We start from the raw sequence: 55409 nt of genomic DNA, 5'->3' as shown, positions 1-55409 counted from the left end.
CTAGATACAATCGTTGCATTCTATGAACAGGGACTTTAAGCTGCGATGAATACGAAAACCTGGATGTGCCTGATCTGCGGGTGGATCTACGACGAAGCGGTTGGGGTACCTGAAGATGGTATTGCGCCCAATACGGCCTGGGCCGACGTTCCGATGAACTGGACTTGTCCGGAATGCGGAGCGCGCAAGGAAGACTTCGAAATGGTCGAGATCTGAAGCATGGCATAGGGTGACACCCGCCGCACGGGGCGATGTGCGGCGGTCGACGGAAGTCTCTAACGAGGAGCGTGTGGCAATGAGCACGAATGGGTCCGGGTACAAGGTGCTGGTCATCGACGACAGCAACACCATTCGGCGCAGCGCCGAAATCTTCCTCAAGCAAGGCGGCCACGAAGTGCTGTTGGCGGAGGACGGCTTCGACGCCCTGTCCAAGGTCAACGACCATCGTCCGCACCTGATCTTCTGCGACATCCTGATGCCGCGCCTGGACGGTTACCAGACCTGCGCCATCATCAAGCGCAACGTCGACTTCTCCAACGTGCCGGTCGTCATGCTGTCTTCCAAGGACGGCGTGTTCGACAAGGCGCGCGGTCGCATGGTCGGCTCCCAGGATTACCTCACCAAGCCTTTCACCAAAGACCAGCTGCTGCAGGCCGTGCAGCAGTTCGGCATCGTCCAGCAGAAAGAAGTGCAGTAAATGCCCATCCACAAAGTCCTCGTGGTCGACGACTCGAAAACCGAACTGGTGTTCCTGACCGACCTGCTCCAGAAGAACGGCTTCTCGGTCAAGACGGCGGAGAACGCCGACGACGCGATGCGCCGCCTGGAGGAAGAGCAGCCCGACCTGATCCTGATGGACGTGGTGATGCCCGGCCAGAACGGCTTTCAGCTGACGCGCGCCATCGCCCGCAACCCGCAGTACGCAAGCGTGCCGATCATCCTGTGCACCAGCAAGAACCAGGAGACCGACCGCGTCTGGGGCATGCGCCAGGGCGCGCGCGACTACATCGTCAAGCCGGTGAACGCGGCCGAGCTGATGGCCAAGATCAACGCGCTCGCCTGAGCGACATCCGCCGCCCATGGCCAACCGCGACGCTCTCCGCGCTTTCCAGTCCCGGCTCGCTTCCCGTCTGCAAGCGGCGCGCACCTCGGACGTGTCCGCCTCGTGGCTGGCCGTGGAGGCCGGCGACGGCAAGTACCTGTTTCCGCTGGGCCACGCCGGGGAGATCTTTCCCTGGACGCCGCCGCAGCCTGTGCCCTACACCGAGCCCTGGTTCCTGGGCGTCGCCAACCTGCGCGGCGGGCTGTACGGTGTGGTGCAGCTGTCGACCTTCGCCACCGGGCGGGCGCCAGCCGCGGCGGCGCCGACCGTCGAAGGCGTTCGCGCCCAGTCGCGGCTGGTGGCCCTCAACGAGTTGCTCGAAGTCAATTGTGCCCTGCTGATCGATCGCCTGGTCGGACTGCGCGGCGTGGAAGCCTTCACCGATTCCCGCGCCCCGGCCGCCGACGCGCCGGCCTGGCTCGGGCATGCCTACATCGACGCGGCGGGGGAGCAATGGCAGGAAATCAACCTGCAATTCCTCTCGCAGCAATCCCGTTTTCTGAGCATCGGCGCCTGAGGGCTTGCCGGGCGTTGCCATCAACGTGAAGGACCGACCGTGAGTTCGATCGCCGACAAGTTAAAGAAGTACCTTCCCGCCAACGACGACCACGCCAGCGTCCGCGTGCACGGCGATTCGACGTTGTCGCTGGACAATGTGGAAACCATGCAACCCCCCGAGGAGCGAACGGTGCATTTCCCGCGAACGGAGAACGATGCCTTCCCGACCGGTTCCGTCCTGGACGCGCCGGCCATGAACGAGCCGATGCCGCCTCTTGCCGTCGAGGCGCCCGTCGCGAGCGGCGGTGGTGATGCCGGTGCAGCCGCTGCGCCCTCGAAGGTCAGCCCCGCCAGGCAGCAGCGCATCTTCGCCATCGCCCTGGCCGTGGTCGTGCTGCTGCTGCTGCTGGTGGCGGGCTCCGCCATCCTGCGTGCCGACCGCTTGGCGCAACAGGTGGCATCGACCGGCCAGTCGCTGATGCAGTCGCAGCGTCTGGCCAAGTCGGTGTCGCAGGCCCTGGTGGGCAACGCGGCCGCCTTCGCCGAAGTGCGCGACAGCTCGGACGACCTGGCCCGCCGGGTGCAGGGCCTGGCCAACGGCGACGACGCGCTCAACCTGGAGCGCGTGGGCGGCCAGTACGACGCCGACCTCGCCAAGATCACGCCGCTGGTCGAGCGCGCCGACAAGAGCGCCAAGGCGGTGCTCGCGCAGCAGCAGATCCTCACGCAGGTGGGCGCCGCGCTGCGCGACATCAACCGCCAGTCCTCCGACCTGCTCGAGATGGCCGAGACGGTGGCCTCGATCAAGATGCAGCAGAACGCCACCATCCCCGAGATCGCCGCCGCCGGCCAGCTCGTGATGCTGACGCAGCGCATCGGCAAGTCGGCCAACGAATTCCTGACGGTCGAAGGCGTGAGCCCCGACGCCGTGTTCCTGCTCGGCAAGGACCTGAACACCTTCCAGGAGGTCTCGCGTGGCCTGCTCGACGGCAACGCCCAGCAACGCCTGCCGGGCACGCGCGACGCGCAGGCCCGCCAGCAGCTCGAGGCCATCCTCAAGACCTACGAACAGACCCGCACGCAGGCCGGCGCCATTCTGGGCAACCTGCAGGGCCTGGTGACCGCCCGCGAAGGCCAGTCCACCATCCTGGCCGACAGCGAACCGCTGCGCCTGGCGCTGGGCGAGCTGCAGGTCAAGCTGTCCGAGCGCACGGGCCTGGGTCTGGGCACCATCGCCACCCTGTTCATCCTGTCGCTGGCCGCGCTGGCCCTGGCCGGCGGCATCGGCTTCGTGCAGGTGCGCGAAGGCCGCGAGCGTGCCCTGGCCGCCGAGCAGGAGCGGGTCGAGGCCGAGCGCCTGAGCGAAGAAGCCAGCCGCGTGAACAGCGCCAACCAGGCCGCCATTCTTCGCCTGATGAACGAACTGCAGACGGTGGCCGAAGGCGACCTGACGCAGGAAGCGACCGTGACCGAAGACATCACCGGCGCCATCGCCGACTCGGTGAACTACACGGTGGAAGAACTCCGCCTGCTGGTGGGCAACGTGCAGAACACGGCGACCCGGGTGGCACACACCACGTCGCAGGTGGAAAACACGTCGACCGAACTGCTGGCGGCCTCGACCGAACAGCTGCGCGAGATTCGCGAAACCGGCCAGTCGGTGCTGACCATGGCCGAGCGCATCAACGGCGTGTCCTCGCAGGCGCAGGAATCGGCCACGGTGGCGCGCCAGTCGCTGAAGGCCGCCTCGTCGGGCCTGCAGGCGGTGCAGAACGCCATCGGCGGTATGAATGCCATCCGCGACCAGATCCAGGAAACCTCCAAGCGCATCAAGCGCCTGGGCGAGTCGTCGCAGGAGATCGGCGAAATCACCGAGCTGATCTCGGACATTACCGAGCAGACCAACGTGCTGGCGCTGAACGCCGCCATCCAGGCCGCATCCGCCGGTGAAGCCGGCCGCGGCTTCTCGGTGGTGGCGGAAGAAGTGCAGCGGCTGGCCGAACGGTCCGCCGACGCGACGCGCCAGATCTCCGCACTGGTGAAGGCGATTCAGACCGACACGCAGGACGCGGTGGGCGCCATGGAGCGCTCCACGCAGGGCGTGGTCGAAGGGGCCAAGCTGTCCGACAACGCGGGTACCGCGCTGTCCGAGATCGACCGCGTGTCGCGCCGCCTGGCCGAGCTGATCGAGCAGATTTCGCAGTCGGCGTCCCGCGAGGCCGATTCGGCCAACGTGGTGGCCGCCAACATCCAGCACATCTTCGCCGTGACCGAACAGACCGGGGAGGGCACGCGCACCACCGCCCAGCAGGTGCGCGAGCTCTCGCACATGGCCGAGGAGCTGCGCCAGTCGGTCGCGCGCTTCAAGATCGCCTGACCCGCCGAGCGCCCAACGTGCCGATGCCCGTGCCCGCCAACGCCCCGAACCCCGGCACGTCGCCGGCCGCCAGCCAGGATCTCGGGCCATTGGCCTGGGTCATCGACGAAATCCAGAAGACGCTCGACGGCGCCGGCAAGGCGCTGCGCCGCTTCGCGCGCGAGGGCGCCGCGGAGCCCGACACCGGCCCGCTGCGCCTGGCGCGCCAGCAACTGCACCAGACCGTGGGCGCGCTCACGATGGTCGGCCACAAGGCGCCGGCCCTGGTGGTGGGCGCGATGGAGTTCGCCGTCCAGCGCTACATCGACGAACCGGCCGGCTGCAGCGAAGCGGCGGTGCTCAAGATCGACCGCGCCGGCTTCGCCGTGGCCGACTACCTGCATGCGCTGCTCGGCGGCAAGCAGGTGTCCTCGGTCGGGTTGTTCCCGCAGTACCGCGACGTGCTGGAGATGGCCAGCAGCGACCGCGTGCACCCGGCCGACCTCTGGACCCACACCTGGCGCTGGGCCGAGATCAAGCCTTCGCCCACGCAGACCGCGCTGGTCTACGACCCGGCCGTGCGCTCCAAGCTCGACCGCGAAGTGCTCAAGATCGTCAAGAGCGGCGACGACCGCGCCGCCCGCCGCCTGTACGAGCTGTGCCTGGGCCTGGCCCGGGGCTCGTCGGTGCCGCGCGTGGTCAGCTTCTGGACGCTGGCCGCCGGTTTCTTCGAGGCGCTGGGCGCCGCGCTGCTGCCGGTCGACGTGTACGTGAAGCGCGCGTCCTCGCGCGTGCTGCTGCAGTACGCCACGCTGGCGCGGGGCGACTCGGCCGTGTCCGAACGCCTCGGGCAGGACCTGCTGTTCTTCTGCGCGCAGGCGGCGCCCGCCGCGAGCGACGAGGTGGCGACCCTGCGCCAGGTGCGCCAGGCCTGGGGCATCGCCGACGACGAGCCGGCGGTCGACTACACCGTCGAGCAGTTCGGCCGCTTCGACCCGCTGGTGCTGGTCCAGGCGCGCAAGCGCATCGAAGCCGCCAAGGAGATGTGGTCGGCGCTCTCGGCCGGCGACGTCTCGCGCACCCGCCAAGTGGCCGACACCTTCGCGCAGCTGGGCGAATCGCTGCAGAAGCTGCATCCGCCGAGCCTGCCGATGGCGCAGGCGCTCAACAACGCGGTCGATGCGTCGCTGCGCTCCGGCGTGCCGCCGAGCACCGAACTCGGCCTCGAAGTGGCGACGGCCGTGCTCTACCTCGAGGCGGCCTTCGAAGATCTCGACCCGCAGGACCGCCAGCTCACCGCGCGCACCGTGCAACTGGCCGGCCGCATCGAACGCGTGCGCGACGGCGGACAGGCCGAGCCGCTCGAGCCGTGGATGGAAGAGCTGTACCGGCGCGTCAGCGACCGCCAGTCCATGGGCACCGTGGTCGACGAACTGCGCGCGCACCTCGGCGAGCTTGAGAAGTCGCTCGACCAGTTCTTCCGCCGCCCGCACGAGCGCAGCGCGCTGCGTACCGTGCCGAGCCAGCTGCTGCAGATGCGCGGCGTGTTCTCCGTGCTCGGCCTCGACCAGGCCGCGCAGACCGTGCAGCGCATGCGCGAGAACGTCGATCGACTGCTGGAGACCGCGTCGCCCACCGACGAGGCCCGCGACTTCGACTCGCTCGGCAACAACCTGGGCGCCTTGGGCTTCCTGATCGACATGCTGGGCTACCAGCCCGCCCTGGCCAAGCGTCTCTTCGTGTTCGACGCCGAACTGGGCGAACTCAAGCCGCTGATGGGCCGCAGCGCGGAGGCCGCGGCGGCCGACGCCGCCGTGCCCGATGCCACCGCCGCCACGCCTGCCGCCGGGCCGGTGCTGAGCGTCGAGGAGGTCGATGCGCAGATCGCCGCCAAGCTCGCGGCGCTGGCCGCACCGACCCGCAAGGCGGCCACCCCGATCGAGGAATTCAGCCGCGCTGCCGACAGCTGGACCGCCAGGATCGTCGGGCCGACGGCCTTGCCCGACACCGAGGTCAACGAGCTCGACGAAGACGACCTGCAGAACATCTTCCTGGACGAAGCGCGCGAGGTGCTGGAGAACGGCGACGCCGCGGTGTCCCTGCTGGCGGAAGACCCGACCGACGTGGGCGAGCTCACCGTGCTGCGGCGCGCCTTCCACACCCTCAAGGGCAGTTCGCGCATGGTCGGCCTCACGGCCTTCGGCGACGCCGCCTGGTCTTTCGAGCAGGTCCTGAACACCTGGCTGGCCGACCAGCGCCCGGCCACGCCCGAACTGCTGAGCGCCACCGAACGCGCGCTGAAGGACTTCTCCGCCTGGGTCGAAGCCATCGCCGCCGGCCAGCCGCACGACTGGGAGCCCTCGGCCTTCAGCCGTGTCGCCGAGGCCCTGCGCAGTGGCGACCCGCTGCCGCCACCGGCAGCCATCGCGCCCCATGCGCTGGCCGTCGCGGCGCGCCACATCGCCGCGGAGGCGCCGCCCGCACCGCTGCCGGTGGTCGAAGAAGCTGCGGCCGCGCCGGAACAGGCGCCCGCTCTCGAAGCTGCCGTTCCCGAGCTGCCTGCCGTGGAAGCGCCCGAGACTGAAGCACCCGACACGCGCCGCGCCAGCGAGATGGACGACGACTTCGCGTCCACCGACTTCCTCGATTTCGCACCGCGGGACGTGACGCCGGCCGCCGAGTTGCCGCCACCCATCGATGGCGAGGACATCGATTTCCTCGAGACCGCGCACGCATCCTTCGATCCGTTCCGCGTGCCGACGATGACGCTGGACTTCGATCTCAGCGAGTCCGCACCGCTGGAAGTTCCCGTCGAGCCGCGCGCCACGCCGGCGCCCGCCGTGCTGCCGCCGCTGCCCGACCTGTCCTTCGCGACACCGCCATCGGCATCGGCATCGGCCGAAACGCCGGAGGAGCCCGACGCGGCCCAGGAAGAACTCGATGCGCTCGCCAGCCTGCTGGCTGCGCCGGCGGCGTCGGCCGACGCGTTCGACCTCCCCGACGTCGAGACGGCACCGCCCCTCGTGGCCGAGGTGCCGCCAGAGCCAGAGCCAGAACCGGAGCCCGAGGCCGCGCCCGAACCCGCCGCGCCCAGCGCCGACGACGCCGTCAAGGCGATCGGCCCGCTGCGCATCGGCATCGCGCTCTACAACGTCTACCTCAACGAAGCCGACGAATGGTCGCGCCAGCTCGCCACCGACGTTGGCGAATGGGCGATGGAGCCGCACCTGCGCATCGGCGACTCGACCGTTGCGCTGGCGCATTCGCTCGCGGGCAGCTCGGCCACGGTCGGCTTCCAGGGCCTGTCGGGCATGGCGCGGCTGTTCGAAACCGCGCTTCAGCACCTGCACCGGCAAGGCCGCGGCACGGCCGAGCAGGGGCGCGTGCTGGTGGCGGCGGCCGACGAAGTGCGCTACCTGCTGCACCAGTTCGCCGCGGGCTTCCTGCGCGATCCGTCGGACGAGACGCTGCAGGACCTGCGCGACGTCGCCGCGTCGCAGCTGCCGGCCGATGCCCTCGACAGCGGCCCGGCGCCGCTGGGCTTTGCCGCGGCCCGCGCCGACGTGTCGCTGGACGATTCCGACGATGCCTACGACCTGGCCGATTCGGTCGACCTCGACCTGTTCCCGATCTTCGAGGAAGAGGCGGCCGAACTGATGCCCAAGCTGGGCGGCGCGCTGCGCGACTGGCTGGCCGAGCCCGGCAGCGATGCGCCACGGGCGTCGGTGCTGCGCACGCTGCACACGCTCAAGGGCAGCGCCCGCCTGGCCGGCGCGATGCGTCTGGGCGAGCGTGCGCACCGCATGGAGTCCGAGATCGAGGCCATCGGTGCCCAGGGCGCCGACCGCCTGGCCGTCGAGGCACTGCTGGCCCGCTTCGATGCCCTCCAGTCCACCTTCGACGGGTTGCGCGGCATCGGCGGCGGCGACGCGCCGCTGGACGACGAGCCCTTCGTGGCGCCGGCGCCGGTGGCCGCACCGGTGGTCGACACCGCGACGCCCGTCGCGAGCCCGGAGACCACCGCCGCCAACGAGCCGCCAGCCGCCGCGCCGGCCGTGCGCACCGGCACCGTCGCCGTGCCGCTGCCGTCGATGCTCGTGCCGCTGCGCAGCAGCGCCTCGCAGCAGGCGGTGCGCATCCGCACGCAATTGCTCGACCGCCTGGTGGCCCAGGCCGGCGAGGTGATCATCACGCGCTCGCGGCTGGAGGCCGAGCTCAACCAGTTGCGCGGTTCGCTCGGCGACCTGACCGGCAACCTCGACCGCCTGCGTCAACAGCTGCGCGACATCGAGGTGCAGGCCGAAAGCCAGATGCAGTCGCGCCTGGCCCAGGCCAAGGACTCGCAGCAGGGCTTCGACCCGCTCGAGTTCGACCGCTTCACCCGGGTGCAGGAACTCACCCGCATGATGGCCGAGTCGGTCAACGACGTGGCCACCGTGCAGCGCACGCTGCAGAAGACGGTGCAGGCGACGGAAGACGACCTGTCGGCCCAGGCGCGCCAGACGCGGGAGCTGCAGCGCGGCCTGCTGCGCACGCGCATGGTGGAGTTCGAAGGCATCTCCGACCGCCTCTACCGCGTGGTGCGCCAGGCGTCGAAGGACACCGGCAAGCAGGTGCGCCTGGACATCGTCGGCGGCTCCATCGAGATGGACCGCGGCGTGCTGGAGCGCATGACGCCGTCGTTCGAGCACCTGCTGCGCAACAGCGTGGCCCACGGCATCGAGAGCGCCGCGGCGCGCGAGCAGGCCGGCAAGGAGCCGAGCGGCCTGATCGCCATCGAGTTGCACCAGGAGGGCAACGACGTCTCGGTCAGCTTCCGCGACGACGGCGGCGGCCTCAACCTGGAACGCATCGCTCAGCGTGCACGGGCCCTGGGTCTGGCGGCCGACGGCGAAGTGCTCTCGCCCGAAGCGGCGGCCGAGATGATCTTCAAGCCCGGCTTCTCCACCGCCGAGCAGGTGTCGGAGCTGGCCGGCCGCGGCATCGGCATGGACGTGGTGCGCGCCGACGTGGCGGCGCTGGGCGGCCGCATCGAAACGCACAGCACGCCGGGGCAGGGCACGAGCTTCAAGCTGGTGCTGCCGCTGACCACCGCCGTGACGCACGTCGTGATGCTGCGCGCAGGCGGCACGTCCATCGGCGTGCCCTCCAACTTGGTCGAGCTGGTGCAGCGCGTGAGCGCGGCCGAGCTCGACGTGGCCTACGCCAACCAGCACTACCTCTTCGCCGGCGCGCCGGTGCCCTTCTACTGGGCCGGTGCGCTACTGCAGTCGTCCGCCCGCAGCGAAGCCTCGGGCAGCAAGACGCACGCCATCGTGGTGGTGCGCAGCGCCGCCCAGCGCGTGGCGCTGCACGTGGACGAAGTGCTGGGCAACCAGGAAGTCGTGGTCAAGAACCTCGGTCCGCAGCTGTCGCGGCTGCCGGGCATGGCGGGCATCTCGGTGCTCGCGTCTGGTGCCGTGGCGCTCATCTACAACCCCGTGGCGCTGGCCGCCGTGCATGGCGACCAGGCGCGGGCGATGCAGCAGGCGGGCAGCGCCGCTGCCGCCGCGGGCCCGGACGGGGCGCAGACAGCGGCCGCGCCGGTGGTGGTGCAGGAAGCGCCGCTGGTGCTGGTGGTCGACGACTCGATCACCGTGCGCCGGGTCACCCAGCGCATGCTGCAACGCGAGGGCTACCGCGTGTCGCTCGCCGCCGACGGCTTGCAGGCGCTGGAGCGGCTGCAGACCGAGCGTCCGGCGGTGGTGCTGTCGGACATCGAGATGCCGCGCATGGACGGCTTCGACCTGGCGCGCAACATCCGCGCCGACGCGGCGCTGGCGCATCTGCCGATCATCATGATCACCTCGCGCATTGCCGAGAAGCATCGCGAACACGCGGCGCAACTGGGCGTGAACCACTACCTGGGCAAGCCCTACTCGGAAGACGAACTGCTCCGGCTGGTGCGCACCTACGCGCAGGTCGAGGTCCCGGCCGCGGCGTGACACACCCGGCGTGCATACCGGGCCGCACTGCGCGGCCATGAAGCCGGTGCGAGCAAGTCCAGAGCACCCGCGGAACTGGCTCTGCCAGGCCGCCGGGTGCGCCCCCTTGAGGGGGCAGCGGCGACACGCAGTGCGCCGCCTCGGGGGTGGGCTCAAGTCGGCAGCCCGGCCCGCACTAGGTCGATCTGCCGGTTGCAGCCCATCTTGTCCTTGATCATCGCGATCTGCTTGCGCACAGTGTGGATGGACACGCCGCGCGACTGCGCATGCTGCGCCGGCGACTGGCCCGCGATCAGCGCGCCGAGCACCCGCTGCTCGGCCGCCGTGAGGTCGTAGGCCGGCCCGAGCGTGCGCAGCCGGGCGTCGATCGAATCGGGCGCAGGCCGGATGCGCAGCAGCAGCAGCGCCTCGTTGCCCAGTCGCGCGATCCGCGCTGCCGGCGCCAGGTCGATCTGGCAACCCGCCACCTCGCCCTCGTCCGGCAAGGTCAGCGTGAGCCGGCGGTCGCGCTCGGCGACGCTGGCCAGCGCGCCGTAGAGCGCTTCGCGCAGGGCGGGTGCGGCATGCCACAGCCGGCCCTGCCGGATGCGCAGGATCTGGTTCAGCGCGAACCAGGCCTGGGCGCGCGGCGACTGCCGCAGCACGGTGCCCTTGCTGCTGACCACGCAGAGGGCTTCCTCGAAACCGTCGAAGGCCGACTCGGTGGCGGCGAACCAATGCTCCGTGGCCGTCCGGCGCGCTTGCACGGCCTGGCCGATGGCAGCCGCCAATGCCGCACCCACACCCTGCCCGAGCTGCCGGCGCCCGGTCTCGCGCGGCTCGGCGCGCTGCACCGTCAGCCCCCCGCGGCGGGTCGGCGACTGCTCCACGAGCAGCGTGAGCATCTGGCGCATGCGGTGTCGGCACATGAAGTCGACGTAATAGCCGTTGCGCGAGAGCGTCTCCGGGCTGAACAGCTCCGCCGTGTCGAACCAGGTGCCCTCCGGCGATCCGGTCGTGGCGGGCGTCACGATGTCGTGGGCGTGGTAGTGCGCCACGTATTCCTGCTCGGCGGCCGTCGAGATGCCGCGCTGCTGGCAGTCGAGCAGCTCGCCGGTGTGGCTGAACAGGATGAAGCTGGCGCTGTCGCCGCCGATCAGTTGGCGGGCGCCCTCCAGCACGTCCCCCCAGGGCGGCACGGCGTCGCTCAGGTGGTGGGCCGCTTCCAGGGTGCGATGGAGCACGGGGTCTTGGATCACGAATACCTCCGCAGGCTGTCCTCGATCAGTCGACTCCCTGCACGGACCCTACGCGCCCGCGGTGCGCCGTCAATCCCACGAACGGGGGATGTAGGAATCGGCGTACAGGCGCGCGTGGTGGACCCGGAGCGTCTCAGTTGTGCGCTGCAGCGGCATCATCCAAAGTGATGACGTCCTGCAGCGTTTAGGCCTCAGTGGCCCGTGGCCACCTTGCGCACCACGCCGTAGCGCTGCAGCGTGCGATCGCGTGCCTCGGCGTGGTCGACGATCGGTTTGGGGTACTGCTCGCCCAGCGTCAGCCCGGCCGCCTCGAGCTCGACCGGCGACGCGGTCCACGGCGCATGGATGACCTTGTTCGACAGCGATGCCAGTTGCGGCAGGTAGCGCCGGATGAACTTGCCCTCGGGGTCGAAGCGCTCGCTCTGCGTCACCGGGTTGAAGATGCGAAAGTAGGGCTGCGCGTCGCAGCCGCTGGAACTCGCCCACTGCCAGCCGCCGTTGTTGGACGACAGCTCGAAGTCGTTGAGGTGCAGCGCGAAGTAGGCTTCGCCGCGGCGCCAGTCCAGCCCCAGGTCCTTGCAGAGGAAGCTTGCCACCACCATGCGCAGGCGGTTGTGCATGTAGCCGCTCTGGTTGATCTGCGCCATGGCGGCGTCGATCAGCGGGTAGCCGGTGCGCCCCTGGCACCAGGCGTCGAACAGCATGTCGGCGTGCTTGCCGTGGTGCCAGATGATCTTGTCGTACTCGGGTCGGAAGCTCTTGCCTTCGGCGAGGTGTGGGTTGTGCGCCAGGATCTGGAAATAGAAGTCGCGCCAGATCAGCTCGCTCAGCCAGGTCGCTGCGCCGGCGTTCCCCTGCAGCGACAGCTGGTGCGCCACGCTCGCCAGTTGGCGGATCGACACCGTGCCGAAGCGCAGGTGCACGCTCAGGTAGCTTGGCCCGCGCACGGCCGGGAAGTTGCGCGCCGCGTCGTAGCGGTCGATGCGGTCGAAGAAATCCTCGAACAGCGTCGCGCCACCTTGCGCGCCGGTGGGAATCTCCAGCGTCGAAAGGTTGGTCGCCTCGAAGCCGATGTCTTGCAGGGCGGGCACCGGTGCGTCGTAGCGGGCGGGCGGTGCGATCAGCGATTCGGCATACCCGCGCGACGGGTAGGGCTTGAGGAAGAAGTCGTCGAGCTTGGCCAGCCAGGCGCGCTTGTAGGGCGTGAACACGGTGTAGGGCTGGCCGACCTTGGTTAGCACCTCGTCGCGCTCGAACACCACCTGGTCCTTGGCCGTGTGGAAGGTGATGCCGGCATTCGCCAGCGCACCGAAGACCTTGGCGTCGCGTGCGATGGCGGCGGGCTCGTCGTCGCGGTTGGCGAACACCGCCTGCACGTCCAGCGCATGGGCCAGCTCGGGGATCTCGTCCTCGGCCAGGGCGTGCCGGACGATGAGGCCGCCGCCCAGTGCCCGCAGTTCGGCGTCGAGTTCGACCAGCGATTCGCGGATGAACTCCACGCGCCGGTCGGCGCGGGGCAGGCTGTCGAGGATCGCCTTGTCGAAGACGAAGACGCAGACCACTTCGCGACAGGTGCGCAGGGCTCGCCACAGGGCCGCGTTGTCGTCGACGCGCAGGTCCCGGCGGAACCACATGAGACCTTTGGGATAGGTTTTGTCGACGGCCAGTAAAATCGGGGGCATGTCCTCCGATTCTGCCCCGATGAACCTCACGCATCATTTCCTGATCGCGATGCCGGGGCTGTCGGACCAGGTCTTCAACCGCAGCGTGGTCTACCTCTGCGAGCACAGCGAGCGCGGCGCGCTCGGCCTTGTCATCAACAAGCCCAGCGACATCAACCTCAAGGTGCTGTTCGAGAAGATCGAGCTGCACCTCTCGCGCCCCGAGCTCGGCGACGCGCCGGTGTTCCAGGGCGGCCCGATGCAGACCGAGCGTGGCTTCGTGCTGCACGAGCCGGTCTTCGCCGACGCCGACAAGCCCGAGGAATCGGTCTACGCGTCGACCATGACGATCCCCGGCGGCCTCGAGATGACCACCTCGAAGGACGTGCTGGAGGCACTCGCCACCGGGGCCGGTCCGCGCAAGGTGCTGGTGTCGCTCGGCTATTCGGCCTGGAGCGAGGGCCAGCTCGAAAGCGAACTGGCCGAGAACAGCTGGCTCACCGTCGGTGCCGACCCGGCCGTCATCTTCGACACGCCCGTCGAGCAGCGCTACGACAAGGCGCTGCTGCTGCTGGGGCTGGAGGCCTGGAAGCTGTCCCCGGACGCCGGCCACGCATGAAGGCCGTCATGCCCGACGCTCCTGCCTCCGCCCCCGCTCCTTCCGTCACCGTCCCGTCCCATTTCCAGAGCTTCCTGGCCTTCGATTACGGCCAGAAGCGCACCGGCGTCGCCACCGGCAACCGGCTGCTCGGCACCGCGTCGCCGCAGCCGACCATCAAGGCCGAAGGTGACGCGCGCTTCGTGCAGGTGGCCGCGCGCATCAAGGAATGGCAGCCTGACGCGCTGGTGATCGGCGTGCCCTTCCACCCCGACGGCGCCGCCCATGACAACACCCGCGCCGCGCAGAAGTTCGCGCGCCAGCTGCGCGGCCGCTTCAACCTGCCGGTGTACGAGGTCGACGAGCGCTACAGCACGACCGAGGCGCTCGCCTCCGGCGCCCGCGACGCCGACGCCGCATCGGCCTGCATCATCCTTGAGCAATTCCTGAGGAGCCTTCCTTGAACTCCATTCCCGAAGCGCAGGCGCTGTACCGCGACCTGCTGCGCGGCGTGCAAGCGCTGATGCGGCCCGACACCCGCCTGGTCGGCATCACCTCCGGCGGCGCCTGGCTGGTCGAGCGCCTGCAGAAGGACCTGGGCCTGGCGGGTGCACCCGGCGTCATCTCGTCGGCCATGCACCGCGACGACTTCGCGCGCCGCGGCCTGTCGTCGAGCGCGCAGACCGCGCTGCCCTTCGACGTGAACGGCGCCGACGTGCTGCTGCTTGACGACGTGCTCTACACCGGCCGCACCATCCGCGCCGTGCTCAACGAGCTGTTCGACTTCGGCCGGCCGGCGTGCGTGCGGCTGGCGGTGCTGGTCGATCGCGGCGGGCGCGAGCTGCCGGTGGCGGCCGACTTCGCGGCCGCGACACTCACGCTGCCCGCCACGCGATCGCTGGCCCTGGCGCGCAGCGAGAGTGGTGCGTTCAGCTTCGACGTGAAGGAGGCCTGAGGTGCTCTACAAGCGCAACCCGCAACTCAACAAGAACGGCGAGCTGATCCACCTGCTGTCGATCGAGGGCTTGCCCAAAAGCATCCTCACGCACATCCTGGACACGGCCGCGAACTTCACCAGCGTCTCTGATCGCGAGGTGAAGAAGGTGCCGCTGCTGCGCGGCAAGAGCGTGTTCAACCTCTTCTTCGAGAACTCGACGCGCACCCGCACCACTTTCGAGATCGCGGCCAAGCGGCTGTCGGCCGACGTGCTCAACCTCGACATCGCGCGTTCGTCGGCGAGCAAGGGCGAGTCGCTGCTCGACACCATCGCCAACCTCTCGGCGATGGCGGCCGACATCTTCGTCGTGCGCCACAGCGAGTCGGGCGCGCCCTACCTGATCGCGCAGCACGTGGCGCCGCACGTGCACGTGGTGAACGCGGGCGACGGCCGCCATGCGCACCCGACGCAGGGGCTGCTCGACATGTTCACGATCCGGCACTACAAGAAGGACTTCGCGAACCTCACGGTCGCGATCGTCGGCGATGTGCTGCATTCGCGCGTGGCGCGCTCCGACATCCACGCGCTCACCACGCTTGGTTGCGCCGAGGTGCGCGTCGTCGGCCCCAAGACGCTGGTGCCCGGCGACATGGCCGGCATGGGCGTGCGCGTGTGCCACACGCTCGAAGAGGGCATCAAGGACTGCGACGTCGTCATCATGCTGCGCCTGCAGAACGAGCGCATGAGTGGCGCGCTGCTGCCGTCGAGCCAGGAATTCTTCAAGACCTACGGCCTCACGCCCGAGAAGCTGCAGCTGGCCAAGCCCGACTGCATCGTGATGCACCCGGGCCCGATCAACCGCGGCGTCGAGATCGACTCGGCGGTGGTCGACGGCAAGCAGAGCGTGATCCTGCCGCAGGTCACTTTCGGCATCGCGGTCCGCATGGCCGTGATGAGCATCGTCGCGGGCAACGAAGCATGAACATCCTCATCACGAACGGCCGGGTGATCGACCCGGCGTCCGGGCTCGACCAGCCGGGCGATGTCGCCATCGCCGATGGCAAGATCCTCGCGATCGGGCGCACGCCCAGCGACTTCCGGGCCGAGCGCACGCTCGACGCCGCGGGCTGCATCGTGGCGCCCGGACTCGTCGACCTGGCGGCGCGCCTGCGCGAGCCGGGCTACGAGCACGAAGGCATGCTCGACAGCGAGATGACCGCGGCCGTGGCTGGTGGCGTGACCAGCCTGGTCTGCCCGCCCGACACCGACCCGGTGCTCGACGAGCCCGGCCTGGTCGAGATGCTGAAGTTCCGCGCCGAGAAGCTGCAGCGCGCGCGCCTCTTCCCGCTAGGCGCCGTCACGCGCAGCCTGGCCGGCGAGGTCCTGACCGAGATGGTCGCGCTGACCGAAGCCGGCTGCGTCGGCTTCAGCCAGGCCGACGTGCCCCTGACCAACACGCAGGTGCTGCAGCGCGCGCTGTCGTACGCCGCCACCTTCGGCTACACGATCTGGCTGCGCCCGCAGGACCGCGACCTGGGCAAGGGCGTGGCCGCCAGCGGCGCGCTCGCCACGCGCCTGGGCCTGGCCGGCGTGCCGGTAGCGGCCGAGACCATCGCGCTCTTCACGATCTTCGAACTGATGAAGAGCACCGGTGCCCGCGTGCACCTGTGCCGCCTGTCGAGCGCGGCCGGCGTGTCGCTGGTGCGCGCCGCCAAGGTCGATGGCCTGCCGGTGAGCTGCGACGTCAGCATCAACTCGCTGCACCTGACCGACACCGACATCGGCTTCTTCGACAGCCGTGCGCGGCTGAACCCGCCGCTGCGCCAGCAGCGCGACCGCGACGCGCTGTCGGCGGCGCTGGCCGACGGCACCATCGACGTGCTGGTGTCCGACCACACGCCGGTCGACGCCGATGCCAAGACGCTGCCCTTCGCCGAGAGCGAGCCGGGGGCCACCGGCCTCGAACTGCTGCTGCCGCTGGCGCTGCAGTGGGGCGAGCGCAGCGGCGCCGGCCTGGCGCGTGCCCTGGAGGTCGTGACCTCGGCGCCCGCGAAGCTGATCGGCGCACCCGGCGTCGGTGCACTGTCCGCCGGCGCGGCCGCCGACCTGTGCGTGATCGACCCGTCGCTCGAATGGCAGGTCGACGCCGATGCGTTGCGCAGCCAGGGCAAGCACACGCCCTTCATCGGCTACGCCCTGCAGGGCCGCGCGCGCTTCACGCTGGTGGGCGGACGCGTCGTGCACGAGGCCATCGGCGCCGACTGACGCCATGCGTTCGCTGCTCGCCTGCGGGAAGCTGTTGCGCGCCGTCGCCCATATGGTGAGCGGCTGGTGGACCATCCGCCGGCACTTCGATGGCATGCCGCAGCCCGAGCGCGATGCGCGCGTGCAGCAGTGGGCCGAACGAATGCTCGCCATCATGGGCATCCGGCTGGAGGTGCAGGGCACGCCGCCGGCGACAGGCCCGGCCCTGGTGGTGTGCAACCACCTCTCGTGGCTCGACATCGTGGCCGTGCATGCCGCGCGCCATGTGCGCTTCGTCTCCAAGGCCGGCGTGCACCACTGGCCGGTGGTCGGTACGCTGGCCGTGGGCGCCGGCACGCTCTTCATCGAGCGCGAGAGTCGGCGCGATGCGTTGCGTGTGGTGCATCACATGGCCGAGGCCCTGCGCAACGGCGACATCGTGGCGGTGTTCCCCGAAGGCACCACCAGCGACGGCCGCGGCGTGCTGCCCTTCCATGCCAACCTGCTGCAGGCGGCGATCGTCTCCGGCGCACCGGTGCTGCCGGCGGCGCTGCGCTTTGCCGATGCCGCCACGGGCGAGACCAGCCCGGCCCCGCTCTACGTGGGCGACGACAGCCTGGTCGGTTCGCTGTGGCGCACGCTGACGGCTCCGCCGCTGCTGGCGGTGGTGCGCTTCGGCGAGCTGCAGCCCGCGGCCGACCGTGACCGCCGCGCCTGGGCGCAGTCGCTGCACGCCGACGTGGTGGCGCTGCGCGACGCGATGCGCTGAGCGCTGGTTCGACCGGGTGCCGATGCGCCGCGGGCGCGGCTACGATGCGCTCCGCGGCGCGCGCCGCAGCACACAACAACAGGAGACACCATGCGCACCCCTTTCCTTCGCCTCGGCCTGGCGACCCTCGCCGCGACCGCCTTCCTCGCCGGCTGCGGCGGCCTGCCCGCACCCGGCACGCAGCGACAGCTGATGCTGGTCGCCAACGACGAGAAGCAATCGTGGACCGACGCCGGCGCCGTGGTGCTCGCACCGCGCGGCCGCGACAGCCTGCAGGTGCTCGACATCGGCACCGACCCGCTGGCGCCGAAGGTCGTCGGCACGCTGGCGTTGGACAACACCATCGCCGGCCCGCCGACTAACCTGGCCATCACCGCCGACGAGCGGCTCGCGCTGGTCGCCAATTCGCTCAACGTGGTGGAAGAGAACGGCGTGCGCAAGCAGGTGCCCGACAACCGCCTCTTCGTGATCGACCTTGCCGCCAACCCGCCAAAGCTGATCGACACGCTGGTCATCGGCCGGCAGCCCTCGGGCCTGTCGATCAACAAGGCCGGCACGCTGGCGCTGGTGGCCAACCGGGCTGACAACTCGGTGAGCGTGCTGCGCATCGCCGGGCAGAAGGTGACGCTGATCGACACGGTGGTCATCGGTGAATCGGTGGCGCACGTGCGCTTCACGCCCGACGGCCGACGCGCGCTGGCGGCCAAGTTCCCGAGCCACAAGATCGCGCTGCTCGACGTCGACGGCGAGAAGGTCACGTACAACAAGGTCGACCTCGCGGCCGGCCTGTGGCCGTACAACGTCGACGTCACGCCCGATGGCAAGCTGGCGCTCACGGCCGACAACGGCAACTCGGGCGCGTCCGATGGCCAGGTCGACACCGTGAGCGTGATCGACCTCGAAGCCACGCCGCCGCGCGTGATCGACAAGGTGGTGGTCGGCGACGGTCCCGAAGGCCTGGCCGTGAGCCCGACCGGCAAGCTGGCCGTGGCGGTCATCCTGCGCGGCAGCAACGCGTCGAAGAGCGCGTACTTCTACAACCGCAACGGCTCGGTGGTGGCGCTCAAGATCGACGGCAAGAAGGTCACGCGCAGCAACGAGGTCGTCGTGCGCGGCCTGCCCGAGGGCGCCGTGTTCAGCGCCGACGGCAAGTACCTCTATGTGGGCAACTTCATCGACCAGGACGTGAGCATCCTGCGCGTCGAAGGCGACACGCTGGTCGACACCGGCAAGTCCTTCGGCCTGGCCGGGCACCCGGCGGCGATGCGCGGGCGCGTGACGCACTGACCTGCGCAGGCGTCAGCGCGGCTCGCCTGCCTCCTCCAGCGCGCGCGGCTGTGACTCGCGCGTGAGCGTCTTGGCGAGCAGCCGCAGGGCATCGGCGAAAGCCGTGGTCGCATCCGACAGCACGGCACCCCTGCGGTAGGCCAGGCCCAGGTCCATCGACGGCACCGCGGTCGACGTGACGGTGCGGCGGATGCGTCCGCCGTCGTGTGACCATGGGCGGAACACCAGGTCGGACAGGATCGTCACGCCCACGTTCTGCGCCACCAGGCTGCGCACCGCCTCGATCGACTTCGTCCGGAACACGACCTTGGGCTTGAGCTTCTGTGCGCTCCAGTAGCGGTCGACCGTCTCCACATGTTCGTCCATGTCGAGCAGCACATAGGGCAGGGCGGCGATCTCGCGCAGCGACACCGACTTCTTCTGCACCAGCGGGTGGTCGAGCGCAGTCCACAGCCGCCGTGGCGACTTCAGCAGGTTCTCGCGCCGGATGTCGGCCGCGGTCGAGAGGTTCGACACCAGCACCACCGCCAGGTCGAACTCGCCGCTGCGTAACCCGTCCTCGATCTCGATGCGGTTGCGCTCCACCGGCTCGAAGGCGATCAGCGGCAACTGGCGCCGCACGGTCGCGATCACCTTGGGCAGCAGGTATTCCGAGACGGTGTCGGTGATGGCGATGCGCACATGGCCCGCCACCGACGACGTGGCGTTGCGGGTTTCGGCCACGGCCGCGTCCAGCGTGCTGAGCATGTGCTCGGCGTGCCGCAGGAAGCCCTCGCCCTGTACCGTCAGACGCAGGCCGTCGGCATGCCGCGTGAACAGCGGCACCTTCAGCGTCGCCTCCAGGTTCTTCAGCGAAGTGGTCAGCGATGGCTGGCTGACGTAGCAGCGCAGCGCGGCGCGCGAGACCTGGCCCATGTGCGCGGCCGCGACGAAGTGCTGCAGTTGCTTGAGCGTGATGGACATAGATCTACTCTATATCGTCGTATCAAAAATAGAGATTATGAATTCATGGGGGCGCTCGGTAGCATGGCGCCGCCCGGTGCATCCCTGCCGGGCATCCACCGCCCGACGTCCCTCGTTGCCCGCCGCAGGAGTCCCCATGCCACCGACCTCTTCCTCCCCATCAGCCCTGCCCGTCGGGGTGCATCCTGCCGGGCCGTCGACGTCGGATGGCCTGCTCACGCGGCTCGGCCTGCGCTTCACCGCCTGGGCCGAGCGCTGGTTTCCCGATGCCTTCGTCTTCGCGGCCATCGCCGTCGGGGTCGTGGCGCTGGCCGCGCTGGCCAACGGGTCCAGCCCGCAGGTGATCGCGAAGTCCTTCGGCGACGGCTTCTGGAGCCTGATCGTCTTCACGATGCAGATGGCGCTGGTGGCCATCGGCGGCTATGTGGTGGCCAGTTCGCCGCCGGCGGCCCGCCTCATCGCGCGGCTCGCCGCGGTGCCCTCGAGCGCGCGCCACGCGATCGCCTACGTGGCCGCGATCAGCATGATCCTGTCGCTCTTCAACTGGGGCATCAGCCTCATCTTCAGCGCGCTCTACGCCCGTGCACTGGCGCGTCGAACCGAACTGCGCATGGACTACCGCGCGGCGGGCGCTGCCGCCTATCTGGGCATGGGCGCGACCTGGGCCCTGGGCCTGAGCTCCTCGGCCGCGCAGCTGCAGGCCAATGCGAGCAGCCTGCCCAGGAGCATCCTGGGGATCACCGGCGTGATTCCCTTCACCGAGACCATCTTCCTCTGGCAATCGGCGGTCATGGCACTGGTGCTGATGATCGTCTCCATCGCGGTGGCTTGGTGGTCGAGCCCCGGTGCCGACCGGGCGGTGACCGCGCAGGACCTGGGCATCGATCTGGCGGAGCCCGCACCCACCCCGGCCTCGGGGTCGGGTCGCCCGGGCGAATGGTTCGAGCGCAGTCCGCTGCTCACGCTGCTGCTGTGCGCCCTGGGCTTCGGCTGGCTGGCGCAGGAGTTCATGAGCAAGAGTCCGCTGATCGCGATCTCCTCGCTGAACACCTACAACCTGCTGTTCCTCATGCTGGGCCTGCTGCTGCACTGGCGCCCGCGCAGCTTTCTCGATGCGGTGTCGCGTTCGGTGCCCGCCACCTCGGGCGTCATCATCCAGTTCCCGCTCTACGGCGCCATCGCGGCGATGCTGACGGCGGCCAAGGGCGACGGCGGCGTCACCTTGTCCGACCGCATCGCGCATGTCTTCGTGAGCATCTCGACGGTCGACACCTTCGCCGTGGTGATGGGCGCCTACTCGGCGGTGCTCGGCTTCTTCATTCCCTCGGGCGGTGGCAAGTGGATCATCGAGGCGCCTTACGTCATGCAGGCCGCCAACGACCTCAAGGTGCACCTGGGCTGGGCCGTGCAGGTCTACAACGCCGCCGAAGCGCTGCCCAACCTGATCAATCCCTTCTGGATGCTCCCGCTGCTGGGCGTCCTGGCGCTGCGGGCACGGGACATCGTCGGCTTCACCTTCCTGCAACTCATCGTGCACACGCCGCTGGTCCTCTTCATGCTGTGGTTCTTCGCACGCACGCTGACCTACGTCGCCCCCGTCACCCCCTGAGCAACGCGGCGTCAGCGGAGCCGGACACCGCGGCCCGGAACAACGAGAGACAAGGAAACGCCGGCCATGGCCACCGAGGACAAGCAGGGCTACTGCACGCTGTGCCGTTCGCGTTGCGGGACGATCAACACCGTGCAGGACGACCGGCTGATCGCCGTGCGGCCCGACCCGTCGCACCCGACCGGCCAGGCGATGTGCATGAAGGGCCGCGCCGCGCCGGAACTGGTCGAGAGCCCGCATCGCCTGCAATACCCGATGCGACGCACCCGCCCCAAGGGCGAGGCCGACCCCGGCTGGGTGCGCATCGGCTGGGACGAGGCCCTGACCGAGACCGCGCAGCGACTGGCCGCCGTCAAGGCCGAGAGCGGTGCCGAGTCGGTGGTCTTCGCCGTGACCACGCCCAGCGGCACGCCGCTGAGCGACAGCATCGACTGGATCGAGCGCTTCGTGCGCCTTTTCGGTAGCCCCAACATCTGCTACGCCACCGAGGTCTGCAACTGGCACAAGGACTTCGCGCACGCCTTCACCTTCGGCTGCGGCATGCCGCCGGCCGACTACGCGAACGCCGAACTCATCGTGCTGTGGGGCCACAACCCGGCCAACACCTGGCTGGCGCAGGCCCATGCCATCGGCCGTGGCCGGGCGCGCGGCGCGAAGATGGTGGTGGTCGACCCGCGGCCGACCGCGCTGGCGCGGCAAGCCGACGTGTGGCTGCAAGTGCGGCCGGGCACCGACGCGGCGCTGGCGCTCGGGCTGATCCATCTGCTCATCGCCGACGACCGCTTCGACCATGCCTTCGTGCGTGCGTGGACCAATGCGCCGCTGCTGGTGCGCAGCGACAACGGCCTTTTCCTGCGCGAGCGCACCCTGTGGCCCGACGCCGCCACCGACCGCTTCGTGGTGTGGGACGACGCGCGCGGTGGCCCGGTGCCCTTCGATGCCGACGTGGCGGTCGATGCGCGGGACGCCCAGTCCTTGCGCCTGCGCGGCGAGGTCGTCGTGATGCGGGCCGACCGGCCGCACGGCGCGCAACCCCTGCGATGCGCCCCGGCGTTCGAGCTGCTGGCGCAGGCCTCGGCCGCCCACCCGCCGGCCGAGGTGGCGCGCATCACCGGCGTGGCCGAGGCGCCGCTGCGTGCCGCGGCCACGCTCTTCGGCGAAGGCCGGCGCGTGGCCTACCACGCGTGGACCGGCATCGGCCAGCACACCAACGCCACCCAGTCCGAGCGCGCCGTTGCCACGCTCTATGCGCTGACGGGGAGCTTCGACACCGTGGGCGGCAACCGGGTGCGCACCCCGCCGGCGACGCGCAGTGTCAACCCGCTGTCGCTGCTGCCCGAGGCGCAGCGCGCCAAGGCGCTCGGCCTGGCCGAACGCCCGCTCGGCCCGCCCGCGCATGGCTGGGTGACGGCACGCGACACCTACCGCGCCATCCTCGAAGGCACGCCCTACCGGGTGCGGGCGATGGTGGCCTTCGGCACCAACCTGCCGGTGTCGCAGGCCGACACCGCCATGGCGCACGAGGCGCTGCGCGCACTCGAATTCCACGTGCACTGCGACCTCTTCGAGACGCCGGCCGCCCGCTACGCCGACGTCCTGCTGCCCATCAACACGCCCTGGGAGCGCGAAGGCCTGCGCATCGGCTTCGAGATCGACGATGCGGCCGCCTCGCGCGTGCAGCTGCGCCAGCAGATGGTGTCGGCGCGCGGCGAATCGCGCAGCGACAACGACATCGTGTTCGACCTTGCGGTGCGCTTGGGGCTGGCGGCCGACTTCTTCGGCGGCAGCCTGGAGGCGGGCTGGAACCACCTGCTGGCGCCCATCGGGCTCAGCGTCGAGCAGCTGCGCGCGCAGCCGGCCGGTGTCGACTGCGCCGTCGATGCACGCGAGCGCAAGTACGCGTTGCCCGATGCGCAGGGCCGGCTGCGCGGCTTCGACACCGAGACCCGCCGCGTCGAGCTGTACTCCGAACGGCTGCTGCGCCACGGCCAGCCGCCGATCGCGCGCTTTGTCGAACCCGCCGATTCACCGCGCGATGCCGCGACCACGCGAGGCGGGCGCTACCCGCTGGTGCTGAGCTCGGCCAAGAACGGCCTCTACTGCCACAGCCAGCACCGCAGCCTGGTGTCGCTGCGCAAGCGCGCGCCCGACCCGGTGGTCGAACTGAGCCCGGCGCTGGCAGCGGCGCGGCAGATCGCCGAGGGCGACTGGGTGCGCATCCGCACCCGCACCGGTGCGGCGCGCTTCGTCGCGCGGCTCACGCCGTCGCTGGCCGACGACGTGGTGGTGGCGGAGTTCGGCTGGTGGCAGGCCTGCCCGGAACTCGACCGCGAAGGGCTGCCGGTCGACGGCGCGCTGGGCAGCAACTTCAACGCGCTGGTGTCCGCCGATGCCAGCGACCCGGTCAGCGGTTCGGTGCCGCACCGGTCCTTCCTGTGCGACATCGAACGCGATCCGGCCGTCGAGGCGCGCCAGCGCCGCTGGGCCGGCTGGCGCCCCTTCCGCGTGAGCGCGCTGCAGGCTGAGGCCGAAGGCGTGCTGGGCATCGCCTTCGAAGCGGTCGATGGTGGCCTGCTGCCCGACTACCGGCCGGGCCAGCACATCGAGCTGCAAGTCCAGCCGCAGCCGGGCGCACCGGCGGTGACACGGGCCTATTCGCTCACCGGCGCGGCGGTGGTACCAGGCCGCACGCACTACCGCATCGCGGTGCGCCACCAGCGCGGCCGCGCGACCGATGGCGTGGCGTACGAGGGCCAGGTGTCGGGCCATCTGCACCGCGCGCTGCGGGTGGGCGACGTGGTGGCCCTGCGGGCACCCTCGGGCGGCTTCGTGCTGCCGCGCGTGTCGCCGCAGCCGCTCGTGCTGCTGGCCGGCGGCATCGGCATCACGCCCTTCCTCAGCCTGCTCGAGTCGCTGCCCGACGGGGCAGAGGCGCCGGAGATCTGGCTCTACGGCGCCAACCAGAACAGTGCGACGCACGCCTTCCGCCAGCGCATCGCCGCGCATGCGGCCCGGTTGCCGTGCCTGCGGGTGGTGGACCACTACAGCGCCCCGCTGCCGCACGACCGCGCGGGCATCGACTTCGCGTCGCGGACACTCATCGACGCGTCGGTGGTGAGCGATGCGCTCGTCGCGCGCCGCGCCCGCTTCTACCTGTGCGGACCGGCACCGATGATGGAGGCACTGACCACCGGGCTGGTCGCCCGCGGCGTGCCGCGCTTCGACATCTTCAGCGAGGTGTTCCGATCGCCGGCAGCGCCCATGCTCGACGGCGACCAGCGCTTCGACGTGCGCTTCGCGCGATCCGGCGGCGCCGCGGCGAGCTGGTCGCCGTCGCGCGGTACGCTCCTGACCTTTGGCGAGTCCCTGGGCCATGCCATGCCCAGCGGCTGCCGCGTCGGGCAATGCGAAAGCTGCGCGGTGCGGCTGCTGGCCGGCCGGGTGCGGCACCTGCACGGCAGCGAGCCCGATGACCCCGCCACCTGCCTCACCTGCCAGGCAGTTCCCCTGGAAGACATCGTGCTCGACGCCTGAGAACATGTGAATGAACCTGCTGCGCCCCCCGATCTCGCATCTGCGGTCCTCACCGCACGCGAGTGCGGCTCCGGTCCTCGACGCAAGCTCGGAGCGCTCGCGACGGTTCCTTCACATGTTCTGAGGACCCCAACAACGAAAGACACACGCCACGCCATGAAGACCATCGACGCCGCCGCCACCCGCGACGCCCTGCCATTCGACCGCCTCATCCCCGCGCTGCGCGCCATGTTCGTGGCGGGCTGCGAGGTGCCGCTGCGGCACACGCACACGCTGGCCGATGCGGCAGGCGATGCGGCCGGCACGCTGCTCATCATGCCGGCGTGGCAGCCGGGCGCCTACCTGGGCATCAAGACGGTGGGCATCTTCCCGGGGAATTCGCAGCGCGGGCTGCCGGGCCTGCACTCGACCTATCTGCTGTTCGATGCGCAGACCGGCGTGCCGCTGGCGCAGCTCGATGGCAACGAGATCACCTCGCGTCGCACGGCGGCGGCTTCGGCATTGGCCGCGTCCTTCCTGTCGCGCGCCGATGCGCGCCACCTGCTGGTGGTGGGGGCCGGGCGCGTCGGCAGCCTGCTGCCCGCGGCGTACCGCGCCGTGCGGCCGATCGAGCGCGTGACGGTGTGGGACCGGCACCCTGCCAGCGCGCAGGCGCTGGTCGAGCGGCTGCGCGCCGACGGCATCGAGGCGGAGGCGGCCGGCGATCTCCACGCCGCCGCGGCGGAGGCCGACATCGTCAGCTGCGCCACGCTCGCGACCGAGCCGGTGCTGCACGGCGCCTGGCTGCGCCCCGGCAGCCACCTCGACCTGATCGGCAGCTTCACGCCAGCGATGCGCGAGGCCGACGACGCCTGCTTCAGCGACGGGGCGCGCCTGTACGTCGACACCGCGGAAGCGCTGCAGAAGAGCGGCGAGCTGCTCGGCCCGATGGCGCGCGGCGTGTTCGCGGCGGCCGACGTGGCCGGCACGCTGGCCGACCTGTGCAGCGGGCGCGTGCCGGGCCGGCGCGACGGCGACGGCCGCACCGTCTTCAAGTCGGTGGGTACGGCGCTGGAAGACCTGGCCGCTGCCGTGCTGGTGTTCGAGCAGGCCGGCGCCGCCTCAGGCTGACGCCAGCGCGATCGCCTCGACCTCGACCTTCAGGCCGAAATGCAGCGCGCCGGTGGGCACCACCGCCCGGGCCGGGCGCGCGGTGCCGGCCCATTCGGCGTAGATCGCATTGAAAGCCGGCCAGTTGGCGATGTCGTCGACATACACCCGCACCTGCAGCAGGCGGTCGATGCCGCTGCCCGCGGCTGCAAGGGCCGCAGCGAGGTTGGCGAGCGTCTGGCGCGCCTGCGTCTCGAAGGGCGCATCGGTCAGGCGCGTGCCGTCGGGTGTCACCGGCAACTGGCCGGAGACGAACACCAGTCCGGCTCCCACCGTCGCATGGCTGTAGTGGCCACCGGGCGGCGCGAGCGCCGGCACGTCGATGGCGCGAAGGTCGGTCGATGCATCACCAGCCATGAAAGCGGCTCCAGGTCTGCACCGTGCCGTCTTCGGCGAGTGCGTGGTATTCGGGGAACTGCGCGCCGGTGGCGCAGGCGTGGTTCGGCAGGATGCGCAGGCGCGTGCCGACCGGGAAGCGCGTGGCGACGTCGGGCTCGGGCGTGCCTTCGCGCGACACGATGCCGTGTTCCTGGTTCGCGCCGGACAGCAGGTAGCCCGGCAGCGGTTCGCCATCGACCGTGCAGACCTGGCCGTAGCCGAAGTCCTGCCCCATGCGCGCGGTGCCGCGATCGCGGCTCATGGCCATCCACCCGGCGTCGACGATGGCCCAGCCCTTCTCGGCCTGGTGGCCGATCACGGTGGTGAGCACGCTCAGCGCGATGTCGTCGGTGCGGCACACGCCGACGTTGTGCATCACCAGGTCGAAGAACACGTACACGCCGGCGCGCAGCTCGGTCACACCGTCGAGCCGGGTGGCCTCCAGCGCGGTGGGCGTGGAGCCGACGCTGACCACCGGGCAGGGCAGCCCGACCGCGCGCAACCGCTCGGCGGCCTGCACGCAGCCGGCGCGCTCCTGCTCGGCCAATGCGGCGAGCGCGGCGGGCGTGTTCAGTTCGTAGCTCGACCCGGCATGCGTCAGCACGCCGCCCAGGCGCATGCCGCCGTCGTGCAGCACGCGGCCGATGTCGAGCAGCGCGTCTTCCTCGGGCCGTATGCCGGAGCGGTGGCCGTCGGTGTCGATCTCGATCAGCACCTCGAAGGCCTCGCCGTGGCGCCGCCCGAAGTCGGCGATGGCCCGCGCGCCGTCGAGGCTGTCGGTGATGATCTTCAGGTCGCAGCCGCGCCGCCGCAGCGCCAGCGCGTGGTCCAGCCGGTGCGCCGCCATGCCGACCGCATAGAGGATGTCGGTCACGCCGTTGGCGAAGAACTGGTCGGCCTCCTTCAGTGTCGAGACCGTGATGCCGTGGGCGCCGGCCGCGATCTGCGCGGCGGCGACCGGGGCGCACTTGGTGGTCTTCACATGCGGGCGGAAGCGCACGCCCAGCGCGTTGGCCTGCTGCTGCATGCGGGCGATGTTGCGCTGCATGCGCGGCAGCGCGATGAGCGCGGCGGGGGTGTCGAGGGTGTCGAGGGAAGAGGAATGCATGGGTCGGGTCGGATGCACGGCGTGCCGTGGGGAGATGCGAAGAAGCGTGTTCAGTCCAGGTACTCGCCCTTGGCCTTGAGCGCCGGCACGTCGTCGCGCAGGCCGATGGCGATGCGTTGCGCGATGGCCGCCGAGGTCGTGTCCGCCGGCTTGGGCAGCTCGACGCCCACACCCTGCAGCTGGCGGATCAGTCCCGCATCGCCAACGGCATTCTGCAGGGCCTGGGTCAGCGTGGCGAGCACGGGTGCGGGCGTGCCGCGCGGCGCGAACAGGGCGTTCCATGAACGCACGTCCAGCGGGTAGCCCGCTTCCGTGGCCGTGCCGGTGCGGGGCAGCGAAGCGAGGCGCTCCTTCGACAGCACTGCGATCGCCTTGATGCGGCCGCCCGCGACCTGCGGCAGCGCGGTGGTCGTCTGGTCGCACATGAAGTCGGTCTGGCCGCCCATCAGGTCGTTCATCGCCGGTGCCACGCCCTTGTAGGGCACGTGCGTCGCGTTCTGCTTGATCGAAGACAGCAGCATCACGCAGCCATAGTGCGAGATGGAGCCGACGCCGGCGCTGCCGTACGAGGCCTTGTCCCGGTTCTTGCCCAGCCAGGCGATGAACTCCGGCAAGGTGTTCGCAGGCAGGTCGGCCCGCGCGAGCAGCAGCATCGGCGCGCTGCCCGCGGGGCCCACGGGGACGAAGCTTTCCACCGGGTCGTAGGCCAGCTTCTTGTAGAGCGCGACGTTGGCCACATGGGTGCCGATGCCGCCGAACGCGAGGGTGTAGCCGTCGGCCGGCGCCTTCAGCGCCTTCGTCAGGCCGATCACGCCGTTGGCGCCGCCCAGGTTCTCGATGACGATGGGCTGGCCCAGCTGATCGGCCATCTTCAGTGCCACCGCACGGGCGAGCGCATCGCTGGGCCCCCCGGGCGGAAAGGGCACGACGAGCGTGACGGGCCGGTTCGGGAAGGTCGGCTGCGCCGATGCGGCACTGCCGAAGAGCGCGGTGGCGCCGGCTGCCATCAGGGCGAGGACGAAGCGGGTGCGACGAAGCATGGCGATCTCCAGGGCAGGACGAAAAGGGATGTGGGTCAGGCCGTCACGTGGCCGAACCCGCGCAGCCAGGGCAGCACCGGCGCCAGCGTCGGCGCTTCCTGCTCGGCCGTGGGGGCGCCCTCCGGCCGGGCCAGGCCCACGCGGTTGTGCCAGAAGGTCCGCAGGCCGACCGCCGACGTGCCGAACAGGTCGTAGCCCGAGCCGGCGACGAAGGCCGCCTCGTGCGGCGCCACGTCCAGTTGCTGCAGCGCGAGCCGGTAGGGCCGCGGATCGGGCTTGTAGAAGCCGGCGGCCTCGGACGTGACGACGACATCCCATTCGATGCCGAGCCGCGCGGCGGCCCGGCGCCCCAGGCGCTCGGAGCAGTTGGTGACCACGGCCAGCTTGCAGTGCGGGCGCAGCGCATGGAGCAGGTCGGTGGCGCCGGACCACGGCGGCAGCGCATCCCAGTGCGCCTCGAGCGCTTCCGGCGCCGTCGCCGCGAGGCCGACGTTGCGTGCCGCGTCCTGCACCAGCTGCTCGTAGGGCACATAGGCACCGCAGCCGTAGGTCAGGCGCAGGTATTCGGCGCGCCAGGTGCGGCCGGCGGCCTCGGAGCCGGCGGCGGCGTTCCAGACGGTCCAGGAATCCAGCAGCGCCGTGAGCAGGTCGAACAGCACGGCGCGCGGGTAGGCAGGGGCGGTGTCGGTGGATGAGGTGGTGGCTTGCATGGCGCCGACTGTAGGGCGGACGGCAGCGTCTGTGGTTCACTGAACGGTCATCTATCGTTAAGCTGTGCTGAATGATCCAGATCGAAGACCTGCAGCTCGCGGCGGCCCTGCTGCGCGAACCTTCCCTCAGCGCCGCGGCGCGCTCGCTCGACGTCACGCCGCCAGCGCTGTCGATGCGCCTGCGCAAGCTGGAAGCGACCCTGGGGCTGGCGCTGGCCACCCGCACGGCGCGCCGGCTGAGCCTCACGTCCGAAGGCGAGCGCTTCGGCCGCGAGGCGCAGGCGCTGCTGGCGCAGCTCGACGGCCTGCGCGATTCGCTGCAGCGCGACGACCAGCGGCTGACCGGCACGCTGCGCGTGGCGGCTCCCTTCGGCTACGGGCGCGCGCGGGTCGCGCCGATGCTCGCGCGCTTCGCGCGCCTGCACCCGGGTCTTCGCGTGCAGCTCGACCTGCGCGAGACGCCCTGGCCCGACAAGCACGACGCCGACGCGGTGGTCCACATCGGCGTGGTGCGCGATTCGTCATGGGTGGCGCGCACGCTGCAGTCCAACGCGCGCTGGCTGTGTGCCAGCCCTGGCTACCTGCGTGCGCATGGCACACCCCAAACACCGCGCGACCTGGCCTACCACGCGTGCATCTCGATCCGCGAGAACGACGAGGACGTGACCTTGTGGCATGTACGCCCGGGCCAGGGGTCGACAGGCGGCCGCGGCGAGACGCTGCGCATCCAGCCGGCCTTCGTCACCAATGACGGCAGCGTGGCGCGCCACTGGGCCGAACAGGGCCTGGGGCTGGTGCTGCGCTCCGAATGGGACGCCGCCGAGGCGGTGGCGAGCGGCTCGCTGGTCCGTGTGCTCGCCGACTGGGACTTCGACAGCGCGCCGGTCGTGCTGCTGGTGCCCTCGCGCAAGGGCCGCACCGCGCGGGTCCAGGCGCTGGTCGGCTTCATGGAGGAAGCGCTGCAGCCACCCTCGGCCCGCCCCCCGAAAACCCAAAAAAAAGCGCCCCGAAGGGCGCTGTAGAACGACGCCTTGCGGCGTCGCGAGGAGGGATCTTCCCAACCGGGTCGGCTCAGAGGATGCCGAAGATCTTCAGGGCGATGATGGCGACAAGCGGTACGCCGCACAGCCAGAGAATGATGCTTTTCATGGAGGCCTCCGAGCCTTGAATGAGTGAGGCTCCAGCCTAGGCGCGTGCTCGCCGTGCGGCCTGCGGGAGAAGGCATGCCAATGGCGTGGTCCCCTGCCTACAGCCGAGGCCGCTACATCACCGTCGCATGCGGGTGCAGCGGATGCGCCAGCGTGTCGGCGATGAGCCGCAAGGCCTGGTCGCAGTCGTCACGCGACATCGGCCCGCCCAGGCAGATGCGCACGGCCTCGGGCGGGTTGCCGTCGGTCGAGAAGGCCGCGCTCGCGACCACGCCCACGTTCTGCGTGCGCAGGTACGACGCGAACTCCACCATGCTCCAGGCCGACGACAGCGGCAGCCAGAGGTGGAAGCTCTCGCTCGGCGCGGCCATGCCGTAGGCGCCGAGGTGCTTCTGCGCCATCGCCTGCCGCACGTTCGATTCGGTGCGGATGGCCTGCAGCATCGCGTCGGCCGTGCCGTCCTCCACCCACAGCGTCGACAGCGCGTTGGTGATGGGCGAGGCCATCACGGTCGTCGCACGCAGTGCGCCTGCCAGCCGTTGCGACTGCCGCGCGCTGGGCGAGCGCACGTAGGCATTGCGAAGGCCCGCGCCCAGCGTTTTCGAGAAGCCGGTGATGTAGTAGGTGAGGTCCGGTGCCATCGAGGCGAGCGTCGGCGGCATCTGGCGTGGCAGCAGACCGTACGCGTCGTCCTCGATGATCGGGATCGCGTAGCGCAGCGCGATGTCGGCCAGCGCTTCGCGCCGCGCGCGGGAGATGGTCGCGGTGGTCGGGTTGTTGATGGTCGGGTTGACGTACAGCGCCTTGGGCTTGAGCGTCTTGCACGCGTGCTCGAAGGATTCACCCATCGGCCCTTCCTCGTCGAGCGGCAGCGCGTGCAGCTGCACGCCCAGTTGCGTGGCGATCGCCTTCACGCCGGGGTAGGTCAGCGCCTCCACGCAGATCAGCTCGCCCGGCCGCGCGAGCTGCGAGAACAGCGCGGCCAGCACGCTGTGGATGCCGGGGCACACCAGCATCTGGTCGAGCCGGCAGTCGGGGATGCGCGGGCGGATCCACTGCATGCCGGCCTCGCGGTCGCGCACGGTGCCGCCGAAGTCCTGGTAGCGCAGCAGGTCGTACACGTCGGTGTCGGCCATCACGCGCGCCGCGCTCTCCTTCATGCGGTCGAGCAGGCCGGCATCCTGCGGTTCGGGTGGCAGGTTCATCGTCATCTCGGCACCGCCGCCACCGCGCAGCGGCACGGCCGGGCTGGTGCCGCGGATGAAAGTGCCGGTGCCCGCGCGCGAGTCGATCAGCCCGCGCTTGCGCGCCTCCGCGTAGCCGCGCGCCACCGTCGTGTAGTTCAGCCTCAGCTCGGCCGCCAGATCGCGCAGCGTCGGCAGCTTGTCGCGCGCGGTCAGGCGGCCGGTGCGGATGTCCTCGGCGATGAGGTCGGCGAGCAGCAGGTAGGCCGGCTTGTCGCTGGCTTCGAGGCGCTTCTGCCAGGGCTGGGTGATCTTGATCATGGCGAGTTGATCGCATCCATTGATTGCATCGATGCCCAGGGGTGAACGCATGAAGCGTGCCGTGGTCCCAATGCCCGCATGCATTGATCGCGTGCGTTCAGACCCATTGATCGGGTGCATTGATTGCACGTCAGGTGCATCAATCGGGTGCGAAAAGCCAGGCCAGCGCCTGTTGGAAAGCGCCCCCCACGGTGTCGCAAATATTTTTTCGGGCCCGCGCGGCGCATGCCAGCTGATTGATCGCGCATTGATCGCACGTGCGCGCTGGCGGGGTGGCACATCGCATGCAAAAGACAAGGGCGCGCAATCAACCCATCCCAACGTCTTTCAACTGGAGTCACCCCATGCCCGCAGTCACCAAAGCCCCGAACGTCGCCGGCGAACACCTCGTCGACTACGAAGAGAAAGTCTTCGAGGACGTCAAGGCCGAGCCCGGCGAGAAGGCGCTGGTCACCTTCCACACCGTGGCCTTCGAAGGCTCGATCGGCTTCGTCAACCTGCTGCAGGCCACGCGCCTGAAGCGCAAGGGCTACGAGACCTCGGTGCTGCTATACGGCCCCGGCGTCACGCTCGGCGTGCAGCGCGGCTTCCCCACGCTGGGCGACGAAGCCTTCCCGGGCCACCAGAACTTCAACAAGCAGATCGTCAAGTTCATGGAAGAGGGCGGCAAGGTCTACGCCTGCCGCTTCGCGCTGCAGGCCCTGTACGGCCACGGCGAAGGCGCGCTGATCCCCGGCATCAAGCCGATCAACCCGCTCGACGTGCTGGACATCGTGCTGCTGCACAAGAAGGCCGGCGCCGTCATCCTCGACACCTGGACGCTGTAAAGGCGGGCGCTGCCATGAGTGCATCACGCATCGTCCGCGCTGCCGCCGTGCAGATCGCGCCGGACTTCGAGAGCCACGACGGCACCTTGCACAAGGTGTGCGAGGCCATCGATCAGGCAGCGTCCAAGGGCGTGCAGTTGATCGTCTTCCCGGAGACCTTCCTGCCGTACTACCCGTACTTCTCGTTCGTGCAGCCTCCCGTGCTGCAGGGCCCCGCCCACATCCGCCTCATGGAGCGCGCGGTGGTGGTGCCGGGGCCGGTCACGCTGGCGGTGGCCGAGCGGGCGCGTGCCCACGGCATGGTGGTCGTGCTCGGCGTGAACGAGCGCGACCACGGCAGCCTCTACAACACGCAGCTGGTGTTCGATGCCGACGGCAGCCTGCTGCTCAAGCGCCGCAAGATCACGCCGACGTACCACGAGCGGATGATCTGGGGGCAGGGCGATGCCGCCGGCTTGAAGGTGGTCGACACGCAGGTCGGCCGCGTCGGCGCGCTCGCTTGCTGGGAGCACTACAACCCGCTGGCGCGCTACGCCCTCATGGCGCAGCACGAAGAAATCCACTGCGCGCAGTTCCCCGGCTCGCTGGTCGGGCCGATCTTCGCGGAACAGATGGAAGTGACCATCCGCCACCACGCGCTCGAATCCGGCTGCTTCGTCGTCAACGCGACCGGCTGGCTCACCGATGCGCAGATCACCGCCATCACGCCCGACGCTGGCCTGCAGAAGGCGCTGCGCGGTGGCTGCCACACCGCCATCGTCTCGCCCGAAGGCAAGCACCTCGCGCCGCCGCTGACCGAGGGCGAAGGCATGCTCGTCGCGGACCTCGACATGGCGCTCATCACCAAGCGCAAGCGAATGATGGATTCGGTCGGCCACTACGCGCGGCCTGAACTGCTGAGCCTGGCCATCAACGAACGCCCGGCCGCGACCACCTTCGCGATGCCGGCCGGTTCGCCTGTTTCATCCACCCCTCACGGAAGCACCCCCCATGACCACGACAGCCTCGCCGTCCAGCCGCCAGTTGATGACCGAGTTGCAGTCCTTCGGGTTGCGGCTGGTTGACCCTTCGGCCGGCGCGGCCAGCCGCCGCGGCGGCGCGGGCCCGTCGGACCACAAGGCCGTCACCGTCGACGGCCACACGATCATGGTGCCGGTGCACACGTCGACCGCATGGAACTCGCCCTTCACGGCGCAGGCGCCCGATGCGAACGGCCTCAGCACCATCACGCGGGGCACGATTCCCATCGCCAGCATCAGCTTCCCGAAGCAGCCGCGCTTCACGAAGATGCAGACCTTCGACGGCGTGCCGTATTCGCACATCGCCACGCTGCACGGCAGCGACGTGCTCGCGACCACGGTGCTGCAGACCTGCATCCGCTACGAAAGCCGCCGGAAGACCTGCCAGTTCTGCGCGATCGGCCAGTCGCTCGCGGCCGGCCGCACCATCGCGCGCAAGACGCCCGAGCAACTGGCCGAAGTGGCGCGTGCCGCCGTGCTGCTCGACGGCGTGAAGCACATGGTGCTGACCACCGGCACGCCCAACGCCACCGACCGCGGCGCGCAGATCCTCTGCGAGAGCGCCTTCGCGATCAAGGCGGCGGTCGACATCCCGATCCAGGGCCAGTGCGAGCCGCCAGACGACGACCAGTGGTTTCACCGCATGAAGGCGGCCGGCATCGACACGCTCGGCATGCACCTCGAAGCGGTGACGCCATCGGTGCGCGAGAAGATCATGCCGGGCAAGGCCAGCGTGCCGATCTCGCGCTACATGAGCGCGTTCGAGGCGGCGGTCGGCGTGTTCGGCCGCGGCCAGGTCAGCACCTACATCCTGGCCGGGCTGGGCGACACGCGCGAAGCCATCCTCGACATCTGCGACCAGCTGCTGGCGCTGGGCGTGTACCCCTTCGTCGTGCCCTTCGTGCCGATCAGCGGCACGCCGCTGGAAGACCATCCTGCGCCCACGCCCGAGTTCATGAAGTCGATCCTCGAGCCGCTGGGCCAGCGCGTGGCCGCGGCCAACCTGCGGTCGAGCGACATCAAGGCGGGGTGTGGGAAGTGCGGTGCGTGCTCTTCGCTTTCCGTGTACGAGACCTGAGCCATGAGCTGCATTGACGACGTCGTCGACCCGGTGGCGCACTACGCGCCGGTCGAGTTCCTGGTGCGCGAGGCCGCGCAGCAGTGGGAGCGCGACGAGGCGCACGCGCTGCGGCGCGTCGTGTTCTGCATTGAGCAGGGCGTCTTCGTCGGTGACGACCGTGACGCGATCGACGACCACGCGCAATTGCTGGTCGCGATGTCGTGTATCGGCGGCATGCCCGACCAGGTGGTGGGCACGGTGCGCATCTACGAAGCCTCACCCGGCGTGTGGTGGGGCTCGCGGCTGGCAGTGCATGCGGCCTTTCGCAGCCAGGGCCATCTGGGCGCGACGCTCATCAAGCTGGCCGTGACGCGCGCCCATGCACAGGGCGCCCACACCTTCATGGCACACGTGCAGGCGCAGAACGAGGCGTTGTTCCGCAAGCTGCACTGGCGCACGACCGGCACGCTCGTCATCCATGGTCGCGCGCACGTCGAGATGCAGCCGGACTTCGCGTACTACCCGCCGTGCCACGACCCGGTGAGCGGCTTCGTCTCGCGCGCCAGGAGCCGCGCATGAGCGCCGCGCCGGGCCGCCCCAAGCAAGCTCGCACCGAAGTGCGAAGCACGGAGGTCATCGAATGACGCTCGCTGAACTCACCGTCGCGCTGCGCGACAGCCGCGGCTTCGCGCACAAGCGCGACATCAGCGACATCGTCACCGCGCTCGGGCATTCGATGCCCGGCGGCGGCGCCGACCTCGCGCAGGCTGTGCCGGTCGGCGACGACTGTGCCGCCATCCCGGACGGCCACGGCGGCTACCTGCTCTTCGCAATCGAAGGCCTGGTCGAAGACTTCATCGAGCGCATGCCCTGGTTCGCCGGCTACTCCGGCGTGATGGTCAACGTGAGCGACATCTACGCCATGGGCGGCCGGCCGACCGCGGTGGTCGATGCGTTGTGGAGCGCCGGCATGCAGCCGGCCGACGAGATGCTCCAGGGCATGGCCGAGGCCTCGTCGAAATACGGCGTGCCGATCGTCGGCGGCCACAGCAACAACCGCAGCGTGCGCCCGCAGCTCGCCGTCGCCATCCTCGGCCATGCGAAGAAACTGCTGACCAGTTTCACCGCGCGGCCGGGCGACCTGCTGGTGATGGCGGTCGACCTGCGCGGCGCCTACCAGGAACCCTTCCCGTACTGGAACGCCTCGACCACCGCGCCGGGCCCCCGCCTGCGTGCCGACCTCGAGGTGTTGCCCACGCTCGCCGAGGCCGGCCTATGCGACGCGGCCAAGGACATCAGCATGGCCGGTGCCATCGGCACGGCGCTGATGCTGCTCGAATGCTCCAAGGTCGGCGCGACCATCGACCTCGACGCCATCCCGCGGCCCGAGGGCGTGCCGCTGCTGCGCTGGCTCACGTCCTTCCCCAGCTTCGGCTTCGTGCTGAGCGTGCGGCCCGAGGCGCTGGGCGAGGTGCTCACGCGTTTCTCGGCGCGCGACATCGCCTGCAACGTGGTCGGCCAGGTCGACGACAGCCGCACGCTGGTGCTGCGCCAGGGTGACGAGCGGCAGCTGCTGTGGGACCTGAACACCGACGCGTTCATCTGCCAGGTCGGCGAGGTCCACCGTGCATGAATCCATGGCTTCGCGGCCGCTGAAGATCGGCCTGCTCACGCACTCGGTCAACCCGCGCGGCGGCGTCGTGCACACGCTCGAACTCGCGCACGCGCTGCACGATGCGGGGCATGACGTGACGGTGATGGCACCCGCATCGGCCGGCCAGCAGTTCTTCCGCCCAGTGCGCTGTGCCACGCGCCTGATCCCGGTCGGCCTCACGCCGCGCGACATGGTCGAGATGGTCGGCACGCGCATCGATGCGTTCACCGCGTCCATCGGCGAGCTGCTCGCGACCACCCGCTTCGACGTGCTGCACACCCACGACCCCATCGGCGGCAATGCGCTCGCCAACCTGCAGGAGCGTGGGCTGATCGACGGTTTCGTGCGCACGGTGCACCACCTGGAGGTGTTCGCCGACGTGCAGCTCATGCGCTGGCAGGCGCGCGGCTTCCGGGCCGCGCGGCAGGTGTTCTGCGTGAGCCGGCTGTGGCAGAACCTGCTGGCGACGAAGCATGGCGTGCGGGCTGCGGAAGTGCGCAACGGCCTACAGCGCGGGCGTTTCAGCCCGGAGCGACAGCCCGGCGATGCGTTGCTGGCGCAGCGTTTGGGCATCCGCACCGGCGCACCCGTGGTGCTGGCACTCGGCGGCGTGGAGGAACGGAAGAACACGCTTCGCCTGCTCCAGGCCTTCGTGCTGCTGCGTGCGCATCGGCCTGATGCGCAGCTCGTCATCGCCGGCGGCGCCAGCCTGCTCGACCATGCGCAGTACAGGCGCGACTTCGCAGCGCTCGCCCAGGCCAGCGATCTGCCCATCGGCCCCGGCGCGCCCATCGTCCTCACCGGCGCGCTGCCCGACGAGGACATCCCCGCGCTCTACCGCCTGGCCGACGTGGTGGCGATGCCGTCGCTCAACGAAGGCTTCGGGCTGGTCACGCTCGAAGCGCTGGCCAGCGGCGTGCCGATCGTGGTCTCGCGGATCGCGCCCTTCACCGAATACCTGCGCGACGGCGACTGCCACTGGGCCGATCCGTTGAAGTCGGCCTCGATCGCCGAAGCGCTGCAGTCGGCGCTGGCATCGCGTTCGCCGGTGCGCATCGCGGCGAGCGCCACACGCCTCGGCGAGACCTTCAGCTGGGCCGCGAGTGCGGCCCGCCATGTGCAGCTCTATCGCGAGGGCCTGTCGCAAGGCGCCACCGCGGCCGCCGCACGAACCCACCTGTGTTGAGGACCCCTCCCATGCCCGTCATGCATTTCCACGTCCGCTGGCCCGACCAGAGCGAGACCCGCTGCTATTCGCCTTCGCTTGTCGTGCAGGACTTTCTGACACCCGGCCAGGCCTACCCGCTGCCCGACTTCCTCGGCCGCACGCGCGAGGCGCTGGGCATCGCCTCGGAACGGGTGCGCGCCAAGTTCGGCTTCGCCTGCTCGCAGGCGATGGACCAGCTCGCGGAGATCGAGCAGATCGCCACCCGCTTCACCGGCCAGCCCGACGCGCAGGTCACCGTCGTCGCGTTCGACTGACATCCCTTCAAGGACACCCCATGACCCCCAAGACCACCCACTACAGCGTCGTCATCGTCGGCGGCGGCCAGTCCGGCCTGTCGCTGAGCCACTGCCTACAGCAGCGCGGCATCGACCATCTCGTGATCGAGAAGCGCACGCTGGTGCATTCGTGGCGCAGCCAGCGCTGGGATTCGTTCTGCCTCGTCACGCCCAACTGGCAGTGCAACCTGCCGGGCTGGTCGTACAGCGGCAGCGACCCGCACGGCTTCATGGTGAAGGACGAGATCAACGCCTGGCTCGCCGGCTTCGTCGAGCAGGTGCAGGCGCCGGCCATCGAGGGCGTGACGGTCGAGAAGGTGTCGAGGGCCGGCGAGGCGGACCGCTACACCATCGACACCAGCGCCGGCCGCTTCACCGCCGACCAGGTGGTGGTGGCCTCGGGGGGTTATCACAAGCCGGTGGTGCCGCGCATGGCCGAGAAGCTGCCGCCGTCGATCGTGCAGTACCACTCCGCGCAGTACCGCAACCCCGCGCAATTGCCCGAGGGCGCGGTGCTGGTGGTGGGCTGCGGCCAGTCGGGCGCGCAGATCGCCGAAGACCTGCACCTGGCCGGGCGCAAGGTCTACCTGGCCACCGGCAACGCGCCGCGCTGCGCACGCTTCTACCGCGGCAAGGACGTGGTCGATTGGCTGGCCGACATGAACTACTACGACATGCCGGTGACGCAGCATCCGCTGCGCGAAGGCGTGCGCGACAACACCAACCATTACGTGACCGGCCGCGACGGTGGGCGCGACATCGACCTGCGCCGCTTCGCGCTCGAAGGCATGGAGCTCTACGGCCTGATGACCGGGCTCGACGGCGACACGCTGCAGTTCCAGCCCAACCTGCGCGCCAACCTCGACCATGCCGACCAGATCTTCAACGGCATCAATGCGTCGATCGACAAGTTCATCGCCGCCAACGGCATCGACGCGCCGCCCGGCAGCGTCTACGAACCGGTGTGGGCGCCGAAGGAAGAGCGCACCGCGCTGAGCCTGCGCGAGTCGGGCATCACCAGCGTCGTGTGGTGCATCGGCTTCCTGCCCGACTTCGCCTGGGTCGACGCGCCGGTGTTCAACGGCCGCGGCGAGCCGGTGCACCTGCGCGGCGTGACGCAGGTGCCGGGGCTCTACTTCCTCGGACTGCCGTGGCTGCACACCTGGGGCTCGGGCCGCTTCTCGGGCGTGGCGCGGGATGCGGCGTACCTGGCCGAGCAGATCGACGCGCTGCGCGCTGCTGCGGCGGCAGCGCCTGCACAGTTGGCGGCGGCCTAGCGCGCTGCCTGCAGCTGGCTGCGCCGCCACGCCGCCGGCGGCGCGCCGTACTCGCGGCGGAAGGCGCGGCTGAAGGCCGTGTCGGTCTGGTAGCCCACGTCTTCGGCGATCGCGGCCAGCGGTGCGTTGCTGCCGCGCAGCAGGTTGGCCGCGATCACCATGCGCCATTGCGTGAGGTACTGCATCGGCGAGCTGCCGACCAGCTGCTGGAAGCGTTCGGCCAGCACCGAGCGCGAGCTGCTCGCGGTGCGCGCCAGTTCGTCCAGCGTCCACGGATGGCCGGGGCGGGCGTGCATCGCCTTGAGCGCGGTGCCGACGACGCGGTCGTTCACGCCGGCCAGCCAGCCGGTGCGGCCTTCGGCCTGTTCGTTCATGTAGAGCCGCAGCACCTCGATGAAGAGCACCTCCGCCAGCTTCGCGAGCACGCCTGCGCCGCCCGGCCGGTCCGGCGATCGCGCTTCGGCCAGCGCGTAGCGCACGGAGGCCTCGAGCCAGGCGCCGGCCGGGGAGCCGCGCACATTCACCTTCACCAGCGAGGGCAGGCCGTTGAGCAGCAGCCGTGCGAGCCGTGCGTCGCACGCGAGGTAGCCGCAGACCAGCCGCGTGGTCGGCCCGCCGCCGCCGTAGGCCAGCGTGCGCGGCCGGCGCGCCAGCACCGCGTCGAGCCGCGCGCCGCTGGCCGGTGGCAGGCCGGGCTCCGACGCCATGCGGTGCGCATGGCCCTGCGGAAAGATCACCGCGTCGCCGGCCACCAGCCGGGCCGGCGGCGCATGGCCCATCTCGACGAAGCATTCGCCTTCAGTGATGAGATGGAAGATGACGACGCGCTCGGCACCGGGTTCGAGAAAGGGCGCGGCCTGGTCGGCATGCGGCGACTGGTAGCACCACGGCGCGGTGAAGCGCGCGTTGATGAAGATGGCGCCGACCAGGCGCACGACGCGCAGCGTCTCCGACAGCGCATCCATCGGCGTCCTCGTGCTCAACCGCCTGCGGCGATGCGCAGGTCGAGCGGCAGCGCGGTCTGCACCGCGCAGGGCACCGGCGACTGCCGGCAGGCGCGTTCGGCCAGGTCGCGCAGCTGCGCGGGTGCGATGCCGTCGGCGGCGATGCGGACCTGCAGCTGCAGGTCCTGCGGCGTGGCCGGCACGGCGCTGCCGTCGCTGTCGTGCAGGCCGAGCATGCCGCGGGTGTCGGACCGGCTCGCGGCGCGCACATCGAGCGCGCGCAGGGCCACGCCTTCGCGTGCGGCGAGCATCGCGATGCAGGTGGCGGCGCAGCTGGCGAGCCCGGCGCGGAACAGCCAGCCGGGTGTGACCTCGCCGCCGCCGCCGCCGAACTCGCGCGGCATGTCGGTGGGCACCTCGGCGCCGTTCGGGTGGCGGGCCACGAAGCGCGTGCCGCCGTCCCAGCGCACGCTGGCCGGCGCGTCGTCGTGCACCCCCGCTTCGGGCCGGCGTTCCAGCACCGCGGCCACGCGCTGCAAGGCGTCGGCGATGTCTTGGGCCATGAGGGGCACCTCCGGGGTCGTGCTGAAACAGGCATTCTGAAACGTGCATCGCGACGCGGCCACGGCCGAAACGGGCTAGGCCGCTTGGCGGAGGCGAGGCCCTACCGGGCTAGGCCATGTGGCGGCGCGCGCCTGGACGATGGGGCAGGCATTGCCGACGCGCAGACAGGACGCCAGGGCGCAGCGGCGCGACAGTCCGGTCTCCATCCAACGATTCGACAGGAGACGATCACCATGACCACCGACACCCCCACCAGCGTCCCCGCGACCGACCTGGAGGCCCTCAAGAAGCGCCAGATGGCCGCGTGGGGCAGCGGCGACTACGCCGTCATCGGCACCACCCTGCAGCTCGTCGGCGAGCAGCTCGCCGAGGCCTGCGACCTGCGCTTCGACGAGCGCGTGCTCGACGTCGCGGCCGGCAACGGCAACGCCACGCTGGCGGCCGCGCGGCGCGGTTGCCGCGTCACCTCGACCGACTACGTGGGTGCGCTGCTCGAGCGCGGCGCCGAGCGTGCCCGCGCCGAACGGCTCGACGTGCAGTTCCAGACCGCCGACGCGGAGGCGCTGCCCTTCGCGCCGGCGAGTTTCGACGTGGTGCTGTCGACCTTCGGCGTGATGTTCACGCCCGACCACGCCCGTGCTGCCGGCGAACTGCTGCGCGTGTGCAGGCCGGGCGGGCGCATCGGCCTGGCCAACTGGACGCCGGAGGGCTTCATCGGCCAGGTCTTCAAGGTGCTGGGCCGCCACATGCCACCGCCGGCCGGCGTGCAGCCGCCGTCGCTGTGGGGCACCGAGGCGCATCTGCAGGCGCTGTTCGGCGCACAGGCCACCCACATCGAGGTGACGCGCCGGCTCTTCCAGTTCCGGTACCGGTCGGCGGCGCACTTCCTCGAGGTGTTCCGCACCTGGTACGGCCCGGTGCACAAGGCCTTCGCCGCGCTGCCGCCGGATGGGGCGGAGGCGCTGGAGCGCGATCTGACTGCGTTGCTCGAGCGCCTCAACCGCGCCGGCCCCGGCGCGATGGTGGTGCCGAGCGAGTACCTGGAGGTGGTCGTCAGCCGGCGTTGATGCGCTCTATCTACTGCCTGCGCTGCGGATGGCCCCGCCGTCGCGCGGGGACCGAAGCCGCCTCAGCGGCGAAGGCTGCCGGGGATGGTGCTGAGCAATTCGGCGGACTTGCGCAGCCGGTCGTCGACCTCGCGCGCCATCCGCATCGATTCGCGGTCGTGGTAGTTGAGAGCGATCCAGACCAGCCAGACCAGGCCGACCAAGCCGGCAGATAGATACAGTTGCACGCCCATCGTCACTCCAGAAATGAGTGGGCAACCCTTGCACAGCGCCGGCATTTTCGCAATAGGCGGAGATGCACACACGGCGCTGTCAGGCGCCGACAACACCTTTCCCGCCCGGCCGTGTGGCCCGGCAGGGGTACCGCGAGGCGCTGACCTGCGTTCAGCGACCTGCGTAGAACGGCAATTCCCATTCGGCCGTGGCGGCGCCGGCGGGAATCGACAGCGTGAACACGGCCGCCGCGGCGAGCGAGGCGAGGACGGTGGCGATGAAGGGCGTCATGAGGGGGACTGTAGAGGCCGGTCGCACGATGGTGTGTCAGCCGGGAGCGATGGCGTCTGCACGCCAACTGCCCATGCGTCGGTGGACCGCCGATTTCCTGCATCGGCCGTCGCCGCTGTCCGTCCTCGCGTGCCGCAGGGGCGTGCGACGCTGGGATCTTCAAATCAGGAGAAACCGATGGCAGACGACAAAGCCGAGCGCGGCCCCGCCGACGCGGCGCGCATCAACGTGAACGAGGCGCACGAGATGCGCTACTGGACCCGCATCCTCGGCGTGACCGAACAGAAGCTGCGGTCGGCCGTTGCGGCGGCTGGCGTGATGGCGAAGGACGTGCGTCGCTACCTGGGCGTCGCCGAGCGCTGACGCGCGGTATTGCCTGACGGCCCTCGGGGCATGGCCGCTCGTGCAATGATCAAACGATGCAGCCCTGCAGCGACACGCTCCCGACCCGCCTCGCCGCCCGAGCGGACGTCGCGCGCGTGCCACAGGCCTCGGGCGAGCGACGGGGGCCGGCCCCGCGGGACCCGATTGCCCGAAGCATCGGCTTGGACACCGTGTCGTCCCTGTCCACACGGCCGATCCAGGGTTCCCGCATGACGGTCAGCCGGCTGTCGATCGGGGCCGACCGCCTCGGGTTGACACGGCCCGTGCCTGCCGAAGACGCGTTCGTCGTGGCCGTCTATCTGCACGATCTGGCCGACCACGAGCTCTGGAGCCGCGGCCGTCCCGTGCTCCGGCGCGGCTACGCCGCGCAATCGATGCGCATCGTCAATCTGCAGGACGAGTACGCCGCCAACCTGCTGCAGCCGCACGAGACCCTCGTCTTCCATATTCCGCGGCGCGCGCTCGATGGCTTCACCGACGATGCGGGCCTTGCGCGCGTCGGGCATCTGGCGTGCGAGCCGGGGCTCGTGGATCCGGTGGTCGGGCATCTGGCGGGCGCCCTGTCCGCCACGCTCGCGATGCCGGCGGTCGCGAATTCGCTGTTCATCGACCAGGTGTGCCTGTCGGTCTGCGCGCATCTGGCCGGTCATTACGGCGGGCAGCGCAGCGCCCCGTTGCCGGCCGCGAGCGGTCTGTCGCCCGGCATGGCATCGCGCGCCAAGGAGCTGCTGGCGGCCCATGTGGCCGAGACGCTGTCGATCGAAGACCTGGCGCAGGCCTGCGGCCTGTCGCGCAGCCATTTCGGCAAGGCCTTCAAGCTGTCGACCGGGCTGACGCCGCACGCGTGGCGCCAGCACTACCGCATCGAGCGGGCCCAGGCGCTGCTGCTGGGTGAACGCGTCGATCTGGCCGCCATCGCAGCGCTCTGCGGCTTTGCGGACCAGAGCCATTTCAATCGCGTCTTCGCGCGACTGGTGGGCGACACGCCGGGCAACTGGCGGCGCATGCGCCTGCGCTAGCGCGGTCGACGCGGCGGCCTCAGGCCTTGTCCCTCACCCTTGGGTTCGCGACGATTGCGCCACGCTGCGCAGACCTGCGAGTGCGGTCACGGCGCACGCCAGTGCGGCGAGCGCGATCACCGACAGCAGCGCCAGGTGGATCGCCTGCGGGTCGCCGAAGCCACGATCGATGAGCAGGCCGACGGCGCCCGGGCCGATGCCCACGCCGACCAGGGTGACCACCGACACGAGCAGCGCGATGAGCACGCCGCGCACCCGGTCGGGCGTCAGCAGTTGCCAGCCGGTGAGGCCCGCGGGCGTGGCGGAGAACACCAGGAAGTTGAAGGCGGCGTAGGCGGCGCGGCTGGTGTCCGGGTCGTCGGCCAGGCAGAAGACCGCCGCCGCGGGCAGGCACAGCAGGGCGGCGGCCGCGAGCAGGAGGTTCGACGGCGCGGGCGCACCGCGGCGCTGCAGGTGCGTGAGCACGCGGCCGCCCACCCATTGCCCCGAGGGCGCGGTGGCCAGGAAGATGAAGCCGACCATCATGGCGCTCTCTCCGCTGCCGAAGCCGAAGCGCCGCGAGAAGAACATCGGCATCCAGGCCGCCTGGGCCTGTGCCAGCGTGACGCTGCACGCCGTGGCGGCCGTGAGGAAGAAGTAGGCCGATGCGTGCGATCGCAGGTGGCGGGCCGCGGCCGCGAGACCGCCGCCCGCCGTTGGCTGCGGCGTGCCCGCCGTGCGGGGCGGCTCGGCCATGCACAGCGCCAGCACCGCCAGCAACACGCCCGGAACGGCGGCGACGACGAAGAGCACGCGCCAGGCGTCCGGCGCGTCAACCCAGGCCGCCCCCCAGGCCTCCCAGGCCGTGCTGTCGGCCATCCAGGCCAGCAGGCGCCCGCCGCCGATCAGCGCCGCGGCGTTGCCCAGGGTGGCCCCCATCAGGAAGACCGTCACCGACCGCGCCATGTGCTCGCGCGGGATCGCGCTTCCGAGCATCGACATCGCCACGGGCACCAGGCAGGCCTCGCCCAGGCCGACGCCGATGCGCGCGACGAAGAACAGCGCGAAGGAATCCGCCAGCCCGCAGACCGCCGTCATCACGCTCCAGAAGAGCAGGCCGCCCGCCAGGATGCGCCGCCGATCCGCCCGGTCCGCCAGCCAGCCGAAGGGGATGCCGCACAGGCAGTACATCGCGACGAACGCCAGCCCGTGCAGCAGGCCGAACTGCGTGTCGCTCAGCGCGAAGGCCTGCTTGATCGGCGCGCCGGCCACCGCCACCAGGGCTCGGTCCACGAAGGAGACGGCGTAGCTCAGGCTCAGCAGCAGCACCAGCCGACGGCCTTCGGCGGACATCGACGGCCCACGCGGGCGGAGCGGGTCCGCGTGAACCGGTGGTGAAGGGGATTGCCAGGACATCGGCTGGGCCTTTCGAGGGGTGTCGGGCCGCCGATGCTGCCAGACCGTCGCTCAGGGCACGGCGACGCCGTTCACCGCGGCCTGCTTGACAGCGCTGGCCTGCAGCTTCCACTTGGCGACGATCGAGGCGTAGGTGCCGTCGGCGATCAGCTTCTTGAAGGCTGTGAGCACCGCGTCGCGCAGCTGCGTGTCGGCCTTGGCGAAGGCGATGCCTTGTTGCGCGCCGCCGAAGGGCGCGCCCAGCGGCTTGTAGATGCCGGGTTCCAGCGTCATCGCGTACGGCACGGTTTCGCTGCCCTGCGCGCCGCCTTCGAAGCGCTCCTGCTTGAGTTGCGCGCGCGCGGCCGCGTTGTCGCTCGTGCCTTCGACCGTGATGGCCGGCTTGCCGGCGGCCACGCAGTTCGCGTCGCTCCAGGTCTTGATCTCGGCCGGGAAGGCCGTGCTGCGGCTGGTGCCCACCGTCTTGCCGCACAGGTCGAGCGGCTGATTCACCGTGCTGCGCGAGGCCAGCGTATAGAACTGCACGCCCGAATGGAGGTAGTCGACGAAGTCCATGGTTTCGCGGCGCGCCGGGCGGTCGTTCAGGCCGCTGAGGATCATGTCGACACGGCCGGTCTGCAGCGACGGGATGAGCTGTTCGAAGGCCGCCTCCTGCCACTCGAGCGTCACGCCCAGTTCCTTGGCCAGCGCGTTGCCGAGGTCGACGTCGAAGCCGATCAGCTTGCCGCTCTCCGGGTCCTTGTATTCCATCGGCGGGTAGATGGCGTTCACCGCGATCTTGATCGTCTTGGTCTTGGCGATGCGTTCCGGCAGGGTCTGGGCCTGGGCCGCCAGGGTGGCGCCGGCGACGAGGGCGCCGAGGGCGAGGGTGCGAAGGAAGGTCAAGGGAGGGCTCCGGAGGGGAAGGTCGAGGACGTGGGGGAAGGGGGGATCAGCAGAGGAGCTCGTGCAGCGATGCCTGGCCCGCGAGCAGCGGCAGCAGGGCGCGCGCGTCGGCGAGGCGGTCCAGGTGCAGCAGCGATTCGGCGAGCGTGGCCACGCCATCGGCCGGCAGCGCCACGCCGGCGAGCTCGGCGAACTTGCGCTGCAGGGCCGCGTCGTCCAGCGGGTTGGCCGGGGCACCGAGGGCCAGCGGCACCTGCAGGGACACCGTCTCGCCGCCGGTCGAGGTGATGGTCACGGTCGGCTCCTCGAGCGCCGGCATGGCCGGGTCGGCGTGCAGGTGCACCAGCGACATCGCGGCCGCCAGCCGGGCATCGCGCCGGGCCGGCGCGAGGTAGCGCGCGAGGCCGGCGTCGCCGAACACCCAGGCGAGCGACACGGCGTAGGGCATGCTCATCTGCGCGCTCGACAGCGTCGACAGGTCACGGCCACCGCACATGTCCATCACGAAGGGGCTCAGCCGCACGTCGATGCGCGCGACCCGCTGCGCCAGACCCGGGTGCGCGGCCATCAGCGCGCGCACCGCGTCGATGGTGGCGTGGTTGCTGCGGCAGGAGGCATAGGGCTTGATCGAGCAGCGCATCAGCTTCCAGGGGCTGCCCAGATCGGCCAGCAAGGCCTCGGGTTGGCGTGACTGCGGGGCGAAGGCGTTGAAGAAGCCGCCCCACACGTCGTCGAACACCCGGCTCGGCCCGCTGATGCCGCGCCCCGCCAGCAGCGCCGCGGTGAGCCCGCCCTCGGCCGCGCGGCCGGCGTGCAGCCGCTTGGTCTGCGAGGCGTCGTGGATGAAGGCCCAGAGCCCGCCACTGGCGCTGGCGGCGTGGCCGAACGCAGCCATCGTCTGCATCGCGTCCAGCCGCAGCAGCTTGCTGGCCGCAGCCGCCGCCGCGAAGGTGCCGCAGGTGGCGGTCGAATGCCAGCCCTGGCCGTTGTGCGGGGAGTAGCCGCCGCAGGCCTCGAGCACGCGGCGACCGACGTCGTAGCCCAGCACGACGGCGGTGATCAGGTCGCGGCCGCTGACCGGCACGTCACCGTGGCCGGGCGCGCTCAGCGCGGCGAGGGCGGCCGGCAGCACCACCGCGCCGGAGTGGTCGCAGCCCCCGGTGTCGTCGAGTTCGAGCGCGTGCGCGGCCACGCCGTTGGCGAAGGCCGCGTCGCGCATGCCCAGCCGCTCGGCAGTGCCCCAGACCGGCGCACTGCCGGCACTGCGTTCGGCGCTGAGCATGCCGAGCACCGCGCGCGGTTCGGCCGCGGCGCTGCCGGCCAGCGTGGCGCCGACGGTGTCGAGGATGTGGCGCGTCGTGCGTGCCACGAGGTCGTCGGGCAGGTCGTCGAAGCGCGTCTCGGCGCAGAAGCGGGCGAGCCGCAGGGCGGTGCTGTCGGTCATGAAACGCTGGGCTGGTGGAGGGGTGCGAGCACGTCGACCGGATGGCCGGGTGCGTTGCCGGTGTGCTGGCTGCGCCACCAGGCGCCCACCTCGCCGCCGGTGGCGAACCACACGTCCGGATGCGCCATCGCGCCCACGAGAAATTCGCGCAGCAGGTCGATGCGGCCGGCCGTGCCGATCACCTCCGGGTGCAGCCGCAACGGCAGGCACAGGCCGAAGCGGTGGAAGCCGGCGAAGTCCTGCTGCCAGTTGCCCAGCACCTCGCGGTACGACGCGATGCGCGGCTGGCCCACGGGGATGGGCGGGAACAGGTTGAAGGCGAAGTAGGGTTCGTCTTCCAGCTCGTAGTGCAGCGGCAGCTCGATCAAGGGCTTCGTGTCGGCAGCGCCGGGATGGAAATAGGGCAGGTCGTCCCCGCGCCACGACGACGACCAGGCGATGCCCGCGTCGCGCAGGTGCTGCGTGAAGCCCGGCGCCCAGTTGCCGAAGGGCGCGCGGAAGCCCGTGGGCCGTTCGCCGATGAGGTCGGCCAGCACGGCCTGGGTGCGGGTGAGGCTGTCGCCCTGCTGCGCCAGCGTGAGCGTGTCGAAGTTCTCGCAGGCGAAGGTGGCGTTGCCGACCTCGTGCCCCGCGCGGTGGATGCGCTGCACCAGTGACGCATGCGTCTGCGCCACGCGGCCGGGCACGAACCAGCTGGTGCGCAGCTTCAGCGCGTCGAAGAGGTCGAGCAGCCGGTCGACGCCGCGCTTGGCGCCGTACTGCCAGACCGACAGGCTCTTCTCGCGGCCGGCCATGCGCGGCTCCTGCACGAGGATGGCGGCGTCGTCGAAGAAGTCGACGGTGACGACGAAGGCCATGCGCTTGCCGGCGGGCCAGCGGCCCAGAGTCGTGCTCATGCTGTGCCTTCCGCGGACAGGTGCCGTTCGCGCCACCACTGCGCGACCTCGCCGCAACGCGCGAACCACACGCCCTCCTGGGCCCGCATGTGCGCGAACAGACGCTCCAGCAACAGGATGCGGCCGGGTTTGCCCGAGACCTTGGGGTGGAACAGCGTGGTCAGACACAGGCCGTCGCGGTGCGAGCCGTCGAACTCGCGCCGCCAGTTGTCGAAGGTGGTGTCGTAGCTCGCGATGCGGTCGAGGCCGGCCGGGTAGTCGGGGGCGCGCTGGTACGCGAGCGACGCGTAGTCGTCGAGTTCCCACTTGCCAGGGATCTCGACCAGGCGGCGACCACTCGCGGCATGGTCGATGACGTAGGGCCGGTCGTCGCCGCGCATCGAGCTCGACCAGGTCACGCCGGCGTCGAGCAGCACCTCGATGGTGTCGCCGCCCCAGTCGCCCGAGGGCGTGCGAAAGCCCGCCGGCGCGAGCCCGAGATGCCGCTGGAACAGCGCGAGCGACTGCGCCATCACCTGTTGCTGGCGCTCGCGCGTGAGCTGCCAGAAGGCCTCGTGCTGGTGGCCGTGGTAGCCGATCTCGTGGCCACGGTCGACGATCGCCTTGATCTGCGCCGGCCAGGTTTCGAGCACCCAGGTCGGCACGAAGAAGGTCGCGGGGATGCGGTGGTCGTCGAGCAGGTCCAGCAGGTAGCCGACGGCACGCCACGGCCCGTAGGCACCGAGCGTGAAGAACGACGGGTTGCGCCAGATCGAGCCGTCGAGCATCGCGCCGCCGGTCGGCCCATCGACGTCGAAGGCCAGGGCGACCGCCGACTGCACGCCGGTCGGCCAGAGACTGTCGTTCATCGTGGTCGCCGTCGCGGTCTGGTAGGGGTCAGTCGGCGCTGTCGATGATCAGCTTGGTGACCGCGAAGTCCCCCAGGCCCCACTTGGCGATGATCTTCGCGTAGGTGCCGTCGGCGATCAGCTTGGTCATGGCGGCGGAGAGCTCGGCGGCGATCGCCTCGTCCTTGCGGTTGGTCGCGAGGCCCACGTACTGGAAGACGAAGGTCTTGCCCACGGTCATGTAGGTGTTGGGCTCCTGGCCCATGATGTAGGGCATGGTTTCGCCACCCTGCACGGCGGCGTCGAGCCGGCCCTGGCGCAGCTGCGTGCGCGCGTCGGCCGAGCCGTCGGTGCCGGTCACCACGATGGCCGGCTTGCCGGCTTTCACGCACTGCTCGTCGCTCCACTTCGTGATCTCGGCGGGGAAGGAGGTGCGGCGGCTGGCGCCCACCTTCTTGCCGCACAGCGCGGCCATGTTGGGGAAGTCGGCTGCGCGTTCCTTCATGACGTAGAACTGCGGGCCGGTCTTGAGGTAGTCGATGAACTTCACGGCTTCGCGGCGGGCCGGAATGTCCGTCATGCCCGACAGGATGATGTCGACGCGGCCGGTGGCCAGCGAGCTGAGCATCTGGTCGAAGCTGGTCTCTTCCCACTTGATCGTGGTGCCGGCCTTGGCGGCGAGTGCTTCACCGATGTCGATGTCGAAGCCGGTCAGCTTGCCGGTGGCCGGGTCCTTGAACTCCATCGGCGGGTAGTTGGACACCACGGCGGCCGTGATGGGCGCGCCCTTGGCGCGTCCGCTCTGGGCCTGCGCGACGGGCAGGACGGCGGCCAGGGCCACGGCGAGAAGGCCGAGGCGGATCGACACAGGGATGGTGCTGCAGGTCATGGTGGGGCTCCGGTGGGTCAAAGAAAGTGAAGAGAGGGCTCAGCCGCGGACGGCGGAAATGAACTCGCGGGTGCGCGGATGCTGCGGGTCGGACAGGACCTGGGCGGGCACGCCGGTCTCGACGATCTGGCCCTTGTCCATGAACATCACGCGGGTCGCCACGTCGCGGGCGAAGCCCAGCTCGTGGGTCACGACGACCATCGTCATGCCGCTGGTCGCCAGGTCGCGCATGACCGACAGCACCTCGCCGACCAGCTCGGGGTCGAGCGCCGAGGTGGGCTCGTCGAACAGCATCAGCTTGGGCCGCATGGCGAGCGCGCGGGCGATGGCCACGCGCTGCTGCTGGCCGCCGGACAGGTCGATGGGGAAGCTGTCGCTCTTGTGCGCCAGGCCGACGCGCTCGAGCAGCGCGCGCGCTTCGGTGACGACCTCGTCGCGCGGGCGGCGCTGCACGCGCAGCGGGCCTTCGGTGACGTTCTCCAGCACCGTCAGGTGCGGGAACAGGTTGAAGCGCTGGAACACCATGCCGGTCTTCAGGCGCTGGCGGGCGATTTCGTTCTCCGACAGCGCATGCAGCTTGTGGCCCGCACGCCGGTAGCCGACCAGTTCGCCGTCGACCCACAGCGCGCCGCCGGTGACGGTCTCCAGCTGGTTGATGCAGCGCAGGAAGGTGCTCTTGCCGGAGCCGGACGGGCCGATGACGCAGAGCACCTCGCCGGCGGCGATGTCCAGCGTGATGCCCTGCAGCGCGGCGAAGTCGCCGAAGTTCTTGCGCAGGTCGACCGCGCGGACGATGGGGGCCATGGCGCTTTCCGTTGCGGCTTTCATCGCGTTCACTGCCGGGCCGAGGCGCGGCCGGCGCCCCGTGCGAAGCGCGCTTCGACGCGCGACTGCAGCAGCGACAGCACCGTCACCACCACGATGTACCAGATGCCGGCGACGATCAGCAGCTCGATCACGCGGGCGTTGGCGTAATAGATGTTCTGCGCGCTGTGCAGCATCTCGGCGAACTGGATCACGCTGGCCAGCGAGGTCAGCTTGATCATGCCGACGAACTCGTTGCCGATCGGCGGCACGATCACGCGCATGGCCTGCGGCAGGATGATGCGGCGCAGCGCCAGCAGGCGCGGCATGCCGATGGACTTGGCCGCTTCGTACTGGCCCACGTCGACCGACAGCAGCCCGGCGCGCACCACCTCGGAGGTGTAGGCGCCCTGGTTGATGCCCAGGCCCAGCAGCGCGGCGAGGAAGGGTGTCATCACGTTCACGGTCTTCGCTTCCCACAGGCCGGGGATGCCGAGCGTCGGGAACACCAGCGCCAGGTTGAACCACAGCAGCAGTTGCAGGATGACCGGCGTGCCGCGGAACAGCCACACGTAGCCGCGCGCCACCCAGCTGAGCACCGGGTTGCTCGACACCCGCATCACGGCGGTGACCACGCCGAGCGCGATGCCCAGCGCCATCGCCAGGATGCTCATGACGATGGTGTTGACCAGCCCGGTGAGGATCGACTGCGCCGTGAGGAAGCGGCCGACGTACGACCATTCGATCTTGCCGCGCGCGAAGGCGTTGAGCACGAACAGGATCGCGACCACGATCAGTGCGGTGGCGAAGTACCGGCCCCAGTAGCGGCGTGGCACATGCTCCAGTTGAGAGATGTCGGTGAAGGCCTCGGGGGCCTTGCCGCCGGCGCTCAGCATCGCGGCCCCCGGTAGTCGGCGGCCCAGGCGGCCTGCTTGTCGAGCACGGCCTTGAGCCGCGCGATCTGCTCGGCGACGCGCGCCGGTGCGGTGCCGCCCTGGCCGGTGCGCGCGCCGATGGCCGCTTCGAGCGTCAGGTGCTTCAACACTTCGGGCGTCAGGCGCGCATCGACCTCGGCCAACATGGCCGGCGTCAGCGCACCGAGTTCGATGTCCTGCGCCTCGCAGAATTTCACCAGCGCGCCGGTGATCTCGTGCGCTTCGCTGAAGGGCACGCCCGACAGCGCCAGCCAGTCGGCCACTTCGGTGGCGAGTGTGAAGCCCAGCGGCGCGTGGCGGCGCAGTTGGTCGACGTCGACGCGCATCGTGCGGATCATGCCGGCCATGGCAGGCAGCACCAGCGAGAGCGTGTCGATGCTGTCAAAGGCCGCGCTCTTGTCTTCGGCCAGGTCGCGGTTGTAGGCGAGCGGCAGCGACTTGAGCGCCGACAGCATGCTCACCAGGTTGCCGATGAGGCGGCCGGCCTTGCCGCGGCTGAGTTCGGCGATGTCGGGGTTCTTCTTCTGCGGCATGATCGAACTGCCGGTGCAGTAGCCGTCGTCGAGCACCACCCACTGAAACTGCCGCGACGACCACAGCACCACCTCCTCCGAGAGGCGCGAGAGTTCCACCGCCAGCATGCTGGTGATGAAGAGGAACTCGCACACGTGGTCGCGCGCCGCCACCGCATCGATCGAGTTCTCGCACGACGCGTCGTAGCCCAGCTCGGCGGCCGACAGCTCCGGCGATCGGCAGATGGCCGAGCCGGCCAGCGCCGCAGCGCCCAGGGGCGAGCGGGCACTGCGCCGGTCCCAGTCGATGAGCCGGTCGACGTTGCGGCCGATGGCCTGGGCATGCGCCATCAGGTGGTGGGCGAAGACGATCGGCTGTGCCGGCTGCAGGTGCGTGAAGCCGGTGGAGAGCGTGTCGATGTGCTGTTCGGCCTGTGCCACCAGCGCGGCCTGCACGTCGCCGATGGCCGTGGCCAGCGTGCGCGCCTTGTCGCGCAGGTACAGCTTCAGGTCGTTGGCCGCCTGGTCGTTGCGTGAGCGGCCGGCGCGCAGCTTGCCGCCGATAGGGCCGAGCCGCTGCGTGAGCACGCGTTCGAGGAAGGTGTGCACGTCCTCGTCGGCTTCGATCGGGTGCAGGTCACCGGCGACGAAGGCGTGTTCGACCTCGTCGACACAGGCCAGCAGTTGCGCCAACTCGTTCGCATCGAGCACACCGGCGCGCTGCAATTCGCGGGCGTGGGCGCGGGAGCCGGCCAGGTCGTAGGGCGCGAGGCGAAAGAAGCTCGGTTCGGACCGGGACAGCGCCTTCAGCGCCGCGGAGGGTTCCGATTTGAAGCGCGCGCCCCAGAGGCGTTTCGTCGAGCTTGCTTCTTGGTTGTCGTCCATGCGTGACCTTCGTAGAGATGGGCGGATCGTAGTGATGAACCCGAGGGCTGGAAACCGAGAATTAAGCGAGGATGGGCGATCAAAAATCTCAGCATCGTTCGCCCCTCCGCACGCTCGAAACCCACGCAAAAACCGGTTGTGGCCTGAACCTTGCATGCGTGACGGCCCCCTCGAAAACAGAAGAACATTTCCATGCTTGAACCCGGGAAGCGACAGAACGGAAGGAACCGGCTGCCGCCCTTGAACGCGCTGCGCGCTTTCGACGCCACCGCGCGGCACCTGACGGTGGTGAAGGCGGCCGACGAACTCCATGTGACGCCCAGCGCGGTCAGCCATCAGCTGCGCACGCTCGAAGAGGCGCTGGGCGTGCAGCTCTTCAGCCGCAACAAGACACGTCTGAAGCTCACGCCGCACGGTGAGGCGCTGCTGCCGTCGGTGCGCTCGGCCTTCCAGATGATCGCGTCGGCCGCCGCCAAGCTGGGCGACCCGGTGATGGGCGGCAACCTGGTCGTGTCCACGCCGGTGGGCCTGAGCTCGCGCGTGCTGACGCGGCACATCGGCGAGTTCCTCGCGGCCTACCCGGACGTGCAGTTGAAGATCATCGCGTCGAACGACGACAAGGAGGTCTATTCGCCGTCGGTGGACCTGTGCATCCGCTACGGCACCGGCATCTGGCCCGACCGCGAGGTGCGTCTGCTGACCCATGTGGAGCTGTTCCCCGTGTGCAGCCCGGCCATGATCAACGGCCAGTTGACCGTGCGCTCGGTCGACGAGCTGCGCAGCCATCCACTGCTGTGCGAAGACGGCGGCACCGAGTGGACGCGCTGGCTGCTGAGTGCCGGTGTGCCGGTCGAGGGTTTCCGCATGACCGAGATGGGCAACGCGCACATCGCGATGGAAGCCGCGGTGCACGGGCAGGGCGCCGCGCTGGGCGACAGCCTGCTGGTGGGCGACGACCTGGCCGAAGGCCGGCTGGTGCGGCTCTTCGAGCGCAGCGTGCCGGCCAAGCACGCCTACTACATCGTGTGCCGCAAGGAGATGTGCGACAGCCCGCTGGTGACGGCCTTCACCGAATGGATCGCGGGCAAGGTGCGCAGCGACGCGTGATGCGTCGTGGCAGGCGCGGCGCTGCGGCCGCCGTCAGCTGCGATACGCCACGCCCGGCATGACGCACAGCATCTCGTAGGCGAGGTTGGCGCCGACCAGGGCGGTCGTGCCTTGCGGGTCGTAGGGCGGCGAGATCTCGACGATGTCGGCACCGACCAGGTTCAGGCCGCGCAGGCCGCGGATGATCTCCAGCCCCTGCTGCACCGTGAGCCCGCCGATCTCCGGCGTGCCGGTGCCCGGCGCGAACGACGGGTCGAGCCCGTCGATGTCGAAGCTCAGGTAGACGGGGGCGTCGCCCGACGGGCCCGCGACGCGCTCGATCACTTCCTTCATGAGCGGCGCGAGGCTCTTGTGCCAGCACTCCTCGGCCTGCACCACCCGAAAGCCCTGCTGGCGGCACCAGTCGAAGTCGTCGGCGTGGTAGCCGGTGCCGCGCAGGCCGATCTGTACGACGCGCTGGCAGTCGAGCAGGCCTTCTTCCACGGCGCGGCGAAAGGGCGTGCCGTGCGCGATCTTCTCGCCGCCCATCGTGTCGTTGACATCGGCATGCGCGTCGACGTGCACCACGCCGATCGGGCCGTAGCGCTTGTGCATCGCCCGCAGGATCGGCCAGGCGATGGTGTGGTCGCCGCCGATGGTGATCGGCCGGCAGCCGTTGGCGATGATCGCGTCGTAGGCGGTCTCGATGCGGTCGATGGAATCGAAGATGTTGTACGCGTTGGTCGCCACGTCGCCGATGTCGGCCACCTGCAGCGAGTCGAAGGGCGCCGCGCGCGTCGCCATGTTGTAGGGGCGCAGCAGCACCGATTCGCTGCGCACCTGGCGCGGCCCGAAGCGCGCGCCCGAACGGTTCGAGGTGCCGAGGTCGAAGGGCACGCCGACGAAGCAGGCGTCGAGCCCGTCGGACGTTTCCTGGAACGGCAGCCGCATCATCGTCGCGATGCCGGCGAAGCGCGGTACGACGTCGCCGCCCAACGGTTGGTTCAGGGGCTTCTTGTCGGTGGTGGGGAGGGCGTTCGACATCTCGTTCATTTCGATGAATGAGGTCGATGTTAGGGAGAACACCCGATGGCGCGGATCAAAAAACTCAGCATGCGGGCTTAGATTTCGTCCGGGGGGGGGGGGCGCCCGTCATCCCGCAATGGAGCGCAAGCCCTTCACGATCCCTTGTTGCCTGCGCCACCCGAGGG

Annotated in this window: 51 protein-coding genes (1 of these 51 only partly in view); 29 read left to right on the top strand and 22 right to left on the bottom strand. The window is 70.2% G+C overall.

Translation table 11 applies throughout. The features are described from left to right. Positions 1-45: 45 nt before the first annotated feature. From QTH86_RS13605 to QTH86_RS13580, 6 genes are all read left to right on the top strand, one after another. The gene (locus tag QTH86_RS13605) at positions 46-216 is read left to right on the top strand and encodes a rubredoxin (RefSeq protein WP_262073550.1); all 171 of its coding nucleotides are present in this window, start codon (positions 46-48) and stop codon (positions 214-216) included. A 79-nt stretch (positions 217-295) separates the two neighbouring features. Continuing rightward, the gene (locus QTH86_RS13600) at positions 296-697 is read left to right on the top strand and encodes a response regulator (RefSeq protein WP_262073551.1); all 402 of its coding nucleotides are present in this window, start codon (positions 296-298) and stop codon (positions 695-697) included. Further along, a complete protein-coding gene (locus tag QTH86_RS13595) occupies positions 698-1063 on the top strand; it encodes a response regulator transcription factor (RefSeq protein WP_262073552.1) in 366 nt (121 codons plus the stop codon). 16 nt (positions 1064-1079) lie between these two features. Next, positions 1080-1619 carry a chemotaxis protein CheW gene (locus QTH86_RS13590; protein WP_286649247.1) on the top strand — a complete coding sequence of 180 codons (540 nt, stop codon included), beginning with the start codon at positions 1080-1082 and terminating at the stop codon, positions 1617-1619. 234 nt (positions 1620-1853) lie between these two features. Then, a complete protein-coding gene (locus QTH86_RS13585) occupies positions 1854-3977 on the top strand; it encodes a methyl-accepting chemotaxis protein (RefSeq protein WP_444813810.1) in 2124 nt (707 codons plus the stop codon). Positions 3978-4000: 23 nt separating this feature from the next. Continuing rightward, complete coding sequence (locus tag QTH86_RS13580; RefSeq protein WP_286649245.1) at positions 4001-9940, top strand: hybrid sensor histidine kinase/response regulator; 5940 nt, start codon at positions 4001-4003, stop codon at positions 9938-9940. Between the two features lie 152 nt (positions 9941-10092). Here the strand turns inward: QTH86_RS13580 and QTH86_RS13575 are convergent, their stop codons facing one another. Together QTH86_RS13575 and QTH86_RS13570 are read right to left on the bottom strand one after the other, a co-directional pair. Beyond that, on the bottom strand, positions 10093-11163 hold the full coding sequence (locus tag QTH86_RS13575; RefSeq protein ID WP_286649420.1) for a helix-turn-helix transcriptional regulator: 1071 nt from the start codon (positions 11161-11163) through the stop codon (positions 10093-10095). A 206-nt stretch (positions 11164-11369) separates the two neighbouring features. Further along, entirely contained in the window at positions 11370-12860 is a 1491-nt protein-coding gene (locus QTH86_RS13570) for a cryptochrome/photolyase family protein (protein ID WP_286649243.1), read from the bottom strand. On the opposite strand from QTH86_RS13570, the gene QTH86_RS13565 reads away from it, so the two are divergent. The 7 genes from QTH86_RS13565 (at position 12859) to QTH86_RS13535 (ending at position 18674) form a co-directional block, all read left to right on the top strand. Beyond that, positions 12859-13458 (top strand): YqgE/AlgH family protein, encoded by a 600-nt coding sequence (locus QTH86_RS13565; protein WP_286649242.1) that lies wholly within the window; start codon positions 12859-12861, stop codon positions 13456-13458. The genes QTH86_RS13570 and QTH86_RS13565 overlap by 2 nt on opposite strands. Further along, positions 13455-13901 (top strand): Holliday junction resolvase RuvX, encoded by a 447-nt coding sequence (ruvX, locus tag QTH86_RS13560; protein WP_444813768.1) that lies wholly within the window; start codon positions 13455-13457, stop codon positions 13899-13901. The genes QTH86_RS13565 and ruvX overlap by 4 nt, the downstream gene beginning before the upstream one ends. Then, complete coding sequence (gene pyrR / locus QTH86_RS13555) at positions 13898-14392, top strand: bifunctional pyr operon transcriptional regulator/uracil phosphoribosyltransferase PyrR (RefSeq protein WP_286649240.1); 495 nt, start codon at positions 13898-13900, stop codon at positions 14390-14392. Before ruvX ends, pyrR begins: the two co-directional genes overlap by 4 nt. Before the next feature lies 1 nt (position 14393). After that, complete coding sequence (locus QTH86_RS13550) at positions 14394-15356, top strand: aspartate carbamoyltransferase catalytic subunit (RefSeq protein ID WP_286649239.1); 963 nt, start codon at positions 14394-14396, stop codon at positions 15354-15356. Next, positions 15353-16639, top strand: a complete 1287-nt coding sequence (locus QTH86_RS13545) for a dihydroorotase (protein WP_286649238.1) — start codon at positions 15353-15355, stop codon at positions 16637-16639. Before QTH86_RS13550 ends, QTH86_RS13545 begins: the two co-directional genes overlap by 4 nt. A 4-nt stretch (positions 16640-16643) precedes the next feature. Next, positions 16644-17387 carry a lysophospholipid acyltransferase family protein gene (locus QTH86_RS13540; RefSeq protein WP_286649237.1) on the top strand — a complete coding sequence of 248 codons (744 nt, stop codon included), beginning with the start codon at positions 16644-16646 and terminating at the stop codon, positions 17385-17387. 90 nt (positions 17388-17477) lie between these two features. Continuing rightward, positions 17478-18674, top strand: a complete 1197-nt coding sequence (locus tag QTH86_RS13535; RefSeq protein WP_286649236.1) for a YncE family protein — start codon at positions 17478-17480, stop codon at positions 18672-18674. 12 nt (positions 18675-18686) lie between these two features. Here QTH86_RS13535 and QTH86_RS13530 read toward each other — a convergent pair whose 3' ends face one another. Then, on the bottom strand, positions 18687-19637 hold the full coding sequence (locus QTH86_RS13530; RefSeq protein WP_286649235.1) for a LysR family transcriptional regulator: 951 nt from the start codon (positions 19635-19637) through the stop codon (positions 18687-18689). Between the two features lie 136 nt (positions 19638-19773). On the opposite strand from QTH86_RS13530, the gene QTH86_RS13525 reads away from it, so the two are divergent. The 3 genes from QTH86_RS13525 to lhpI all read left to right on the top strand — a co-directional run bounded on the left by QTH86_RS13525 (position 19774) and on the right by lhpI (position 25890). Continuing rightward, entirely contained in the window at positions 19774-21246 is a 1473-nt protein-coding gene (locus QTH86_RS13525; RefSeq protein ID WP_286649234.1) for a short-chain fatty acid transporter, read from the top strand. 66 nt (positions 21247-21312) lie between these two features. Next, positions 21313-24780, top strand: coding sequence for a molybdopterin-dependent oxidoreductase (locus tag QTH86_RS13520; RefSeq protein WP_286649233.1), 3468 nt, complete (start codon positions 21313-21315; stop codon positions 24778-24780). A gap of 156 nt (positions 24781-24936) precedes the next feature. Continuing rightward, on the top strand, positions 24937-25890 hold the full coding sequence (gene lhpI / locus QTH86_RS13515; RefSeq protein WP_286649232.1) for a bifunctional Delta(1)-pyrroline-2-carboxylate/Delta(1)-piperideine-2-carboxylate reductase: 954 nt from the start codon (positions 24937-24939) through the stop codon (positions 25888-25890). Here lhpI and QTH86_RS13510 read toward each other — a convergent pair. From QTH86_RS13510 to QTH86_RS13495, 4 genes are read right to left on the bottom strand one after another with little or no spacing between them, the layout of a single operon-like run. Then, complete coding sequence (locus QTH86_RS13510; RefSeq protein WP_286649231.1) at positions 25882-26286, bottom strand: RidA family protein; 405 nt, start codon at positions 26284-26286, stop codon at positions 25882-25884. The genes lhpI and QTH86_RS13510 overlap by 9 nt on opposite strands. Continuing rightward, positions 26276-27415: a DSD1 family PLP-dependent enzyme gene (locus tag QTH86_RS13505; protein ID WP_286649230.1), complete on the bottom strand. Its 1140-nt coding sequence runs from the start codon at positions 27413-27415 to the stop codon at positions 26276-26278. The genes QTH86_RS13510 and QTH86_RS13505 overlap by 11 nt, the downstream gene beginning before the upstream one ends. Positions 27416-27465: 50 nt before the next feature. Then, the gene (locus QTH86_RS13500) at positions 27466-28455 is read right to left on the bottom strand and encodes a tripartite tricarboxylate transporter substrate-binding protein (protein WP_286649229.1); all 990 of its coding nucleotides are present in this window, start codon (positions 28453-28455) and stop codon (positions 27466-27468) included. A gap of 35 nt (positions 28456-28490) precedes the next feature. Continuing rightward, positions 28491-29165 carry an HAD family hydrolase gene (locus tag QTH86_RS13495; protein WP_286649228.1) on the bottom strand — a complete coding sequence of 225 codons (675 nt, stop codon included), beginning with the start codon at positions 29163-29165 and terminating at the stop codon, positions 28491-28493. A gap of 71 nt (positions 29166-29236) precedes the next feature. Here QTH86_RS13495 and QTH86_RS13490 point away from each other — a divergent pair, with 71 nt between their 5' ends. After that, the gene (locus QTH86_RS13490) at positions 29237-30187 is read left to right on the top strand and encodes a LysR family transcriptional regulator (RefSeq protein ID WP_286649227.1); all 951 of its coding nucleotides are present in this window, start codon (positions 29237-29239) and stop codon (positions 30185-30187) included. Positions 30188-30426: 239 nt separating this feature from the next. Here the strand turns inward: QTH86_RS13490 and QTH86_RS13485 are convergent, their stop codons facing one another. After that, on the bottom strand, positions 30427-31818 hold the full coding sequence (locus QTH86_RS13485; RefSeq protein WP_286649226.1) for an aminotransferase-like domain-containing protein: 1392 nt from the start codon (positions 31816-31818) through the stop codon (positions 30427-30429). A 344-nt stretch (positions 31819-32162) separates the two neighbouring features. Between QTH86_RS13485 and QTH86_RS13480 the strand changes: the two genes are divergently transcribed. From QTH86_RS13480 to QTH86_RS13445, 8 genes are all read left to right on the top strand, one after another. Further along, entirely contained in the window at positions 32163-32645 is a 483-nt protein-coding gene (locus QTH86_RS13480) for an MSMEG_0572/Sll0783 family nitrogen starvation response protein (RefSeq protein WP_286649225.1), read from the top strand. Positions 32646-32659: 14 nt separating this feature from the next. Continuing rightward, positions 32660-33709 carry a Nit6803 family nitrilase gene (locus QTH86_RS13475; RefSeq protein ID WP_286649224.1) on the top strand — a complete coding sequence of 350 codons (1050 nt, stop codon included), beginning with the start codon at positions 32660-32662 and terminating at the stop codon, positions 33707-33709. After that, positions 33672-34742: an MSMEG_0568 family radical SAM protein gene (locus tag QTH86_RS13470; protein ID WP_286649281.1), complete on the top strand. Its 1071-nt coding sequence runs from the start codon at positions 33672-33674 to the stop codon at positions 34740-34742. The genes QTH86_RS13475 and QTH86_RS13470 overlap by 38 nt, the downstream gene beginning before the upstream one ends. A gap of 3 nt (positions 34743-34745) precedes the next feature. Continuing rightward, the gene (locus QTH86_RS13465) at positions 34746-35303 is read left to right on the top strand and encodes an MSMEG_0567/Sll0786 family nitrogen starvation N-acetyltransferase (protein ID WP_286649223.1); all 558 of its coding nucleotides are present in this window, start codon (positions 34746-34748) and stop codon (positions 35301-35303) included. A gap of 61 nt (positions 35304-35364) precedes the next feature. Beyond that, positions 35365-36357, top strand: coding sequence for a sll0787 family AIR synthase-like protein (locus QTH86_RS13460; protein WP_286649222.1), 993 nt, complete (start codon positions 35365-35367; stop codon positions 36355-36357). A gap of 4 nt (positions 36358-36361) precedes the next feature. Beyond that, positions 36362-37564, top strand: coding sequence for an MSMEG_0565 family glycosyltransferase (locus QTH86_RS13455; RefSeq protein ID WP_286649221.1), 1203 nt, complete (start codon positions 36362-36364; stop codon positions 37562-37564). A gap of 11 nt (positions 37565-37575) precedes the next feature. Then, entirely contained in the window at positions 37576-37860 is a 285-nt protein-coding gene (locus QTH86_RS13450) for an MSMEG_0570 family nitrogen starvation response protein (protein WP_286649220.1), read from the top strand. A 20-nt stretch (positions 37861-37880) separates the two neighbouring features. Continuing rightward, entirely contained in the window at positions 37881-39158 is a 1278-nt protein-coding gene (locus QTH86_RS13445; RefSeq protein WP_286649219.1) for an MSMEG_0569 family flavin-dependent oxidoreductase, read from the top strand. On the opposite strand, the gene QTH86_RS13440 is transcribed toward QTH86_RS13445, so the two are convergent. Both QTH86_RS13440 and QTH86_RS13435 read right to left on the bottom strand, forming a co-directional pair. Further along, a complete protein-coding gene (locus tag QTH86_RS13440) occupies positions 39155-40123 on the bottom strand; it encodes an AraC family transcriptional regulator (protein WP_286649218.1) in 969 nt (322 codons plus the stop codon). The two genes, QTH86_RS13445 and QTH86_RS13440, sit on opposite strands and share 4 nt — an antisense overlap. A 14-nt stretch (positions 40124-40137) precedes the next feature. Further along, positions 40138-40665, bottom strand: a complete 528-nt coding sequence (locus QTH86_RS13435) for an OsmC family protein (RefSeq protein ID WP_286649217.1) — start codon at positions 40663-40665, stop codon at positions 40138-40140. A 234-nt stretch (positions 40666-40899) separates the two neighbouring features. On the opposite strand from QTH86_RS13435, the gene QTH86_RS13430 reads away from it, so the two are divergent. Continuing rightward, the gene (locus tag QTH86_RS13430) at positions 40900-41733 is read left to right on the top strand and encodes a class I SAM-dependent methyltransferase (protein ID WP_286649216.1); all 834 of its coding nucleotides are present in this window, start codon (positions 40900-40902) and stop codon (positions 41731-41733) included. 62 nt (positions 41734-41795) lie between these two features. On the opposite strand, the gene QTH86_RS13425 is transcribed toward QTH86_RS13430, so the two are convergent. Further along, positions 41796-41966, bottom strand: a complete 171-nt coding sequence (locus QTH86_RS13425) for a hypothetical protein (RefSeq protein ID WP_286649215.1) — start codon at positions 41964-41966, stop codon at positions 41796-41798. Between the two features lie 448 nt (positions 41967-42414). Between QTH86_RS13425 and QTH86_RS13420 the strand changes: the two genes are divergently transcribed. Together QTH86_RS13420 and QTH86_RS13415 are read left to right on the top strand one after the other, a co-directional pair. Further along, positions 42415-42600, top strand: coding sequence for a DUF3606 domain-containing protein (locus tag QTH86_RS13420; protein ID WP_286649214.1), 186 nt, complete (start codon positions 42415-42417; stop codon positions 42598-42600). Positions 42601-42791: 191 nt separating this feature from the next. Beyond that, complete coding sequence (locus tag QTH86_RS13415) at positions 42792-43640, top strand: helix-turn-helix domain-containing protein (protein ID WP_286649213.1); 849 nt, start codon at positions 42792-42794, stop codon at positions 43638-43640. Between the two features lie 33 nt (positions 43641-43673). Here QTH86_RS13415 and QTH86_RS13410 read toward each other — a convergent pair whose 3' ends face one another. The 9 genes from QTH86_RS13410 to argH form a co-directional block, all read right to left on the bottom strand. Next, a complete protein-coding gene (locus tag QTH86_RS13410) occupies positions 43674-44972 on the bottom strand; it encodes an MFS transporter (protein WP_286649212.1) in 1299 nt (432 codons plus the stop codon). Positions 44973-45086: 114 nt separating this feature from the next. Beyond that, positions 45087-45920 (bottom strand): ABC transporter substrate-binding protein, encoded by an 834-nt coding sequence (locus QTH86_RS13405; RefSeq protein ID WP_286649211.1) that lies wholly within the window; start codon positions 45918-45920, stop codon positions 45087-45089. A 46-nt stretch (positions 45921-45966) separates the two neighbouring features. Continuing rightward, positions 45967-47364, bottom strand: a complete 1398-nt coding sequence (locus QTH86_RS13400; RefSeq protein ID WP_286649210.1) for an MmgE/PrpD family protein — start codon at positions 47362-47364, stop codon at positions 45967-45969. Next, on the bottom strand, positions 47361-48260 hold the full coding sequence (locus QTH86_RS13395; RefSeq protein WP_286649209.1) for a polysaccharide deacetylase family protein: 900 nt from the start codon (positions 48258-48260) through the stop codon (positions 47361-47363). Before QTH86_RS13395 ends, QTH86_RS13400 begins: the two co-directional genes overlap by 4 nt. Next, positions 48257-49108, bottom strand: a complete 852-nt coding sequence (locus QTH86_RS13390) for a polysaccharide deacetylase family protein (protein ID WP_286649208.1) — start codon at positions 49106-49108, stop codon at positions 48257-48259. Before QTH86_RS13390 ends, QTH86_RS13395 begins: the two co-directional genes overlap by 4 nt. Before the next feature lie 28 nt (positions 49109-49136). After that, positions 49137-49976: an ABC transporter substrate-binding protein gene (locus tag QTH86_RS13385; RefSeq protein WP_286649207.1), complete on the bottom strand. Its 840-nt coding sequence runs from the start codon at positions 49974-49976 to the stop codon at positions 49137-49139. Between the two features lie 39 nt (positions 49977-50015). After that, positions 50016-50780 (bottom strand): amino acid ABC transporter ATP-binding protein, encoded by a 765-nt coding sequence (locus QTH86_RS13380; protein ID WP_286649206.1) that lies wholly within the window; start codon positions 50778-50780, stop codon positions 50016-50018. A gap of 29 nt (positions 50781-50809) precedes the next feature. After that, entirely contained in the window at positions 50810-51676 is an 867-nt protein-coding gene (locus QTH86_RS13375; protein WP_286649205.1) for an amino acid ABC transporter permease, read from the bottom strand. Further along, entirely contained in the window at positions 51670-53112 is a 1443-nt protein-coding gene (gene argH / locus QTH86_RS13370; protein WP_286649204.1) for an argininosuccinate lyase, read from the bottom strand. Before argH ends, QTH86_RS13375 begins: the two co-directional genes overlap by 7 nt. Before the next feature lie 192 nt (positions 53113-53304). Here argH and gcvA point away from each other — a divergent pair, with 192 nt between their 5' ends. After that, positions 53305-54219: a transcriptional regulator GcvA gene (gene gcvA, locus QTH86_RS13365; RefSeq protein WP_286649203.1), complete on the top strand. Its 915-nt coding sequence runs from the start codon at positions 53305-53307 to the stop codon at positions 54217-54219. A 33-nt stretch (positions 54220-54252) separates the two neighbouring features. Here the strand turns inward: gcvA and speB are convergent, their stop codons facing one another. Then, entirely contained in the window at positions 54253-55242 is a 990-nt protein-coding gene (gene speB / locus QTH86_RS13360; RefSeq protein WP_286649202.1) for an agmatinase, read from the bottom strand. Between the two features lie 134 nt (positions 55243-55376). After that, positions 55377-55409: the 3' end of a TetR/AcrR family transcriptional regulator gene (locus QTH86_RS13355; protein ID WP_286649201.1), read on the bottom strand. The gene runs 597 nt beyond the window's last position; only the last 33 of its 630 coding nucleotides appear in the window; its start codon lies beyond the right edge, outside the window; it ends in the stop codon at positions 55377-55379.

Origin of the sequence: Variovorax sp. J2L1-78 (assembly GCF_030317205.1) — a bacterium.
Lineage (GTDB): Bacteria > Pseudomonadota > Gammaproteobacteria > Burkholderiales > Burkholderiaceae_C > Variovorax > Variovorax arabinosiphilus.
The sequence above is the reverse complement of the archived record's forward strand: the minus strand, read 5'-3'. Positions and strand labels throughout refer to the sequence as shown.

What these genes read in the sequence shown, in the direction of transcription:
- QTH86_RS13605 (WP_262073550.1), top strand. Translation starts at nt 46, where the DNA reads ATGAATACGAAAACCTGGATGTGCCTGATCTGCGGGTGGATCTACGAC.
- QTH86_RS13600 (WP_262073551.1), top strand. Translation starts at nt 296, where the DNA reads ATGAGCACGAATGGGTCCGGGTACAAGGTGCTGGTCATCGACGACAGC.
- QTH86_RS13595 (WP_262073552.1), top strand. Translation starts at nt 698, where the DNA reads ATGCCCATCCACAAAGTCCTCGTGGTCGACGACTCGAAAACCGAACTG.
- QTH86_RS13590 (WP_286649247.1), top strand. Translation starts at nt 1,080, where the DNA reads ATGGCCAACCGCGACGCTCTCCGCGCTTTCCAGTCCCGGCTCGCTTCC.
- QTH86_RS13585 (WP_444813810.1), top strand. Translation starts at nt 1,854, where the DNA reads ATGAACGAGCCGATGCCGCCTCTTGCCGTCGAGGCGCCCGTCGCGAGC.
- QTH86_RS13580 (WP_286649245.1), top strand. Translation starts at nt 4,001, where the DNA reads ATGCCCGTGCCCGCCAACGCCCCGAACCCCGGCACGTCGCCGGCCGCC.
- QTH86_RS13565 (WP_286649242.1), top strand. Translation starts at nt 12,859, where the DNA reads ATGTCCTCCGATTCTGCCCCGATGAACCTCACGCATCATTTCCTGATC.
- QTH86_RS13570 (WP_286649243.1), bottom strand. Translation starts at nt 12,860, where the DNA reads ATGCCCCCGATTTTACTGGCCGTCGACAAAACCTATCCCAAAGGTCTC.
- ruvX (WP_444813768.1), top strand. Translation starts at nt 13,455, where the DNA reads ATGAAGGCCGTCATGCCCGACGCTCCTGCCTCCGCCCCCGCTCCTTCC.
- QTH86_RS13545 (WP_286649238.1), top strand. Translation starts at nt 15,353, where the DNA reads ATGAACATCCTCATCACGAACGGCCGGGTGATCGACCCGGCGTCCGGG.
- QTH86_RS13540 (WP_286649237.1), top strand. Translation starts at nt 16,644, where the DNA reads ATGCGTTCGCTGCTCGCCTGCGGGAAGCTGTTGCGCGCCGTCGCCCAT.
- QTH86_RS13535 (WP_286649236.1), top strand. Translation starts at nt 17,478, where the DNA reads ATGCGCACCCCTTTCCTTCGCCTCGGCCTGGCGACCCTCGCCGCGACC.
- QTH86_RS13530 (WP_286649235.1), bottom strand. Translation starts at nt 19,637, where the DNA reads ATGTCCATCACGCTCAAGCAACTGCAGCACTTCGTCGCGGCCGCGCAC.
- QTH86_RS13525 (WP_286649234.1), top strand. Translation starts at nt 19,774, where the DNA reads ATGCCACCGACCTCTTCCTCCCCATCAGCCCTGCCCGTCGGGGTGCAT.
- QTH86_RS13520 (WP_286649233.1), top strand. Translation starts at nt 21,313, where the DNA reads ATGGCCACCGAGGACAAGCAGGGCTACTGCACGCTGTGCCGTTCGCGT.
- lhpI (WP_286649232.1), top strand. Translation starts at nt 24,937, where the DNA reads ATGAAGACCATCGACGCCGCCGCCACCCGCGACGCCCTGCCATTCGAC.
- QTH86_RS13510 (WP_286649231.1), bottom strand. Translation starts at nt 26,286, where the DNA reads ATGGCTGGTGATGCATCGACCGACCTTCGCGCCATCGACGTGCCGGCG.
- QTH86_RS13505 (WP_286649230.1), bottom strand. Translation starts at nt 27,415, where the DNA reads ATGCATTCCTCTTCCCTCGACACCCTCGACACCCCCGCCGCGCTCATC.
- QTH86_RS13500 (WP_286649229.1), bottom strand. Translation starts at nt 28,455, where the DNA reads ATGCTTCGTCGCACCCGCTTCGTCCTCGCCCTGATGGCAGCCGGCGCC.
- QTH86_RS13495 (WP_286649228.1), bottom strand. Translation starts at nt 29,165, where the DNA reads ATGCAAGCCACCACCTCATCCACCGACACCGCCCCTGCCTACCCGCGC.
- QTH86_RS13490 (WP_286649227.1), top strand. Translation starts at nt 29,237, where the DNA reads ATGATCCAGATCGAAGACCTGCAGCTCGCGGCGGCCCTGCTGCGCGAA.
- QTH86_RS13485 (WP_286649226.1), bottom strand. Translation starts at nt 31,818, where the DNA reads ATGATCAAGATCACCCAGCCCTGGCAGAAGCGCCTCGAAGCCAGCGAC.
- QTH86_RS13480 (WP_286649225.1), top strand. Translation starts at nt 32,163, where the DNA reads ATGCCCGCAGTCACCAAAGCCCCGAACGTCGCCGGCGAACACCTCGTC.
- QTH86_RS13475 (WP_286649224.1), top strand. Translation starts at nt 32,660, where the DNA reads ATGAGTGCATCACGCATCGTCCGCGCTGCCGCCGTGCAGATCGCGCCG.
- QTH86_RS13470 (WP_286649281.1), top strand. Translation starts at nt 33,672, where the DNA reads ATGACCGAGTTGCAGTCCTTCGGGTTGCGGCTGGTTGACCCTTCGGCC.
- QTH86_RS13465 (WP_286649223.1), top strand. Translation starts at nt 34,746, where the DNA reads ATGAGCTGCATTGACGACGTCGTCGACCCGGTGGCGCACTACGCGCCG.
- QTH86_RS13460 (WP_286649222.1), top strand. Translation starts at nt 35,365, where the DNA reads ATGACGCTCGCTGAACTCACCGTCGCGCTGCGCGACAGCCGCGGCTTC.
- QTH86_RS13455 (WP_286649221.1), top strand. Translation starts at nt 36,362, where the DNA reads ATGGCTTCGCGGCCGCTGAAGATCGGCCTGCTCACGCACTCGGTCAAC.
- QTH86_RS13450 (WP_286649220.1), top strand. Translation starts at nt 37,576, where the DNA reads ATGCCCGTCATGCATTTCCACGTCCGCTGGCCCGACCAGAGCGAGACC.
- QTH86_RS13445 (WP_286649219.1), top strand. Translation starts at nt 37,881, where the DNA reads ATGACCCCCAAGACCACCCACTACAGCGTCGTCATCGTCGGCGGCGGC.
- QTH86_RS13440 (WP_286649218.1), bottom strand. Translation starts at nt 40,123, where the DNA reads ATGGATGCGCTGTCGGAGACGCTGCGCGTCGTGCGCCTGGTCGGCGCC.
- QTH86_RS13435 (WP_286649217.1), bottom strand. Translation starts at nt 40,665, where the DNA reads ATGGCCCAAGACATCGCCGACGCCTTGCAGCGCGTGGCCGCGGTGCTG.
- QTH86_RS13430 (WP_286649216.1), top strand. Translation starts at nt 40,900, where the DNA reads ATGACCACCGACACCCCCACCAGCGTCCCCGCGACCGACCTGGAGGCC.
- QTH86_RS13425 (WP_286649215.1), bottom strand. Translation starts at nt 41,966, where the DNA reads ATGGGCGTGCAACTGTATCTATCTGCCGGCTTGGTCGGCCTGGTCTGG.
- QTH86_RS13420 (WP_286649214.1), top strand. Translation starts at nt 42,415, where the DNA reads ATGGCAGACGACAAAGCCGAGCGCGGCCCCGCCGACGCGGCGCGCATC.
- QTH86_RS13410 (WP_286649212.1), bottom strand. Translation starts at nt 44,972, where the DNA reads ATGTCCGCCGAAGGCCGTCGGCTGGTGCTGCTGCTGAGCCTGAGCTAC.
- QTH86_RS13400 (WP_286649210.1), bottom strand. Translation starts at nt 47,364, where the DNA reads ATGACCGACAGCACCGCCCTGCGGCTCGCCCGCTTCTGCGCCGAGACG.
- QTH86_RS13395 (WP_286649209.1), bottom strand. Translation starts at nt 48,260, where the DNA reads ATGAGCACGACTCTGGGCCGCTGGCCCGCCGGCAAGCGCATGGCCTTC.
- QTH86_RS13390 (WP_286649208.1), bottom strand. Translation starts at nt 49,108, where the DNA reads ATGAACGACAGTCTCTGGCCGACCGGCGTGCAGTCGGCGGTCGCCCTG.
- QTH86_RS13385 (WP_286649207.1), bottom strand. Translation starts at nt 49,976, where the DNA reads ATGACCTGCAGCACCATCCCTGTGTCGATCCGCCTCGGCCTTCTCGCC.
- QTH86_RS13380 (WP_286649206.1), bottom strand. Translation starts at nt 50,780, where the DNA reads ATGGCCCCCATCGTCCGCGCGGTCGACCTGCGCAAGAACTTCGGCGAC.
- QTH86_RS13375 (WP_286649205.1), bottom strand. Translation starts at nt 51,676, where the DNA reads ATGCTGAGCGCCGGCGGCAAGGCCCCCGAGGCCTTCACCGACATCTCT.
- argH (WP_286649204.1), bottom strand. Translation starts at nt 53,112, where the DNA reads ATGGACGACAACCAAGAAGCAAGCTCGACGAAACGCCTCTGGGGCGCG.
- gcvA (WP_286649203.1), top strand. Translation starts at nt 53,305, where the DNA reads ATGCTTGAACCCGGGAAGCGACAGAACGGAAGGAACCGGCTGCCGCCC.
- speB (WP_286649202.1), bottom strand. Translation starts at nt 55,242, where the DNA reads ATGTCGAACGCCCTCCCCACCACCGACAAGAAGCCCCTGAACCAACCG.